Raw genomic sequence first — 54201 nt, 5'->3', positions numbered from 1 at the left:
AGCGCGACGCGGTGGAGACCACCGAAGGGCCGGTGCTGGTTCTGGCCGGCGCGGGCACGGGCAAGACGCGGGTGCTGACCACCCGGCTGGCGCACATCCTGGCCACGGGCCGGGCCAAGCCGTGGGAACTGCTGGTCGTCACCTTCACGAACAAGGCCGCGCGCGAGATGCGCGAGCGGATCACCCACCTGATCGGGCCTTCGGCCGAGGGCCTGCGTTGGCTGGGCACCTTCCACTCGGTCGCGGCCCAGATCCTGCGCCGGCACGCCGAGCTGGTGGGGCTGAAATCGACCTTCACCATCCTGGACACCGACGATCAGGAGCGGGTGTGCAAACAGCTGCTCGAGGCGGCCAACCTCGACACCAAGCGCTGGACGCCCAAGTCGCTGAACAACCTGATCGACCACTGGAAGAACCGCGGCTGGACGCCGGACAAGCTGCCGCCCAGCGAAGACTTCGCCAACGGCAAGGGCCATGCCCTGTACGCCGCCTATCAGGCCCGGCTGGCGTCGCTGAACGCCTGCGACTTCGGCGACCTGCTGCTGCACAACCTCACGATCCTGTCCAAGCACGCGGATATCGCTGAGGAATATCGCCGCCGCTTCCGCTACATCCTGGTCGATGAATACCAGGACACCAACGTGGCCCAGTATCTGTGGCTGCGCCTGCTGACCTCTTCGACCGGCAACGTCTGCTGCGTCGGCGACGACGACCAGTCGATCTACGGCTGGCGGGGCGCGGAGGTGGACAACATCCTGCGCTTCGAGCGGGACTTCCCCGGCGCCAAGGTCATCCGGCTGGAGCGCAACTATCGCTCGACCCACCACATCCTCGGCGCCGCCTCGGGCCTGATCGCCGCCAACCGCAGCCGTCTGGGCAAGACCCTGTGGACCGAGGACAAGACCGGCGACAAGGTCCGGGTGCGCGGCGTCTGGGACGGCGAGGCCGAGGCCCGGCTGATCGCCGACGAGATCGAGACCGCCCGCAAGCAGGGCATCGCCTACAAGGACATGGCGGTGCTGGTGCGCGCCTCGTTCCAGATGCGGGCGTTCGAAGAACGCTTCGTCATGCTGGCCGTGCCCTACACCGTCATCGGCGGGCCGCGCTTCTTCGAACGGGCCGAGATCCGCGACGCCCACGCCTATCTGCGCCTGATCCTGAGCGAGGACGACGATCTGGCCTTCGAGCGGATCGTCAATGTGCCCAAGCGCGGACTGGGCGACACCAGCGTGCAGAAGGTGCTGCAGATCGCGCGCGAGAACGGCGTCCCGGCCCTGACGGCGGTGCGCGCCCTGATCGGTTCGGACGAGCTTCAGGCGCGCACGCGCACGGCCTTCTCCAACTTCATCCGCGACATCGACCGCTGGCGCGCCCTGGCCCAGACCACCAGCCACTGGGAGCTGACCGAGGCCGTTCTGGAAGAGAGCGGCTACACCGACATGCAGAAGGCTGATCGGGCGACCGGGCAGACGCGGCTCGACAACCTCAAAGAGCTGACGCAGTCGATGCAGCAGTTCGACGGTCTGACCGCCTATCTCGAGCACGTCTCGCTGGTCATGGACCTGGACCGGGGCGAAGCTGCGGACTCGGTGCAGATCATGACCCTTCACGGAGCCAAGGGGCTGGAGTTCCCGCTGGTCTTCCTGCCCGGCTGGGAGGAAGGCGTCTTCCCCAGCCAGCGCAGCATCGACGAGAAGGGCGAGAAGGGCCTCGAGGAGGAGCGCCGTCTGGCCTATGTCGGCGTCACCCGCGCCAAGTCCGACGCCCGTATCTCGTTCGCCGCCAACCGGCTGGTCTACGGCCGCTGGACCTCGCAGCTGCCCAGCCGCTTCGTCGACGAACTGCCCATCGACCACGTCGATCCGCAGTCGGACACCGGCTACTACGGCGCCTCGGGCGGGATGAAGGAAGCCAAGTCCCGCTGGGACGAGATGCCGACCTTCGGCAGCGGCTATTCCTCGCCCGGCTGGAAGCGGGCTCAGTCGTTCACGGCCGCGCGCGCGCCGGCGGCCAGGCCCGCCCGCCACACCCTGATCGAGGGCGACGGCCGGCTGGTCGCCACCGCCGATCCGAAGGCCGGGTCAGGCTGGAGCAAGGGCGACCGCGTCTTCCACCAGAAGTTCGGCTACGGCGCCGTCATCGGGATCGAGGGCAACAAACTGCTGGTCGCCTTCGAGAAGGCGGGCGAGAAGAAGGTGATCGACACGTTCGTGGAGAAGGCTTGATGCGCCGCAGGGGGTTGCTGACGACCGTTGTCGCCTTCGCCACCCTGTTGTTGTCCGCACCCGCCGCCATGGCGGCCTGCGAGCGCTATCCCACAGTGGCGGAAGCAGTCACCGAGGCCGACTATGTCTTCGTCGCCCAGGTCACAGCCGGGCGGATGGACCTGTCGACCGCCGAGCCCGGAGAGTTCGACGGCGTCGAGTACACCGTGCGGTCGCTGAGAGCCTTCAAGGGCGACCCGCCGGACGACTTGCTGCTGTACAGCGAGAACAGCAGCGGGCGGTTTCCGATGGCGATCACCGGTTGGTATCTGCTCTTCGTCAATGCCCCCTACGCCCAAGGCTTCGCCACGCCGCCCCGTGTCGAACGAGCCGTCAGCATCTGCGGTCCCTCCTTCGCCCTGAACACGGTCCCCCTGGCGCTTCAATCGCCCCCGACGGACCTGAGTTTCGACCAGTTGATGGCCTTCGCGCCGCCGATCACCGCCCTTGTCGAGCGCGCCGAGGGTTGCACGCATTTCGCGGGCGAGGAGCCCTATGACGAGGCGCGCCGGGCCCAGATCGAGGACGCGCTCACCGATCTGCGCTGCGAGACCCTGGAGCAGGAAGTCGCCGGAACGCGGGCGCGGTTCGACGGCGCGCCTGAGGCGCAGGCGCGGCTGGACAGAGCGATGCAGGGCGACACGGCCACGCCATGATCACCCGCCGCACGGTCCTCGCAGCCTCGGCCGCCGTCGCGGCGACCCCCGCCCTGCCCGTGCTTTCAGCCACCCCGCCCACCGGCTTCGTGCAGCGCGAGGGAACCCAGCTGACCCTCGACGGCAAGCCCTATCGCTTCGTCGGCGCCAACCTCTGGTACGCGGCCTGGATCGGGCATGAGGACCGGCTGGCGCGGGAGTTGGATGCGCTGGCGTCGGACGGGGTGACCAACCTGCGCATCGCCGCCTCGGCCGAGCTGTCGCCGCTGAAGAACTCGGTGCGCCCGGCCTTTCATGACCAGGACGGCCGGTATGACGAGGCTCTGCTGACCGGGCTGGATCACGCCCTGGCCGGGATCGGCGCGCGCGGCATGAAGGCGGTGCTCTACCTGACCAATTTCTGGGAATGGTCAGGCGGGATGGCGGCCTATCTGCAGTGGACCAACGGCGGCCATTACGTCGACGCCAACGACCCGGCCCATCCGTGGCCCGAGTTCCCGGACTTCGTCTCCGGATTCTACCGCAGCCCCGAGGCCGTCGCCCGCTACCACGCTCATGTCCGCCGCATTGTCGGGCGGGTGAACACGGTGACCGGCATGCCCTATGCCGAGGACCCGGCCATCATGGCCTGGCAACTGGCCAACGAGCCGCGCCCCGGTGGAAGCGGCGCCGTCGTCGACGGCGTTCTGCCCGACTTCCAAGACTGGATCGTCTCGAGCGCGCGCCTGATCAAGACGCTGACGCCGAACCATCTGGTCTCCACCGGAAGCGAAGGGCTGATGGGATCGATGGAGCGGCCCGGCCTGGTGCTGTCATCCCAGGCGGACGACGCCGTCGACTACCACACCGCCCATGTCTGGCCCGCCAATTGGAACTGGCTGGACCGCGCCGACATGGCCGGCACCCACGCCCGCGCCCTGTCGCTGGCTTCGGACTACGTCGCCCGCCACGTCGAGTTGGCGACACAGGCCGGCAAGCCGCTGGTGGTCGAGGAGTTCGGCTATCCGCGCAACGGCGACGTCTATGGCCTGGATGTCTCGACCGGCATGCGCGACGACCTCTACGCCATGATCCAGGACGCGGTGATCGCCAGCGCGCGCAAGGGCGGTCCCCTGGTCGGCTCCAACTTCTGGGCGTGGAACGGCCAGGGTCGCGCCCGACATCCCGATTTCCGCTTCCGGAGCGGCGACACCGCCTTCCTGGGCGATCCGCCGCACGAACCGCAGGGCTGGTACGGCGTGTTCGACGAAGACCGCTCGACCCGCCAGGTCATCCGCTCACGCGCCGCGGCGCTGGCCGGGATCTAGGGCTTGGCCCTCGCGCCGGCGGAGGGGACGACGACGACCGGCGGCGCTGCCGGGCACTCCATCCGCGCGCACAGCTGACGCCGCATCTCTTCCTGCATGATCGGCTGAAAGCGCTGCATCATCTCGCCGGACTGCCGGGACAGAACGACCGTCTTGGCCATCAACGAGCGACCGACCGGGCTTTCGTAGAAGGCGACCAACTGCTCGAGTTCCTCGAGCGTGAACGCCTCCGCATAGATCTCGATGTTCGCATCGACCATCTGCGGCAAGACGTTCCCAAACGCCTCCAGCACCGCTTCCCGCATGACCGGAATCTTGTCCTCCGGGAGCCGGCTGCTCTCCGTCATCGACACCATCATGGATTCCATCATGACGTTCATCAGCTTGTCGAATTGGATGGCCTCGAAATACCGCCGGACCAACGCGGCCTTGGCCTGCTGTTCGGCGCCCTGAGCGGCGGCCGGCGCTTGCGGAGCGGTCTGGGCGGCGACAGGCGCCGCGGCGCCGAAGAAGGCGACCGCCGCGAGGCAGGCGAGAGCGGATTTCGACATCATGGATCCCCCGTTGACCCGGTCTTCCTAGCCGGGCCGCTTGTGTGAGGGAACCAGCGTCTCCCACGTCCCGACCGCCATCAGCACCGCCGTCGAGGCGGCCGTCAGCAGCAACGGCGTCAACAGGGGCGCGGCCGCCGCCAGTCCGCCCAGCGCCGCCAGTCCGACCAGGCGCGAGCGCGGCCAGTGGCCCCAGACGGCGAAGATGGCCACGGCCGTGCCCGCCAGGAACAGGGCCGGACCGCCCACCAGCACCCAGATCGCCGCGGCTTCCATGTGCCCGGACGGATGCATCAGCACCATCTCGTCGCCGACGGCGGTGACCACGATGCCCGCCACGACCGGAAGCGGGGCATAGGTATAGGCGGCGCGGGCGATGGCGCCGGCGTTCTCGGCGCGCGCGATCACCTCCGACGCCGCGTCGTGCTTGGCGCTGAAGAACAGCCACCACATCGCGATCGTGCCGAGGAAGGCGCTGACGAAGGCCAGCACCGTCGTCGCGGTCCACGGCAGTTCGGCGAACGTGGCGCCGGTGATGATGATCGACTCGCCCAGACAGATGATGACGAACAGGCCCACCCGTTCGGCCAGGTGCGCGCCCTCGACGTTCCACTCGGTGGCCCGGCTGTGGCCCAGCCCGGGGCACCAGAAGGCGGTCATCGGCCCCAGGAACTCCAGCGACAGGGCCAGCAGCCAGAGCAGCAGCCGCGTCTGGCCGTCCGCCAGGCCGCCCGATATCCAGAGCACGCCGCCGACCGAGGCCCAGATCACGATGCGCTGGAAGTTCAGCTTCTGCACCGGCTCGCCGCGCACCGCCCACAGAGTGAACAGACCCCGGCCGATCTGCAGCGAGGCGAAGGCGATCGCGAAGACCAGCCCCTTCTCTCCGAAGGCCTCCGGCAGGGAGGTGGACAGCACCAGCCCCGCCCCCATCAGGCCGAACAGCATGACCCGCACCAGCGGGCGCTCGGGGTCCAGCCAGTTGGTGATCCAGCTGGTGTCGATCCACACCCACCAGACCGCGCCCAGCATGATCGCCGCCTGCAGGGCCCCCATCCATGTCAGATGGGCCAGCAGGGTGTGGCTGATCTGGGTGATGGCGAAGACGAAGACGAGGTCGAAGAACAGTTCGACGAAGCCGACGCGCGCATGGTGTCCATCACGGCGCCTGAGCAGCCCACCCGCCATTTTCCCAACCCTTCGTTAAGCCTGAGCGCCGACCCTGCATCGGTGCGCGAGTCCCGTCCAGAAACACTCTCGACCGATCCGGAACCCACCTGGTGGGAGATGGCGCTGTGCGTCGGGCTGATCGCCATGCTGACGGGCGCCCTGATCGGGCCGGTGTTCGCCCCGCTGCAGGAGGAGACGCCGCTGCTGCGCCTCGTCTGGCTGCCGGCCTATGCGGCCATCGCGGGCCTGATCCTGTATCGGCTGGACCGGGTCTGGCGCGCCTGGCCGGCGGCGCTGTGCCTGGCGATGCTGGTGGGGCTGTGCTTCGCCTCGAAATACTGGTCGATCGATTTTCACGTCACCAGCCGCCGGGTGATCGCCCTGGCCATCAGCGGGGTGTTCGCCCTCTATCTGGGGGCCGCCTTCCGCGGGCCGCACCTGCCGCGCCTGCTGATGCTGTCCTGCCTGATCATGGCGGTCGGCAGCCTGGTGATGGTCTTCGCCTTCCCGGCCATCGGGGTGCACCACGACGTCAACGCCGGCCTGTGGCGCGGCCTCTGGTACGAGAAGAACCAGATGGGCGCGGTCATGGTGATCGGCGCAACCGCCTCCGCCGCCTGCCTGGCCTCGCCCGATCCGCGCCGTCTCGCGCCCGCCGTCGCCCTGGCCCTGTCCAGCGGCCTGGTGCTGGCCACCCAGTCCAAGACCTCCCTGCTCTGCCTCGTGCTGGGCGTCGGGGTCGTGGCCGGTTTCTGGACCCTGCGCCGGGGCGGACCCGCCTTCGCCGTGGTCGCGATATGGAGCGCCGTGGTGCTGGGCGGGCTGGGGATCTGGATCTGGGACACCCATTCCGTCGCCGTACTGGAGGCGCTGGGCAAGGACCCGTCGTTGACCGGCCGGACCGACATCTGGTCCAGCCTGATGCGCCGCGTCGCCGAGCGGCCGTGGACCGGCTACGGCTACGGCGCGTTCTGGGGCCGGATGGGCGAATCGCCGCCCGCCGACTGGGTGCGCAAGGAGACAGGCTGGATCGTGCCCTCGGCGCACAACGGCTGGATCGACGTGCTGGTCCAGTTGGGCTGGCCGGGCGCGATCCTGGTCGGCGCCCAGCTGCTCATGACCTTCGTCATCACCCTATTCCGCAGCACCGTATCCGGCGTGCGCGAGGGCTGGTGGGCGCTGGGCTTCCTGGTCTCCTTCTTCATGCTCAGCCTGTCGGAATCGATCCTGCTGACGCATCAGAGCCTGCCGTTCGTCCTGTTCCTGGCCGTCATGACCCGCGCCATGCTGCCGTCGTCCACAGCCCAGGCGGCGCCGCTTGCTCCGAAGCCCCGTCGGGCCTACCAGACCGGTCCCCGAATCGCCGCACAATCGCTCAATGGCCAACTCCGCCGACCTCCTTTCGCTGTTCGATGACGAGCCGACGCAGCCGCGTCCGGCCGAACCCGCGCTCGCGCCTCAAGTGGCTCCCGCCCCGGCGCCCGAGGCCGTCGCGCCCGTGACGCCTCCGCCGCCTGCACCGAAGCCGGTCGACGCGCCCTCCCCGGCCGCCCTGAACGCCGCAGCGGCCACCGGTTATTCCGCCTCCTCGATCGAGGTGCTGGAAGGGCTGGAGCCCGTCCGCAAACGCCCGGGCATGTACATCGGCGGCACCGACGAGCGGGCCCTGCACCACCTGTTCGCCGAGGTGCTCGACAACGCGATGGACGAGGCCGTGGCCCGCCACGCCAAACAGATCAAGGTCGATCTGGACGCCGACGGCTTCCTGTCCGTGTTCGACGACGGGCGCGGCATTCCGGTCGACCCGCACCCCAAGCACCCGGGCAAGTCGGCGCTGGAAGTGGTGATGACCGTCCTGCACTCGGGCGGGAAATTCTCGGGCAAGGCCTATGAGACCTCCGGCGGCCTGCACGGCGTCGGCGTCTCGGTCGTCAACGCCCTGTCCGATCATCTGGATGTGACCGTCTGGCGCGACGGCTTCGAATGGAAGCAGTCCTTCAGCCGCGGCCTGCCGCAGGGCTCCATCGTCCAGGTCGGGCCTTCGAAGAAGAAGGGCACCCTGATCCGCTTCCACCCGGACGCGGAGATCTTCGGCGTCGGCGCGGCCTTCAAGCCCGCCCGCCTGTTCCGCATGGCCCGCTCCAAGGCCTATCTGTTCCGCGGCGTCGAGATCAAATGGACCTGCGCGCCCGAGCGGATCACGGACGCGACCCCGGCCAGCGCCACCCTGCACTTCCCCGGCGGCCTGGCTGACGCCCTGTCGGAACGGATCGGCGAGATCGAGACCGTCACCCCCGCCTTCGCCGGCCGGGTCGAGCGCAAGGGCGAGGCGGGCGCGGTGGAATGGGCCGTGACCTGGTCGCCGATCGGCTTCGGCGAGGCCGACGGCTTCGTCAGCTCCTACTGCAACACCGTCTCGACGCCGGACGGCGGCACGCACGAGGCCGGCTTCCGCGCCGCCCTGGTCAAGGGCCTGAAAGCCTATGGCGAGCTGACGGGCGAGAAGCGCGCGACGCTGATCACGGCGGAAGACGTGATCGCCAACGCCGGGGCCATGATCTCGGTCTTCATCCGCAATCCCGAGTTCCAGGGCCAGACCAAGGACCGCCTGTCGTCGCCGGAAGGCACGCGTCTGGTGGAACAACTGCTGCGCGACCCGCTGGACCACTGGCTGACCGAAAGCCCAAAACAGGCCAATAGTCTGCTGGGCTTCATCATCGAGCGGGCCGAGGACCGGCTGCGCCGCCGCAAGGACAAGGAAGTCCAGCGCGCCGCCGCGACCCGGAAACTTCGTCTGCCCGGCAAGCTGGCCGACTGCACCCGTCAGGCCGCCGAAGGGACCGAGTTGTTCATCGTCGAGGGCGACTCGGCCGGCGGCTCGGCCAAACAAGCGCGAGACCGCAACACCCAGGCCATCCTGCCCCTGCGCGGCAAGATCCTGAACGTCGCCTCGGCCACGATCGACAAGCTGCGCCAGAACGTCGAGCTGTCCGATCTGGCGCTGGCGCTGGGCGTCCAGCCGGGCAACCGGTTCAACATCGACGACCTGCGCTATGAGCGCATCGTCATCATGACCGACGCCGACGTGGACGGGGCGCACATCGCGGCGCTGCTGATCACCTTCTTCTACCGCGTCATGCCCGAGACCATCCGTCAGGGCCGGGTCTTCATGGCCCTGCCGCCGCTGTACCGGATTCAGGCGGGCGCCCTGTCCGAATACGCCCGCGACGACGCCCACCGCGACGAGCTTCTGGCCACCGTATTCAAGGGCAAGAAGACCGAGATCGGCCGGTTCAAGGGCCTGGGCGAGATGATGGCCTCCCAGCTCAAGGAGACCACCATGGACCCGCGCAAGCGGACCCTGGCGCGGGTCGAACTGCCCAGCGACGAGGCCGAGATCGAGGATCTGGTCGAGCGCCTGATGGGTAAGAAGGCCGAGGCCCGCTACCAGTTCATCCAGGACAACGCCCGCTTCGCGGTGGCCGACCTGGACGTCTGACGCCGTCTTCGGCGAAACCCCCGCCACGCTTTCGCCATCCGCCGTTGTCTGAATGCCCTCACAGGCGGCGACGGGGGCTTCGATGGCTTTGCACGTGATGGCGGCGGCGCTGGCGCTCGCGATGAGCCAGCCGGCCCCGGCCACCCCTCAGGATAACGCCGCCGAAACCGTGGCGGCGACCGCCGGCCAGAACGTCCACGCCCTGCTGGTCGACGAGATGCAGCGCCGGCGGATTCCGGGACTTCAGGTGGCGGTGGTTCAGCGCGGGCGCGTCGTCTTCAAAGGCGCGTGGGGCGTGGCCGATATCGAGACCGGCGCCCCCGTCACCGACCGGACCGTCTTCCCCTTCAACTCCATGACCAAGGTCTTCACCGGCGTCGCCTGCCTGCAGCTGGTGGAGGCCGGAAAACTGGACCTCTCAGCCCCGATCTCGACCTATCTGGACGACCTGCCCGAAGCCTGGCGCGGGATCACCGTCCATCAGCTGCTCAACCACACCTCCGGCCTGCCTGACATCGTCGATCCCCGCACGGGGGCGCTGATCGGCGACGGAAGCGAGGCGGACGCATGGGCGCAGGTCCAGGCCCTGCCGACAGCGGCCCGCCCCGGCGAACGATCCAGCTACAACCAGACCAACTATGTACTGCTCGGCCGGATCATCTCGCGCCTGGAGGGCCGCCCCTTCGTGGAGGTCTTCAAGGACCGGCAGTTCATTCCGGCGGACATGACAAGCGCCGGCTTCGGCGACCGACGCGACTGGGCGGAAGGCAAGGCCCGATCCTACCGCTTTGAAAGGCCCACCCGCACCAGTCCGGGCGATCTTGCTTCAGCGGACGTCGAGTTCACGCCCTTCATGCGCACCGCGGCAGGGGCGGAGGGCTCGGCGACGGACCTCGCGCGCTGGATCATCGCCCTGCAGCAGGGAAGACTGATCGACCGCACCGCATTGCCGACGTTGTGGACGCCGGCGACGCTGGCCGACGGCGAACGGACCGAGCGTGCCCTGGGATGGACTATCGAAGCCCGTGCCGCCAACCGATGGGTCGGACAATCCGGCGGCGACCGGGGCGCTTTCGCCATCTATCCGGACGACGATATCGCGGTCGTGATCCTGACCAATCTTTCCGGCGCGTCGCCCGAACAGCTTCTGGATGAAGTCGCCGCTGAGTTCGTCCCGGGTTTCAAGCTCCCCGGGGTCGTCCGTCTCAGGGCCGCGCTCCAGGCGAATGACTTCAAGGACGCGCCGGCGGTTCTCCAGAAGCTGCGCCAAGACGATCCCGAGCTTGTCTTTCCCCGGGGAGAGTTGAGCGGCTGGGGCTATCGTCTGCTGCGCAATGTCCAGGCCGAACAGGCCGTGGCCGTCTTCGGGCTGGCGGTCAGCCTGTATCCGGACAGCAGCGGGGCGGAAGAGAACCTGGCCTACGCGCTGGAGATCACCGGCGAGACACAGGCGGCGATCCAGCACTATCGCCGCGCGGTCGAGCTGGACCCGGCCAATGAAAACGCGAAGCGACGGCTGGCCCGCCTGGAAGCCGGCTGACCGCCGGATCAGCCGGCGGGCGCGGGCCTAGGCTCCAGCCCCGCCAGCTTCACCTTCAGCTGATGGCGCAGGAACAGCAGGGCCACTACGGCGTGGATCAGGGCCGAGGCCGCCGACATCCACCAGATGTGCTCCAGCTTCGCCCACGGTTGGGCCGAGATCCACACCGCGCCGGTGACGAAGACGACCAGCCGCAGCAGCCCGCCCGCCAGCGCCGGACGGGTGTCGCCCAGCGCCTGGAAGGTCCCGGACGCCGTGAAGATCAGGCCGGTGGCGATGAAGTTCAGCGACACGATGCGCAGATAGGTCGAGGCGACCTCGGCCACCGCCGGATCGGGGGTGAACGGCGCCACCAGCCAGCGCGCCTCGAACAGGCACAGCGCCGTCAGCACCGCCATCAGGGCCGAACTCATGACCGCAGCGTCGCGCACCGTGCGCCGCACTCGATCCGGCAAGCCCGCGCCGAAATTCTGGCCCGCGACCGGGGCCACGGCGAAGGACACGGCCATGGCCGGCAGGAAGACCGCCTGCATGACGCGCGAGCCGACCCCGAACCCGGCCTGGGCCTCGGCGCCGAAGTCGCGGATCAGGACATAGATCACGCTCATGGTCACGAACATCAGCAGGAACTCGACCGCCGACGGCAGGCCGATGCCGACGATGCGGCCGATGACGGCCTGATCGGGCCTGGCCAGCCGCAGCGGCGCCTGGATCAGGGTCTGGACCCGGCCGAACAGCCAGACGGCGGCGACGAAGCTGACCAGGGCGGCGATGGAGCTGGCCAGACCAGCCCCGAAGGCGCCCAGCGGCAGGCCCGAGCCCCAGCCCGCGATCAAGATGGGCGCGAGGATGGCGTTGAGCAGCACCGAGCCGCTCTGCACCAGCATGGTGGGTCGCACCACGCCCGCCGCGCGCAAGGCCGACGACAGGGCGCCCGTCGGGAACATCAGGGCCAGGGCGGGCAGGAAGCCGTACAGATAGGCCGTACCCTGCTCCGCCGTGCCGGGATCGGCGGCGACGGCCCGGATCGCCATGCCGCCGACGCCATAGCCGACCGCCAGCGTCAGCGCCGATAGGCCGAGCGACAGCAGCATGGACTGGCGATAGACGCCGTCGACCTTGGCGAAGTCCTTGGCGCCGATGGCGCGGGCGATCAGCGACAGGGCGCCGACGCCGACCATCTGGGCCGCCGCCATGGCCAGGAAGAAGACGATCCCCGCCAACCCCACGCCCGCCAGGGCGTCCGGGCCGATCCCGGCCACGAAGTACAGGTCCACCAGATAATAGAGGGTCTGGAACAGCAGGCCCATGCCGATGAAGGCGGCCATGCCGATCAGCTTGCGGCTGATGGAGCCCTGCGTGAGGTCGTGCTGCATCGTGATGCGTTCCGCGCCGCGCATGGTCCATCCATGCCGAACGGTGGCGTTTTACCCGGACAATAATGCGTCCGTCAATATTACCCGGAAACTATTCCGTCAGCAGGTCGAAGCAGCGCCGTAGCGGCTGACCTCTCCGTGAACGTGCTCGCCCATCAGGTGCAGCAGGGTCAGGCGGTCATACTCGCAGTCGGGCATGTCCGCCGCCTCGGCGTAACCCAGCGCCCTGGCGATCAGCGGCACGGTGTTGCTGTGGCCCACGATCAGGACGACCGCGTCGGCGGGCTGGGCGCGGACCCGGGCCACGACGGCGGCGACGTGGCCCTGTGTCCCGCCGTCCAGCGGCACGACGACCGGCGTCGCGCCGTGATGCGCCGCGGTCGGGGCGGCGGTCAGGGCGGTGCGCTGCAGAGGGGTGACCAGAATCAGATCCGGATGGGCGTCGACGAGCGCGGCGGCGAGCGCCCCGGCCCGCTCCGTTCCCGCCGCCGACAGCACCGGATCGGCGTTCTGGTCGGCCTTCTCGGCGTGGCGGACGATATAGACCGTCTGGGCCATGGCCGAGGTGGCGGTCAGCAGCGACAGCGCGGCGGCGAGCAGCAGGCGTTTCATGGTGTTCCCCCGTTTGTCGGGAGACTGCTCGCGGCCGAAGTTCCTGTCGAGATCTAGTGCTCGGCCCAGTCGCCGGCCGGTTCGATGAAGGCGCGCTTTCCGCTGACGTCGGCGTAGGTCATGCACAGGTCCTCGAACACCCGATTCCAGGCGAAGCGCTCGACCGCCCTCTGGCGGGCGGCGGCGCCCAGGGCCTCGATGTCGCGCGCGAACAGGGCCTCGATGGCCTGGGCGTAGACGCCGGGCTCGGCGGCCTTGGCCAGCTGACCGACCGAGTTGTCGACGGTTTCCTTGACCCCGCCGGCGTCGACCCCGACCACCGGACGGCCGCAGGCCATGGCCTCCAGCACGATCAGGCCGAAAGGCTCCTTGTCGTTGGCGTGCACGAAGGCGTCGCAGGAGGCGATGATCTTGGCCACCGCCTTGGGATTGGCCTCGTACGGCAGGGAGATGACCCGGTCCTCGGCGGGCAGCCCCTGCCCCGCGCCGACCAGCACGAGATGGTAGGGGTCGCCCAGCTTCTGGACCGCCTCGATCAGGACATCGATGTTCTTCTCGCGCGCCGGACGGCCCGCGAAGCACAGCAGGCGGGCCGAGGCCGGCAGGTTCAGCTTCTTCAGCAGCCAGTCGCGGTCGCGACGATCCGGGCGGAAGGTGTCGATCTCGACGCCCAGAGGCTGGATCACGATATCGCGGATGCCCGCCTCTTCCAGACGACGCGCGATGTAACGGCTGGGCGAGACGACGCGGTCGAACTGGCCGAACAGGCGGGCCCAGCGCTTCTCGACCGGCTTCTTGGCCCATTCGCCGAAGTGGAGCGCGGCCAGGCCGGCGGGGTCCGAGTGACAGAAACCGACGACCGGACAGCCGGCGCGCTGGCCGGCCTCCAGGGCGCCCTGCCCCGGCGTATAGGGATCGCCCGCCTCGATGAGCGAGGGGTTCAGCGACGCGACCCAGGCCGCCCAGCGGCGCACCGAGGTCGGCCAGCGGTAGCCGTCGCCGAACGGCAGTTTCGTCGCATGAAGTTGGATGATCCCGTCGTCGCCCGCCCTGTGGTGCGCGCCCGGCACGACCAGCGAGTGGGCGACGCCCGGGCGATTGGCCTCCAGCCAGGCCTTCTTGGACAGCAGGTAGCGCTTCACCCCGCCCGACTTGGGCGCGTACAGCATGGTGGTGTCGACGAAGCGCGGGCGCTCGTCCTCGCCCGCCAGCTTGGTGGCCTTGAGGGTGTCGGAGACTTCCTCGTCCCAGCCCGGGATCAGGCGCAATTCGCCCTCCTGGACCTCCAGACCCGCCAGACTCATCAGTTCCTGCTCCGCCGCGCTCACATTGGACGCACCAACGCGCTTGACCCGCTTCTGGATGCGGCGGGCCTTGCGGACCCGGGACATATGCGACTTCACCATGACGGGGCCGTAGCGCCGGTCGCGATCAAGCTCAAGCGCCGTCGTCAGAAGAGCGATCGTCCGCGGTCGGAACACCTCGTCTGGCGAGGGCTTCGCGCAACAGCACCTCGACCTGGGCGTTGACGGAACGCAACTCGGCGGCGGCCAATTTCTCGACCGCCGCCATCACGCCCGGGGACGTGCGCATCAGGAAGGGTTTCCTGGGCTTGCCCGCCATGATCAGCCGTAAAGCGTGCCAGTGTTGACCACGGGCTGCGCCTCGCGGTCGGCGCACAGCACCACCAGCAGGTTCGAGACCATGGCCGCCTTGCGGTCCTCGTCCAGGTCGACCACGCCGCGTTCGCCCAGGTCGGTCAGGGCGGCCTCGACCATGCCCACGGCGCCCTTCACGATCAGGCGGCGGGCGGCCAGGACGGCCTCGGCCTGCTGGCGTTTCAGCATGGCTCCGGCGATTTCCGGCGCATAGGCCAGGTGGGCCAGCCGCGCCTCGTCGATGGCGACCCCCGCCACCTTGACCCGTTCGACCAGTTCATCGCGCAGGCGGGCGGCCACGTCCTCGGCGTCCGAGCGCAGGGTCATTTCCGGCGCCGCATCCTCTTCGCCGTGGTCGTAGGCGTAGTGCGAGGTGATGTCGCGCAGGGCGGTGTCGACCTGGATGTTCACGAAGGCCTGATAGTCATCGACATCGAACAGCGCCTGGGCCGAATCCTCGACGCGCCAGACGACGTTGGCCGCGATCTCGATCGGGCTGCCGCGCTTGTCGTTCACCTTCAGCTTGTCGCTGGTCAGGTTGCGGACGCGCAGGCTGATCTTCTTGCGGCTGTACCAGGGCAGGACCCAGCGCAGGCCGGTCTTGCGGTCGGTGCCGCGATATTCGCCGAACAGCAGGATCGCCACGCCCTCGTTCGGCTGCAGCGAGTACAGGCCACAGAGCAGCAGCAGGCCGACAACGGCCGCCAGGACGCCGCTGACCACCAACGCGATATTGTCCGGGTCCAGCGCGATGCTCGCGGGCCCGCCGATCATCAACAGCAGGCCGATCAGCAACATCAGCACCCCGTTGGCGGTGGACGCGGGGCGTTCCGTGGACTTCGAATGGGTGGTGGTCATAGGCCCTCTCCTGAATCAATATGAAACTGATATCACTTTGATCTCAGAAATGGCAATAGCCCCGCTTCCGAAACGGCGGCCCGCCGAGGCTTCGGCCTTGCATTCGCCTCAAATTCGAGAAACTTGAGGCAGGCTGGCACGGTCCCTGTTAGAGGATCGCTGGCGTCTCTGGCGTGTCGTCCACAGGGGTTTCTCTCGAATGCGTATTCTACTCGCGACCGCGGTGGCGATCGCTCCCCTACTGGTGGCTTCGGGCGCCATGGCCGAGGTGGTGGTCTCCACCACGCGCACGACGCCGATCACCACGTCCACCGCCACGGGTACCGGGCCGGACACCATTCGCATCTCAAACGGCGGCACGATTCTTGTGACCAGCGGCGTCGGCGTTGCCGTTGATTCCAGCCACAACGTCACCATCGACACCGGCGGCCAGATTTCGCTTCTCAACTCGGCGAGCGGTTCGACCGGGCTGCTGGTGAACGGGGGCAATACGGCCAACATCACCCTCAGCGGCACCATCACCGTCAACGACGACATCACCAGCGAGACCGACACCGATACCGACAATGACGGCGACATCGACGGCCCCTGGGCCAACGGTTCGGACCGATATGGCATTCGGGTGGTCGGCGCCGCCCCCGTGGTCGGCAACATCCGCGTGGAAAGCGGCGGCAGGATCACGGTCGACGGCAACAACTCGGCAGGCATTTCAGTTGAGGCCCCGCTGACGGGCCACCTGGAATCCCTCGGCACGATCAACGTCGTCGGCAACAACAGCTATGGCATCCATACGACCGGCGCGGTCAGCGGCGATGTCGAGGTGACCGGCAGCATCAGCGTACGCGGCGAAAACTCGGTCGGCGTGGCGGTCGACGGCGCCGTTGGCGGGCGCGTAGCGATCAGCGGCACGATCACCGCCAGCGGTTTCCGCTACACCGGCACCATCCCCACTCGGCCGGAAGGCTATGTTGAAACGCCCGAGAACGACGACGACATCGTATTCCTGGACGAGTTGGACCCCGATGACCTGCTGGTTGGCGGGCCTGCCGTGCGGATCGGCGCCAACGTCGGAGCCGGGGTGATCCTGGACCGGGGGCCCGCCTATTCCGCCGCCGGCATCGAGGGCGACGACGACAACGACGGCGTCAAGAACGGAGACGAGGACGACGACGGCGACGGCGTCAAGAACCGCGACGACGCCGACCGCGACGGCGACGGCGTGCCCGACGCGAACGAAGGGACGGCGACCATCAACAGCTTCGGCTCGGCGCCGGGGATCCAGATCGGTTCCGCCACCCAATCGGTCAATCTGGGCGTCGCGGGCACGGGCGATTCGGCTTACGGCTTCATCAACCGCGGCCAGGTCACCGCCCAGGGCCTGTACAAGGGCTTCGACGCGACCGCCGTTGAGACCGGCGGCAACGCCGGCCAGACCGTCACCATCGCCGGCGGCATCCGCAACGAGGGCACCATCGCCGCCCTGGGCGTCGAAGCCGACGCCACCGCGATCCGCATCGGCCAGGGCACGACCACGCCGACGATCATCAATACCGGCAACATCACCGCGGCCGTGGCGGGCGAGGACACCCATTCGCAGGCCACGGGGATCCGGATCGAAGCCGGCGCCAACGTGACCAGCTTCGTCAACAGCGGCACCGTTTTGGCCTCGGCCGGCGGCGGGGTGTCGGACACCACCGCCCTGCTCGACCTGAGCGGCACGCTGACGTCGATCACCAACACCAAGTCCATCCAGTCCAACATCAGCCCCAATGAAGACGGCGACCCCATCACGGGCAAGAACGTCGCCATCGACGTGTCGGCCAACACCACCGGCGTCACCCTGATCCAGAACGGCGTGACCAGCACGCCGACAGCCTCCGACCCGGACACCGACGGCGACGGCGTCACCAACGCCAACGAGCCGGTCATCTTCGGCGACATCAAATTCGGCTCGGGCGCCGACCTGATGGACATCCGCAACGGCACGGTGATCGGCGACATGTCGTTCGGCGCCGGCGCCGACCGGTTGGACATCACCGGCGGAGCCGTGGTCCGCGGCGCGGTGCGTGACAGCGACGGCGCCCTGACCATCAACGTCACCAACGGCACCCTGGACGCCCGGCAGACGGGCATCCAGACGATCACCGACCTGAACGTCGGCGCCAACGGCGACCTGATCGTCACGGTGGATCCGGCCAACAACACCGGCGGCGGCTTCAACGTGACCGGCACGGCCAACCTGGCCACAGGCGCGGGCCTGGGCGTGCGCTTTGAGTCGTTGCTGACCGCCCCGAGCCGGTTCAACCTGATCGACGCCGGCACGTTGAACGTCGGCCAGCTGGACATGGCTTCGTTCGAGAAGAACTCGCCCTATCTGTATGTGGTTCAGGGCGGCGTGGACGCCGCCAATGGCGTCATCTTCGCCGACGTGCGCCAGCGCACCACCCAGGAAGCCGGCCTGATCTCGGTCGAGGCGTCCATGTACGACGCCTTCTACAGCTCGCTGAGCCGTGACACCGACATGCGCAACGCCTTCCTGGCCCAGCTGTCGCGCGACGACTTCATCAACCTGTACGAACAGCTGCTGCCCGATCACTCGGGCGGGCCGCTGGTGTCGCTGGCTTCCGGCGTCGATGCCGTGACCCGCGCCCTGACCGGCCGCAACGCCTCGGCCGCGCCGGGCGAGACCAGCGCCTGGGTGCAGGAGATCAACTTCTACGCCGACAAGGAAAAGACCGACTCCTACGGCTTCCGCTCGGAAGGCTTCGGCGTCGCCGGGGGCGTCGAGCGCGGCACGGGCCTGGGCGCGGTCGGCCTGTCGGTCGCCTTCACCTCGTCGGACCTCGAGGACCCCGAGTCCGAGGCCGAGGAGGTCCTGTCGGCCAACCTGCTGGAGTTGGGCCTCTACTGGCGCGCCCAAGGCCAGTACTGGACCACCTGGGCCCGCGCGGCCGCCGGCTATGCGACCTTCGAGTCCGAGCGCCGCTTCGTCGGCGCCGGCCTGAACCTGACCAACACCTCCGACTGGAACGGCCTGACGCTGTCCGCCGCCGGCGGCGCCTCCTATGAGCGCAGCTTCGGCCGCTTCAGCGTTCGTCCCGAAATCTACGCCGAGTACTTCTCGCTCAGCGAGGACGGCCACGTCGAGGATGGCGGCGGCGACGGCTTCGATCTCGAGATCGACGACCGCGACGGCCACCTGTTCTCGGCCACCGCCGCGATCAACATCGCCATGTCGATGGGCCAGAACAGCTGGCTGAAGCCGGAACTGCGCCTCGGCTGGCGTCAGAACATCTCGGTCGATCCGGGCGAAACCATCGCTCGCTTCCGCTCGGGCGGTCCGGACTTCACCCTGTCGCCGGACACCATCGAGGGCGGCGGCCCGATCGTCGGCTTCCGCCTGAACGTCGGCAACGAACTGGGCATGCTGTCGGTCAGCGCCGACGCCGAAATGCTCGACAACTACGTGCGCTACATGCTGTTCCTGCGGGCCAGCTTCCGGTTCTAGGATCGGTCAGGCGTCAAGATCGAAGGGCCGCCGGGGAACCGGCGGCCCTTTTCGATTCCGCTCACAGGTAGTCGGCGAGGATGAAGCGCAGCGTCAGGGTTTCGCCGCCGCGGCGCACGATGAGCTCGCGCTGCGCGCCCGCGAGACCGCCCAGCCGGTCGATGGCGCCGCGCAGCCCGCCTGCCCCCTGCACCATGTCGCCGACCAGCACGCCGGCCTCGGCGGCCGGACTTTGGGGGCTGACCGAAGCCACGCGAACACCGCCGGCCGCAGCTTCCAGCCAGACGCCGGAGGGGCCGTAGCGCGGGTCCGGTCCCGGTTCGAGGCCATTGCGGCGCACCCAGACGGACCGCTCGGACCGGTCCAGCGAGAGATTGAGCGTGCGCAGAATGGGAAGGCCCAGAAAAATCTCGTCCGCCGGATGGCCCTCGGGTCGAACCAGCACCAGGGGGTTCTCATAGACGGACGCGCCGACGGTCAGCCGACCGGCGCGCACGATGCGGCCCGGTTGGTCGGACGCCCCTTGAATCCCGGTCACCAGCACTGAACCGAAGGGCCGGTCATCCCGCCACAGCCCAAGCTGGCGACCGACCCGATAGGGCAGCGAGAGGGCTCGTGGCGCGCCCGTGTCCCAAAGCGGCCTGAGGGTCTCGCCATCCAGAACCACGTCCGCGAACGGTCGTTCCGACCCGGGCCCTCGCGCTCTCAATTCGGACGGCAGGCGCTCGAACCCGGTCCGGTCCGGCCCACCCTCGGGATGCACCCGCCATTCGCGGCGCTCGAAATCCAGCTCGCTGTCGTAGGTCGTCAGCAGCCCGGCCGCCAACAGCCCCTCAGCGCCGAGACGCTCCCCCGGCAAGCCGAACAGCGCCGCGTTCTCCTGCCGCACTGTCCCGCCCAACACCATTTCCGACACGGAATGGAGGGGGAAGTTCACGCCGTTCAGGCGCACCTGTCGAAGGATAGGCAGCCGCAGACGTTCAGCGAGGGCCAGCTTCACCCCCGACACCACGGCGCCCGTATCCAGAGCAAAGGGGAAAGGCCCCTCTCCGTTCAGACTGACGTCCATCAGGACGCGTTCGCCGACGGTGATCGGAACCGCGATGGAACTGCTGCGGGCCAGCGCCGATGAGGCGGTGACCCCGAGGGCGGCGAAGGAGAGTCCGAGGGTGCGGCGCGTGATCATGCCGCGATCATGAACAGCCCTCTTTGAAGACACCAAGACGAATCCGGGCTTCATTCGCCCGACGTCAGGTTTCGTCAGGGGGGAAGTGGTGGGCGGCGAGGGGTTCGAACCCCCGACCCCCTCGGTGTAAACGAGGTGCTCTGACCAGCTGAGCTAGCCGCCCGTCGCGCATGGCGAAGGCGGCCTTCTAGGGCCTGATGGCCCGCGCATCAACGACCCGCCGCATTTCCAGCCGCACTCTGCGTCAGACTGTATTCACCAATCGCGGGTTAACCTTGCCGGGTCGGGAGAATTCGCCATGAAGATCATCAAACGCGCCGCCGCCCTGTCCGCCGTCCTTGCGGGCGCGATGATGCTTCAGGGTTGCCTGGTCGGCGCCGCGGTCGGCGCGGGCGCGGCGGTCGTGGGCGCCGGCGCCTCCGTGGTCGGAGCCGGCGTGGACGCCGTCACCACCTCGGACGAGGAAAGCCGGGCCAAGCGCGAGCGCGAACAACGCCAGTGGGAGCGCGAACAGCGCCGCTGCGAACGTCGCCAGCAGCAGGGCAAGTCCTGCTAGGACAGCTGCCGCTCCATGGCGTAGTTGTGGATGGCGACGCCATCGATTTCGAAGTCGCGGCGCGCCGTCTCGACATAGTTCCGCTTCAGAAAGAACCGCCGCGCGGCTTCGCTGGCCTCGACGTAGAGCCGTGACATGCCGGCCGACCGGGCCTGGGCCTCCAGCACATCCAGCAGCCGCCCCGCAACGCCCGTACCCGCGACTTCCGGCGCCGCATAGAGGAAGTCGATGTGGCCGTCGGCCTCCAGATCGATGAAGGCCTGCACCCTGTCCGCCGCATCGACGGCGACCCAGCAGCGACGACCGTCGCCCAGTCGGGCGCGGAACCGTTCGGCCCTTGCCCCCTGCCCGATCCAGACGGCGATCTGGGCGGCGGAATAGTCCGCAGAGCCGATCATGCGAACCGCGCGATCATAGACCTGGGCCATCGCCTCGGCGTCGCCGTCCCGGGCGTCGCGGATCCGCGTCACAGGCTCAGGACGCAGCGCTCGTTGATGGTCGGGCGCGCCACCTGGATGCGGCACAGACCTGGCCACTCCGGCTTCAGCTGGCCGGCGAACCACAGGCACAGGTTCTCCAGCGACGGCAGTTCCAACCCCTCATGCTCGTTGAGCATGCCGTGATCCAGCGTCTCGGCGGCGACCTTCAGGGCGCGGTCCAGGGCGCCCAGGTCGGCGACCCAGCCATGTTCGGGGTCCAGCACCTCGGAGCGGACCGTGGCCTCGACCGTGAACGAATGACCGTGGACGCGGCGATAGATGCTGCCCTCGGGTTCGTTGGGGAAGTGGTGGGCCGCGTCGAAGGTGGCCTGTTTGGTGATCTCGAAGACGGGCATTAGCGGACGCCGATGTATTTGTGGGTCTGGACGCTGAGCCGCCATTTGGGGTGCGTCAGGCAGTATTCGATGGCCGCCGCCGTGTTGGCGGCCTGGTCGGGGCCGTCCATGGGCTGCAGCCAGAAGCGCTCGAAATCGAGGTCCTCGAAACGGTCGGGCATGGCCTTCGCTTGCGGGAAGACCAGTTTCAGCTCCTGTCCCGAGGTCTGGAGCACGGGCGCATCGGCCTTGGGGCTGATGCAGACCCAGTCGATCCCGGCGGGCGCCTCCAGCGTGCCGTTGCTCTCGATGGCGATTTCGAAGCCACGCGCGTGCAGGGCCTCGATCAGGGGCGCGTCCAACTGCAGCAGGGGTTCGCCGCCGGTGCAGACGACCAGCCGGGGATCCTCTTCGCGGCCTCGCCACATCGACGCGACGTGATCGGCCAGCAGGTCGGCCGTGGCGAACTTGCCCCCGCCGTCGCCGTCCGTCCCGACGAAATCGGTGTCGCAGAAGGTGCAGACGGCCGTGGCGCGGTCGCGCTCCAGCCCGTTCCACAGATTGCAGCCGGCGAAGCGCAGGAAGACCGCAGGACGGCCGGCCTGGCCGCCCTCCCCCTGCACCGTCAGGAAGATTTCCTTAGCCGCGTAGGTCACGACGCGATCCACGCCTGATAGCCCGCGCCGCGCAGGTCGCAGGCCGGGCAGTCGCCGCAGCCGTAGCCCCAGGCGTGCCGATGCTCGCGGTCGCCGCGATAGCAGGTGTGCGACGCCTCGACGATCAGCTCGACCAGCGGCGCGCCCCCGATCCGGTCGGCCAGCGCCCAGGTCTCGGCCTTGGTCAGGGCCATCAGCGGGGTGTCGATCACCACCGGCTTGTCCAGCCCCAGGCTGAGCGCCCGCGCCATCGCCTCGATGGTGTCGCGGCGGCAGTCCGGATAGCCCGAGAAGTCGGTCTCGCACATCCCGCCGACCAGGACGTCCAGCCCGCGCCGGTCGGCCAGGGCCGCCGCGCAGGTCAGGAAGACCAGATTGCGACCCGGGACGAAGGTGGTGGGCAGGCCGCGCGCGTCCATCTCGATCGCCCGCTCGGCGGTCAGGGCGCTCTCGGCGATCTTGCCGTAGCCGGTCAGGTCGACGACATGGTCCGGGCCCAGACGGGCGGCCCATTGCGGCAGCACCTTCACCATGCCGTCGCGCACATTCAGGCGTGCGTCCATCTCCACCGCATGCCGCTGGCCGTAGTCAAAGCCCACCGTCTCGACCCGGTCGAACCGCTCCAGCGCCCAGGCCAGGCAGGTGGCGCTGTCCTGCCCCCCGGAGAAGAGAACAAGGGCCGACTTTTCAGCGCGTTTTTCAGCGTCTTGGGACAATTCGCTCATGACAAACCTGCGGTCGGCCGGTCGGCCGCGCGCATGGACAAGGGGATGGGGCCTGAATTCGGCGGACCGGCCTTCTACACCAGCCCCGGCGACGGGGCAAAAAAGGCGATAAAACGGCGGGTTCCATCTTAACCCTTCCGAAAACGGTTCCGCTGCATTGTCCACCGGTCGCAGTGGAGTGCCGGCCAGTATGCCGACAATCGAAACCCTTACCGAACGCGCCGAAGCCATCGGGCCTCAGACGCCGGGCAGCGACGTCTTCGCGCGCTTTGAGCGCGAACCCGACACGCTGGTCATCCCCGTCGTCGAGGGCGATCGCCCCGTCGGCCTGATCGAGCGCAACGCCTTCCTGCTGAAAATCGCGGGCGCCTTCGGTCATGCCCTGTACGCCAAGCGGCCGGTCATCCACGTGATGGATCCCGAGCCCGCCGTGGTCGAGGCCGGCGTCAGCATCGACGCCTTCTGCGACACCCTGCTGAAGGGCGGCCCCGGCGCGCTGATGCGCGGCTTCATCGTCACCCGCAACGGCCGCTACCACGGCGTCGGGACCGCAGTGTCCCTGCTGCAGGCGGTGAACGACCGCCAGCGCGAAGTGAACCTGGAACTGGCCGACCAGGCCCGCGTCCTGACCGACACCAAGACCCAGGCGCTGATGTCCGCCCGCGCCAAGAGCCAGTTCCTGGCCATCATGAGCCACGAACTGCGTACGCCGATGAACGGCGTCCTGGCCGTGGCCGAGCTGCTGCGCCGTCAACCGCTGAACGCCCAGGCCCAGGCCCACGTCTCGACCATCGTGGAATCGTCCGAGACCCTGCTGCGCATCCTCCAGGACGCACTGGATCTGTCGCGCGCCGAGGCCGGCGAGCTGGAACTGAACGCCGAGGCCACTCCGCTGCGGGCCCTGATGGACGACGTCGAGGCCATGTGGGCGCCGCGCGCCTCGCAGGACAACGTCACCCTGATGGTCAGCTACGAGGGCGACACCGAGCTGGCCGCCGTCATCGACGCCATGCGCATGAAGCAGGTGTTCAACAACCTGATCGGCAACGCCCTGAAATTCGCCCGCAACGGCGTCGTCGAGGCGGGGCTGAAGGCGACGGCGCAAGGCGACCGCATCCACATGGAAGCGCGCGTGCGTGACGACGGCCCGGGCGTGGACGCTGACCGCGTGGACCTGATCTTCGAACCCTTCGTACACGGCTCCGGCCCTGACGGGGCCGGTCTGGGCCTGTCGATCTGCCGCCAGATCGTCGACCGCATGGACGGCCGCATCTGGGCCGAGAACAATCCGGGCCGCGGCGCCACCTTCGCCTTCGACCTGGACGTCGAACGGGCCGAACTGGAGACCGCGCGCGCCTCGAACGTCGAGAACCTGACCGATCTGGACCTGCAGGACAGCCCGCACATCCTGATCGTCGACGACAACGCCACCAACCGCGTCGTCGCCCAGGCGCTGTGCGAGATGTTCGGCTGCACCTCCGAAACCGCCGAAGACGGCGTCGAGGCGGTCGAGGCCGTGCAGGAGCGCCGCTTCGACCTGGTGCTGATGGACATCAAGATGCCGCGCATGGACGGCGTCCAGGCGACCCAGGCCATCCGCGCGCTCGACGGACCCGTCAGCCAGATCCCGATCGTCGCCCTCACCGCCAACGCCGATCCGGAGGACGCGCGCCGCTACCTCTCCATCGGCATGGCCGCCGTGGTCGAAAAGCCGATCAAGCCGGAACGCCTGCGCATGGCCATGAACGCCGCGCTGGAACAGGCGGCCGAGATCGCCATGGCCGAGGCCGCGCCCGCCGCCGGAGCCCGCTCGGTCGCCTGATCCGGCGTCTGATCGCATCAGACCCGCGCGCAGCGCTTGCACTCGACCGCCGAAGCCGCAGATAGCTGGACCATGTCCGCTTCGCCCCTCGCCGCCATCCTGCCCCAGCTCGCCTCGGCGTCCGCCCACACCCATGCGCTCGGCTTCGCCTATGACGGCGTCGTGGGCGACCGGGTCCGCCTCAAGGTCCCGTGGCGCGAGGATCTGGTCGGCGATCCGGACACCGAAGTTCTGGCCGGGGGCCTGGTCACCGCCCTGCTCGACCATGCGGGAGGCATGGCGGTCTGGGTCGCCCTGGACCGGTTCGAGCCGATCGCCACCCTCGACCTGCGCGTCGACTATATGCGCGCGGCCCGCCCCCGGGCCGGCCTGATCGCCGAGGCCCGCTGCTTCCGCCTGACCCGCTCCATCGCCTTCGTCCGCGCCTGGGCCTTCGAGGACGATCCCGAGGATCCCGTGGCGGCGGCCCAGTCGGCCTACATCCTGACCGCCGGCGACGCGCGCAAGGCCGGAGCCAATCTCAAGCCGCGCCGGGAGACGGGCGCATGAGCGACCTGCTGACCACCCTGCCCTACGCCCGCTTCCTGGGTCTGCTCACGCTGCGCGACGGCGATCTGCTGACCGTCACCATGCCCTTCGCGGACAAGCTGATCGGCAACCCCGTCCTGCCCGCGCTGCATGGCGGATCGACGGCCGCAATGCTGGAGCTGACCGCCGTGGCCCAGGTCGCGGTGCTGTATCCGCGCCTCGAACTGCCCCGGCCGATCAACGTCAGCGTCACCTATCTGCGCTCGGGCCGGCCGCAGGACGTTCACGCCCGCGCCCGCATCAGCAAGGCCGGCCGCCGGGTGGCCCACGTCCAGGCCGAAGCCTGGCAGGACGATGAGACCCAGCCCATCGCGTCGCTGAGCGCACACTTTCTGGTGGCGCAACACGACCTTTAGTTGTCATGGTTAACATCTTATGATTGATTCGCCCTCGTGACACGCGGTCACGGAGAGAATCATCATGTCCAGACAATCCATCGGCGAAGCCCTCGCCACCCGCCTTTACGCCGCTGAAACCGCGATCGATCAGGCGCTCACGGAAACCGCCTTCCTGGCGGCGGCTCTGCCGGCCGCCCGGGCCGACGCCTATCTGTCGGCGGTGACCGGTCAGCGCGTCTTCGACGGCGCCGCGGCCAGCATCAGCGCCCTTGCGGAAGCGCGCTCCCACCTCGTCCAGACCCACACGGCCCTCGCCGCCCTGGCTCGCAAGCTCGGGCTGGAGACGCTCGCGATAGGCCCGCTGGACAAGCCCGGCGACCAGCCCCCGATCGGCGGCGGCCCCGGCGGCGATCACGGCAGCACGCCGCTGGCCCGGTCAGAAGTAAACAAACTCCTGACAAACAGGGCAAACAAAGTCCTACCGAATACCGCCGCTCCGTGTTAATCTCCCGGTTACTGTGTTTTTTGTTCCGGAGGGTTTTATGGATAGGGCTGAAGTTATCGCCAGCGTCGCCGGCGATCTGAATGCGACTGAACAGGCGGTCGACGCCGCCATCGCCAAGGCGACCACTCTCGTCCAAGCGATGATCGGTGCGCGCACGGCCCTCAGCCTGTCCCCGGTGGCCGCCGCCGAGGCCCAGGCCAAGGCCATGGAAGCGATCGCCGCCCTCGGCGCCGCTCGTTCGGCCATCGTGGCCAGCCACGAAGAGCTCGCCAAGGACCACCGCCGCCTCGGTTGGGGCACCTACGCCATCGGCGTTCTGGACAAGCCGGCTGAAACCGGTCCGGAGCAACGGCCGGTCGGACGCCTCCGCGCGGTTTAATTCGGCGTAATGTCCGCCGCCGGTCATTCCGGTTTGTGCAGACTCGATGCAAAGTCGCCCTCATGCCGTTCGGCATGGGGGCGATTTCATGTTTGACACCCTCGCATCGCAGATCGGCTTCGCAATCGCGGTGCTGGTGACGGCGTTTGCGTTCCTGAAAGGCGACGAACCCGAACGCGTCGGGGCGGGCGCCTATATGCTCGGCCTGTTCGCGTCCCAGCTCGTCCAGGACAAGGGAGCGCTGCACGGCACCCAATGGGGCCTTATGGCCATCGACGCCGTCTTCCTGGCGGTCTGTATCGGCCTGGCCTGGAAGAGCCGCCGGGCCTGGCCTGTCTGGGTCTGCGCGCTGCAGTCGCTGATCGTCATGAGCCACCTTCTGACCCTGGTCGATCTGCGACCGTCCCTGACCGCCTTCTTCGCGGTCATCAATATCGCCAGCTACGGCGTGCTCGTCGCCATCGCTGTCGGGACCTTCTGGGCCTGGCAGGAGCGGCGGGCCGCCGGGCTGGAATAACCTTCCGGAATCCCACCCCATGGCTGAAATCCGCGATCAGACCTTGACCGGCGCGCAGACGCTCGACGGCAACACCTACATCAACTGCCAGTTCAACAACGCGCGCCTGGTCTTCGAAGGCGGCCCCCCGCCCGGGTTCGTCAACTGCACGTTCGGGGAGACCGAGTTCGTGTTCGACGGAGCGGCGGCCCGGACCCTGGGCTTCCTCAAGGCCATGGCCCCCGCGACCACCAACATGCGTCACATCGTTCTGGGCCTGCTACCCGAACTGGGCGTCAACGGCTGAGCCGGCGGCGTCTCGCCCTCGTCGCCGGGCTCCTGCTGCTTGCGGCGGGGGCCGCCGCCCTCAGCGGACGGTTCACACCGCCGCCCAGACATACCAGCGCCGCCCTGCCCGCCCCCTGCCGGGAAACCGTCTTCGAGGGTCAGGACTACGTCGTCTGCACCCTTTCATCCGCCGACTACACGGTGTCGGTCGCCCACAATGACGGGCAGGTCGACCCGGCCGCGACGGTGTCGGACCTGATCGCCGCTCGCGCCGCAGCCGGTCGGACGCCCGTGCTGGCGATGAACGGCGGCATGTACGACACCAGCCTGAACGCCATCGGCCTGCTGGTCGAGAACGGGCGGACCCTGACGCCGCTGAACCGGCGCGCCGGTGACGGCAATTTCTATCTGCAGCCCAACGGCGTCTTCGCCGTCGACCGGTCGGGCCGGGCCCACGTGATCGACGGCGCCGCCTGGAGCGAGGAGGTCGCCGCCGACACGGCCTTCGCCACCCAGTCCGGCCCGCTGCTGGTGATCGGAGGACGGCTGCATCCCGCCTTCCAGCCTGACGGGACCTCGCGCTATCGCCGCAACGGCGTGGGCGTGCGCGCCGACGGGACCGTGATCCTGGCCATCTCGCGTCGCGAGGTCAGCTTCGGCGCCTTCGCCCGCCTGTTCCGCGACGCCCTGGCCTGTCCCCACGCCCTGTTCCTGGACGGGGCGGTGTCCACCCTCGCGGGGCCGGACGGCGCGGTCGTGGGCGGGACCTTCCCGGCTGGACCGGTGATCGTCGCCGAGCGGCGTTGACCTCGGCGAGACATAGGCGGATATTCCTAGCCTCGAATCACCGAGCGTCGCCTTGCCCCTGTCTCACAACCAGATCTGGACCGCCATCGACCGCCTCGCGCGGCGCGAGGGGCTAAGCGCGTCCGCGCTGGCGCGGCGCGCGGGCCTGGACGCCACCAGCTTCAACCCGTCCAAGCGCTTCGGTCCGGGCGAGCCGCCCCGCCCCCGCTGGCCCTCGACCGAGAGCCTGACCCGGATCCTGGAGGTCACCGGCGTGTCTTTGGGCGACTTCGCGACCTTGGCCCACGACGCGCCGGAGCGACTGGCCACCATCCCCCTGCTGGGCATGGCCCAGGCGGGTCAGGACGGCTTTTTCGACGACGCGGGCCTGCCCATCGGCGAGGGCTGGGAACAGACCGAGTTGCCGCGCCCGTCCGACAGCCTGCTGAGCCTGCGCATCAACGGCGATTCCATGGCTCCCCTGTATCGCGAGGGCGATCGGGTGATTGTGGACCGCGAGGCATCCGACGTACGCCGCGGCGATCGCGTCGTGGTCCGCACCGTCGGCGGCGAGACCCTGGCCAAGGAGGTGTCCTCCCTGACCGCGAAGGCGGTGACCCTGACCTCGGTCAATCCCGCCTACCCGCCCCGCGCCGTTCCCCGCGCCGACATCGTCTGGATGGGCCGCATCCTCTGGGTCAGCCAGTAACGCGCTCAAGCAGCGAGCGGATAGCGCCTACCACCGCGCTCAAGCAGCGAGGGACCGCGTCCCGAGCGATATCGCGCAAAGAAAGGGCCGCCCCTTTCGGAGCGGCCCCATCCTGATCCGCGCTCAAGTCTCGAGCGTGAGCGCGCCTCGTCTCAGTAGTTGGTGACGTAGCGGGCGTTCACCCAGCCGCCGCCGGCGATCTGAACCCATTCGCCTTCCGAGCCGACAGCCGAGAAGGGCTGGCCGGCCGACAGGCTGCCGACCTGGCGATAGTTGGCGCCCGGACCCGAGCGGATGCGCAGGTTGGACGTGGCGCGGTACTGGGCGCCGCTGCTGGCGTTGGCGTCAGCGCGGGCGCGCTGCTGGTTACAGCCGATGTACGAGCCGGCCGCCGCGCCGGCGGCGGCGCCGCCCACGGCGCCCAGGGCGCGTTCGTTGCTGGAGATCTGGCTGCCGGCCAGACCACCCACCACGGCGCCGATCAGGGCGCCGGCGCGCTGGCGGCCGCCCGGGGCGTCGCAGTTGGTGACGCCGTTCGCCTGCTGGGCGACGGCGATGGAGGGAAGCGCCATCGGGCCCAGCCCGCCCAACATGGCGGCGGCGGCGATAGCGGCGGTGAAGGTCTTGTTCGACATGGCTCTGCTCCTGTCATCGAGTTGGTCGATGAAGGCTAGAATGCGCAGACCAACCTGAAGGCTCCCGTAGCGCTGCCGTTATATTCAGTTCATCTTCGTTGCGCGGCGGCGGCCGATCAGCTGGACGGCGGCGCCCGCGCTGGACACGACCAGATGCTGGCGGCCCGGGAACTGGAAATCCATGACCCGCGCCCACAGGTGCAGGAAGCGATCGTCGGTCGCGAAGGCCGTGATCGCCGACCGCGCGGGCCTCTGGAACAGCTCGGCCAGCTTGGCGATCTGGTCGATGGAGGCATCCGTCGGCAACACCCGGGTGTCGACGATCCAGTCCCAGTTCCACAGGACCGGATGGGCCTCCAGCACCGGGATAGCCTGCTCCAGCGCCCGCGCGGCGGTGACGCCGCTGTTCAGGTCCAGATGCAGTATTCGCTCGGCGGCATAGAACCGGTGGCGCAAGGTCGGGCTCCCGTGACCCGACCACCGTTACGGGCCGCCCCCTTAAGGACTCCCGGATGACGCGATAGGGACTATCCCTTGGTCAGGGCTCCGTTCGCGCCGGCCTCGATCAGCGAAATGGTCTGCGGCAGGCCGTAGATGGCCGCGAACGAGCCGAAGCGCGGTCCCTGCGAGGCGCCCAGCAGGACCTCGTACAGGGCGCCGAACCAGGCGCGCAGCGGTTCGAAGGCGTGATCCTTGCCCACCGCATAGACCTCGTTCTGGATCGTCTCACCATCCGTCGTGTCCGCCGGCAGGGCCTTCAGCCGCTGCGCCAGGTCCAGCAGCGCCGCCTTCTCCTGCTCGGTCGGCAGGCGGTAGGACTTCGTCGGCTTCACGAAGTCCTCGTAGTAGTTCAGCGCATGGCCCATCAGCCGGTCGAGCGTCGGCTCATTCTCGGGAGTGGCCTCGGGCAGGTACTTGGCGAAATAGGCCCAGAGCTGGTCCTTGGACGAGGCATTGGCCACGCCGACCAGGTTCAGCAGCAGGCTGAACGAGACCGGGCTGGCGACCTTGGGCGGGGCGCCCGCGTGGATCGACCAGACGGCGTTGTCGATCCGCTTGGCCGGCTCCTGCGCCTGGAACTGGTCGATGAAGCTCAGATAGTCGTCGATGGCGCGCGGAATGACGTTGAAGTGCAGCGACTTGGCCGACTTCGGCGACTGGAACATGTACCAGCTCAGGCTCTCGGGCGTGCCGTAACGCAGCCACTCGTCCATGGTCAGGCCATTGCCCTTGGACTTGGAGATCTTCTTGCCCTCGATGTCGAGGAAGAGCTCGTAGTTGAAGCCTTCCGGCGGAACGCCGCCCAGGGCGCGGCAGACCTTGGAGCTCTCGCGCACGCTCTCGATCAGGTCCTTGCCCGACATCTCGTAGTCGACGTCCAGCGCGGTCCAGCGCATGGCCCAGTCGGGCTTCCATTGCAGCTTCACATGGCCGCCGGTGACCGGAACCTCGGTGCGCCCGCCCGCCGGGTCGTCGAAAACGATGGTCCCCTTCTCGACGTTCCGCTCCAGCGTCGGCACCTGCAGCACATGGCCGGTGATCGGGCTGATCGGCAGGAAGGGGGAATAGGTTGCGCGGCGCTCTTCGCCCAACGTCGGCAGCATGATGGCCTGGACGGCCTCGAACCGCTCCAGCAGGCGCAGCAGCACCTCGTCGAACCGGCCCGAGCGATACTGCTCGGTCGAGGACAGGAACTCGTAGTCGAAGCCGAAACTGTCCAGGAAGGCGCGCAGGCGGGCGTTGTTGTGCGCGCCGAAGCTGTCGTGCGTCCCGAACGGATCGCGCACCACGGTCAGCGGCTTGTGCAGATCCTCGGCCAACATCTCCGGATTGGGAATGCCCTCCGGAACCTTGCGCAGCCCGTCCATGTCGTCGCTGAAGGCGATCAGGCGCGTCTGCCAGTGGTCGCCGGTCAGGGCGCGGAAGGCGTTACGCACCATGGTCGTGCGCGCCACCTCGCCGAAGGTGCCCATGTGCGGCAGGCCGGACGGGCCATAGCCGGTCTCCAGGACCACCGGCCGCTGCAGCGCCTCGAACGTCGCCAGCGCCTCGTCCGCCTTGCCGGCGTCGATCAGCAGCTTGGCCGCATCCCGCTCGGCGTCCGACAGCCGCTTCTTCAGAACGTGGTTCAGAAGATTGCGGGCCTGTTCAAACGGCCACGACTTGGCGTCGCGCGCGAGGAGTTCGATGTTCTGCAGCATGGAACGGGCTTTGCCGCCTCACGGGCGCGGGGTCAACGACAGACCCGATCTCAGCGCCGATACAGGCCCATGACCCACCCGCCGACGGCGGCCGGCCAGACGGCGACATAGACGGCGAAGATCAGGTTGGCCGATCCGCCGACAGAGGCCAACGCCAGGTGGAAGGCGAACACCACGATCGCGCAGACGAGCGCATAGATCCACGGCTTGCGCCACCCCAGGCCGCGCAGGGCGAAGTCGACCAGCAGGGTGAGCACGGCGGCGACGGCGATCACGTTCAGGATCGCGATCCCGCCCACGAAGACCAGGGTCTCGACCTTCGCGCCGTTCAGTTTGAACTGCGAGATGAACGGCATCATCGCCATCGTCACGATCGCCACCCCGGCGTTCGCCAACAGGCCGAGCCAGTATCCGCCGCGGCGGGTGCGGGGCGCCTCCGCCGTCACGGCCGTCATCGGCCTTGATGCGACGACGCCCGCCGGCGCCGTGGTTCGCCTGCCGAAACTCATGCTCGCCTCCCGCTCACGTCGGCGACGTTAGCGGCGAGGGGTAAAGACGGTCTTCAGGGGGCCTCAGTACCAGACCGCCCCGGGCGCGCAGGTAGGCGGGCCATTGGCGTGGTCCGCCCCGTCCATGTCCGTGTTGCAGACCGAGGCCTTGCGCAACAGGTCCCGGAAGGTTCCGAGATCGGTCTCGAGACGCGCCGCGTCCGTGACCAGGGTGAAGGCCGCTTCGGCCTCGCCGCCCTCGGCGATCAGATAGGGCGTCTCCGCCCTGACCTCGACGATGTCGCCGCGCCGGGTCAGGCACAGCGGACGGTCGCTTCCCAGCAGGACGGCCCGCCCGATCTCCTCGCACGGCGCGGGCGCCGGCCTGAACGCGTCGTCCAACACGTCATAGCCGTAGTAGATCTGGATGTTCGGCGCATTGAGCGCGCCCCGCTCGCTGGACGAATACCCGCCGCCGCCGCAGGCCTTGGGCGCGGTCAGGAAGACCACCGTGCCGTGGTCCGAACCAACCCACCCGTCAGGCTTCGGGCAATAGAAGGCCCCGGGCGGCGTCGGGAAGGTCAGACCCTTGTCCGCGCTTCGATAGATGGGCGGGGCGAGAACCGGCGCGAGGCTGTTCCCGGCATTCTCCGGAGATGCGGAGACCTGCCCGCAAGCAGCCGGCGCGAGGCCGATCAGGACTGCTGCAATCACCGTGCGCGTCATCGCCACGGGTCCGCGGAATATGCGGCGTCGACACCGGTCTGGCCCGCCGTTCGATCATGCTCTGCGGCGGCGTCATCGTCACTTCCGGAATCCGGGCCCGACGAAGACGGTCAACAGGAGGTTGGAGTTATTTGCCTCCGGCGAACCCGCCACGGGCTTCCGAGCCGCCGCAGAGCTTGCGTCATCGCGTCGGGCGCCCCAGCTTCCTCGTCATGACGATGTTCATTCGCACAAGCGCGTTCGGCTTCCCGGTCGCCTGAGGGCCGCCGCCGAACCCTGTATCCGTCCGGCCGAGGCCGGAACGACCTCTCATGCGAGAACACTCATGCCTGCCCAGAATTCCCCACGCGTGCTGACCGGCGCGCAGATCGACCAATTCATCACCGACGGCTTTGTTCGGATCGATGACGCCTTCCCGTCAGCCCTGGCCCACGACGCACGCGACGTGCTGTGGCGTGACCTGGGGCTCAGTCCCGACCAACCCGAGACTTGGACACAGCCCGTCGTCCGTCTGGGGATGTACGCCCGGCCACCCTTTGTCGAAGCCGCGAATACCCCGAGGCTTCACGCCGCCTTCGACCAGTTGGTCGGACCTCAGCGTTGGCGCCCCTGCCGCGCCATGGGGACGTTTCCGGTTCGCTTCCCCTCCCCCGACGACCCCGGCGATACAGGCTGGCACGTCGACGTGAGCTTCGGGACCGACGATCCGAACTTCCTGAACTGGCGAGCGAACATTCGCTCCAAGGGCCGGGCGCTGCTGATGCTGTTTCTGTTCTCCGACACGGGCGAGGCCGACGCTCCCACCCGGATTCGCCTCGGCTCACACCGCGATGTCGCCCGGCGGTTGGCTCCGTTTGGGGAGGCGGGGCTGACGCTCGGTGAACTGGCGCAAAACGCCTTCGAGGACAGTGCGCACCGGCCCGAGGGTTTGGTCACGGGCCCCTCGGGGACCGTCTACCTGTGTCACCCGTTCCTGGTCCATTCGGCCCAACCGCACAGGGGGACGGAACCGCGCTTCATGGCCCAGCCGCCGCTCCTGCCCTCGGACTGGCCGGACGGGGGCGTCGATTCCGATTGTCCCGTCGGTCAGGCGATCGAACGTGCGCTGCTGACCAACGATTGAGTCCGGATCAGCCCTCGGCCTCGGCTTCGGCCGCGTTCGCGCCGCCGACGCCCGGAATGGCGATGCAGCGCTGGCGGGTTCCGCCGCCCGGTGCAGCCTCAACGCGGGGCGCGATGGAGCTGACCGTGGTCCCGTCCGCGGCGTAGGTCCCCAGGAACTGACAGCCCGTCTGCAGGTCGGTCAGCACATAGACGCCCGGCTGGTCCGTCGGCGTCTTCGACAGGGTCGCGCCGACCACCATCTGCAGGGCGCTGGCCGGGTTCTCGAGGATCTGCTGCGCCTGCGCCGAGCGGGTGTTGATCTCCTCCGCCGTGGCCTGGGCCTGGGCGGCCCGGTCCTGGACCTCCTGCAGGGCGGAGGTGTCGATGTCACAGGCGGCGACGGCGAGGCCGAGGGCGGAGACGGCGAGGCTGGTCAGGATTTTCATGCCCCGATCATGCCCGACCGACCGCCCCGGGTCTGCCGGACAGATGGTCTCATCCTTCCAGATCGATCATCCGGTTGGCGATCCTCTGGGCGAGGACATCCAGGTCGACCGTGGTGGTGTTGGACAGCAGGACGATGGTCACGTCGCGCTCGCGCAGCCGGTAGAGCACGCCCTGCGCGCCCATGATGGCGCCTGGCCGCTTGGCCACGTGCCAGGTCTTGCCGCGCCGCTGGAAGCTGTAGCTCCACAGGCCCAAGCCGTATTCATCCAGTCCCGGCGCGAGGAACTGCTCCAGCGAGGCGGCGCCGATCAGCCGGCCGCCGTACAGGGCGTCGGCGAAGACCGCCAGATCGGCGGCGGTCGAATACATCGCCCCGGCCGCCGACCAATTCTCGTAATAGACCGGCATGTCGGTCACCAGGGTCTGGGTGTCGTCGCGGAAGGTGTAGGTCGAGGCCAGCCTGGGGATGATCGCGTCCCAGTGCGCCACGCCGGTGTTCGCCAGGCCCAGCGGCGTCAGGATGCGGTCGCTCAGGACCTGTTCCCAGCTCTGACCGGTGATCCGTTCGATGACCGCGCCCAGCAGGATGTAGTCAGCGTTGTTGTAGTTGAAGGCCGCTCCCGGTTCCGTGGCCAAGGCGCCGGTGCAGCAGTTGGCCAGCAGGGCCGCCGGCGTCATCGGGCGCTGATAGTGGGGGATGCCGTTGGCGAACCCTTCCTGATAGCTGCTGACCGTATCCATCTGCGCCAGGCCCGAGGTGTGGTTCAGCAGCTGGCGCAGGGTGACGCGGCCGCCCGCTCCCCCCGGCAGGTCGGGCAGGTGTCGACCCACCAGGTCATCGATGCTGAGCTTGCCCTCCTCCTGCAGCTGCAGGATCAAGACGGCGGCGAAAATCTTGGTGATGGAGGCGATGCGGAAGCGGGTGTCCTCCGTCGTCGGCACGGCGAAGGCGCGCTCCGCCTGGCCGAAGGCGCCGTGGTAGACGACCCGCCCCCGTTCCTCGACGCGGACGACGCCCTGCAAATCCTTCTCGGCGGCGTAGGTGTTGATGAAGGTCGTCAGGTCCGTCGGGGCGGTGGGGGCCTGAGCCTGGGCCGCGACCGACGCGAGCAGGGACAGCCCCAGACAGACAGCGGCGAGAAGGGCTCTCATTGAAGACCTCGTCCGGGCCCCGAAGCCCACGGGCGCTTGTCCATCCCCCAAGCAGGGCAATATACTGCACAGATGGGTATGGGCAATATACTACACAGTCAAGATCAGCCGCGCCGCCCTGACGTGCTGGCCCATGTCGGCGAGAACCTGCGGCGCGTCCGCGCCCTGCGCGGCTTCAGCCAGGCCGAGCTGGCGACGCGCTCGGGCATAAGCCGGCGGATGATCGGCGCGATGGAAGGCAATGACGCCAACGTCAGCCTGTCGACCCTGGACCGGCTGGCCGCCGCCCTCGACATCAGCCTGACCGAACTGGTCCGCTCGCCGGACGCCGCCGACAACCGCCGGATCGACACGGTCGCCTGGCGCGGCGCCCACACGGACAGTTCCGGCGTCCTGCTCGGCTCGGCCCCCGCGACCCGCGAGGCCGAGCTGTGGATGTGGTCCCTGGCCGAGGGCGAGCGCTATCCGTCCGAGGCCGACTCGCAGAACTGGCACGAGATGCTGTCCGTGATCGAGGGCGTGCTGGTGATCGAGGCCGCCGAGGAGACGCACACCCTCAGGGCCGGCGACTTCCTGATCTTCTCCAGCGCCCGTCCCTATGTCTTCGCCAACGGCGGCGAGGCCGCCGTGCGCTTCATCCGCAACGTGGTGTTGTAGGCGCCCCGTCTCGTCCCCGCCTTGACCCCGCCGCAGACGCGTGGCCTTTGCGCCGCCTGATGAAGACCGCTGATTTCGACTTCGACCTGCCCGACGACCACATCGCCCTGCGTCCCGCGGAGCCGCGCGATTCCGCGCGCCTGCTGGTGGTGCGCGGCGGCGGGCTGGAGGACCGGATCATCCGCGATCTGCCGGACTTCCTAGGTTCCGGCGACGCCTTGGTCTTCAACGACACCCGGGTGATCCCGGCGCGGCTGTCGGGCGTGCGCCAGCGGCCAAACCCCGTGATCGGGGGCCCCGAGGGCGAGACCCTGACCGTCGAGGTCGAGGCCACCCTGCACCACCGCGACGCCCCCGACGTCTGGTCGGCCTTCATGAAGCCAGGCAAACGCATCAAGGCGGGCGACCGCATCCGTTTCGGCGCCGTTCACGACGGCGCCTGCACGCTGGGCCGCCTCGACGCCACCGTCGCCGACAAGGGCGAGGACGGGCTGGTGGTGCTGAAGTTCGACCTGTCAGGCCCGGCGCTGGACGACGCCATCCGCGATGTCGGGGTCATGCCCCTGCCGCCCTATATCGCCGCCAAGCGGGCCGAGGACGACCGCGACCGTTCGGACTATCAGACCGTCTTCGCCGAGCATGACGGTTCGGTCGCCGCGCCCACGGCGGGCCTGCACTTCACTCCTGCCCTGCTCGAGGCGATCCGCACGAAGGGCGTTTCGACCCACGCCGTGACCCTGCACGTCGGCGCCGGCACCTTCCTGCCGGTCAAGGCCGACGACACCGCCGATCACAAGATGCACTCGGAGTGGGGAGAGGTCTCCGCCGAGACCGCCGACGCCCTGAACGCCGTCCACGCCGCCGGCGGACGCATCGTCTGCGTCGGCACGACGTCCCTGCGTCTGCTGGAGAGCGCGACGGATCAGGACGGCGTCGTAAAGCCCTTCCACGGCGACACCGCCATCTTCATCACCCCCGGCTACGCTTTTCGCGCCGTGGACGTGCTGATGACCAATTTCCACCTGCCGAAGTCGACCCTGTTCATGCTGGTCAGCGCCTTCGCCGGGCTGGAGACGATGAAGGCCGCCTACGCCCACGCCATCGACAACGGTTACCGCTTCTATTCTTACGGCGACGGCAGTCTGCTGTTCCGCGAGACTGCCTCATGACCGCCCTCCCCAGACCCCTGGTCCAGAGTCTCGAGATGCTGGCCGCCACGGCCGAGGCGCTGGAGCTCCGCAATGACTGGATCGTCTTCGGCGGCGCGGCCATGGCCCTGTCCGGCCTGCCCGACTGGTCCGTGCCGGACATCGACGTGCTGGCCTCTGAAGAGACCGCCAACGACCTGATCGACGCCTTCGGCGGCCGGATCGTCGCTCCGACCGGTCAGGACCGCTTCCGCTCCCGCCTGCTGGCCCGGATCGACGGGACCCCTGTCCCGATCGAGATCATGGTTGGGCTGGAGGTCAGGACCGACGACGGTTGGACGCCTGTCGCCTTCCGGACCCGCGTTGACCGCCCGGTCCTGGATCGCCACATCCCAACTCCCCGAACTTCCGAGCAAGCCCAGATGGCGCGCCGCTTCGGCCGCCCCAAGGACCTGCAGCGCGCCGAGGCGCTGGACAAGCTGACCGACTGATGACCTTCCCGTTTGAGATTTCGCAGACCGACGGCCGCGCCCGCACTGGCGTGCTGAAGACCCCGCGCGGCGATATCCGCACCCCCGCCTTCATGCCCGTCGGCACCGCCGCCACGGTCAAGGCCCTGACCGTCGATCAGGTCAAGCAGACCGGCGCGGACATCCTGCTGGGCAACACCTATCACCTGATGCTGCGCCCCGGACCGGAGCGGATGGAGCGCCTCGGCGGTCTTCACAAATTCATGGGCTGGGACAAGCCGATCCTGACTGACTCGGGCGGCTTCCAGGTCATGTCCCTGTCGGGCATCTCCAAGCTGACCGAGGAGGCCGTGACCTTCTCCAGCCATATCGACGGCTCCAAGCACGTCCTGACGCCCGAGCGCTCGATCGAGATCCAGGCCGACCGCATCGGCTCGGACATCGTCATGCAGCTGGACGAATGCGTCGCCTGGCCCGCCGAAGAGAAGCGCGCCCGCGAGGGCATGGAGCTGTCCGCCCGCTGGGCCCAACGCTCCAAGACCGCCTTCGGCACGCGCGATGCCCAGGCCCTGTTCGGCATCCAGCAGGGCTCGACCTTCCAGAACCTGCGCAAGGAATCGTCCGAGCGGCTGCAAGAGATCGGCTTCGACGGCTATGCCATCGGCGGCCTGGCCGTCGGCGAGGGCCACCAGGCCATGTGCGAAGTGCTGGACTATGCGCCCGACATGCTGCCCGCCGACCGCCCCCGCTATCTGATGGGCGTCGGCAAGCCGGTCGATCTGGTCGAGGCGGTGTGGCGCGGCGTCGACATGTTCGACTGCGTTCTGCCGACCCGCGCCGGCCGCCACGGCCAGGCCTGGACCTGGGACGGCCCGATCAACCTCAAGAACGCCCGCTTCGCGGAGGACCAGGATCCACTGGACCCGGAGGTCCCCTGCCCGGCCTCCCAGGACTATTCCAAGGCCTATCTGCACCACCTGATCCGGGCCGACGAGATCCTCGGCAAGATCCTGCTCAGCTGGCACAACATCGCCTTCTTCCAGGCCCTGACCGCCGCCATGCGCGCCGCCATCGCCGAAGGCCGCTTCGACCAGTTCCGCAAGGACTTCCACGCCCGCCATACGTCGAACTAGCGGAGCGCCCGACATGAGAATCGAGAAGTCCGGCTTCCACGCCTACAACACCTATCTGGAAGAGCCGCCGCGCCCCGAGGGCAACGAGACGGCGCTCCACCGGCATGTGATCATTATCGGCGGCGACAAATATTCGTTCTTCGCCCACTGGTCCGGCAAGTTCGCGCACAAGGGCGAACTCATCTCCTTCGACTGGGACTGGGACCGGACCGGCGAATTCCGGAACATCGACAAGCCGTCCTTCGAGGCCTTCAGCAAGGACGGCAGCGTCCAGATCAGGGGCGATCGCAGCGACAAGCCCCGCCGCTGACGCCTACCGCCGGCTGCCGCCCCGCGGCCGGAACCAGCTGGGCGCCGCGGGCGGGGCGCAGTTGCGCTGCATCCCCGTCCCCTTCAGGAAAGATCGGCGCATCCGCCCGGCCTGCACCGCCGACTGGACATGCAGCCGATGCCGTTCGGCCCCGCTGAGGCGGCGGATCCACGCCCGCCCGGGGATGAAGTCGGTCGTCGCGTCGCGGATCGCATCCAGCGCGCCCTTGGACGCCGCATCCGCCGCCCGCTCGCTGAGGTAGGGATTGTCCGGCGCGGGCGGCTCGTCCGTGTCCGCCCCCAGCGCCTCGTTCAGCCGCGCGATCTCGGCCCCGATGGTGCTGCACTGGTTGAGATTGCGCAGGTCATAGGGATTGGCCTCGGCCTGCAGCAGGACCGTCGGGATGTACTCCCGGCGCAGGTTGAAATCGTCCAGCGGCGCGGTCGCCGCCGCGCCCAGCCCGGACCCGAAATCCCGCATGGCCTGACCGCCTCCGCAGGCGGCGAGGGTGAGGATGGGAAGGATCAGGAACAGACGGCGCATGCGCCCTTCAATCACGCCCCGAGGTCTGACGAAAGCACCGCGATGTCGGGAAAAGATGATGGTACGTCCTCTCGGGCTCGAACCGAGGACCCTCTGATTAAAAGTCAGATGCTCTAACCAACTGAGCTAAGGACGCACATCGTCTCCGGCCGCGTCGGCGAATCCGGAGGCGCGGCTTTTCCAACATAGCGGCCTCCGGGTCAAGCGTACCTCGACAGGTTCGTCACGGACCGGCTAGGCAGGGGCCATGGCAACCCCCGCAAAACCGCTCGCCGGCGTCCGTATCCTCGAGTTCGACGGCCTCGGTCCCGTGACCTTCGCGGGCATGGTCCTGGCCGACATGGGGGCGCAAGTGCTGCGCCTGACGCGCAGCGCCTCGGCGGGCGCCGCGGTGTTCAGCGACGTCGGCGGCGAGGTGCTGCACCGGGGCCGCGCGGCCGTGGGCGTCAACCTCAAGGACCCGGCGGATCACGCCCGCGTCCTCGAGCTGATCGACGGCGCCGACGCTCTGATCGAGGGCTTCCGGCCCGGGGTGATGGAGCGGTTGGGGCTTGGGCCCGAGGTCCTGGCGGCGCGCAATCCCCGGCTGGTGTTCGGCCGGGTGACCGGCTGGGGCCAGAGCGGACCGATGGCGGACAGGGTCGGCCACGACATCAACTACATCGCCCTGTCGGGCGCCCTGCACCCGATGGGCGAGCCGGATCGCCCGCCCCGCCCGCCGCTGAACCTGGTCGGCGACTACGGCGGCGGGGCCATGTTCCTGGTCGCCGGGGTGCTGGCGGCCCTGCTGGAGGCGAAGACCGCGGGCAAGGGCCGGGTCGTGGACGCCGCCATGACCGACGGCTCGGCCTTGCTGACCAGCCTGTTCCACGCCTTCCGCCCGCGCGGCCTGTGGAGCGACGCACGCGGAGCCAACCTGCTGGACGGCGGCGCCCCCTTCTATCGCTGCTTCACCTGCAGGGACGGACGGTACGTCGCTGTCGGCGCGCTGGAGCCGCAGTTCTACGCCGCTCTCATCGCCGGCCTGGGCCTGACGCCGGACGAGGCGCCGCAGTTCGACATGGCGAACTGGCCCGCCCTGCACGCCCGCTTCGAGGCCCTGTTCGCCACCCGCGACCGCGACGACTGGGCCGCCCATTTCGAAGGCACGGACGCCTGCGTCACCCCGGTGTTGACGCTGGGCGAGGCGCCCGCCCATCCGCACAACGCCGCGCGCGGGACCTTCGTCGATCAGGGCGTCGTCCAGCCGGCGCCCGCGCCCCGATTCGACGGTCAGGCCACACCAGAAGCCCAGCCCCCCGCCCTGTCGCTGGACGCGGCCCTGTCGCTCTGGGCGTAAGGGTCAGGCGACCTCGGACCGCGCTTCCGCCGAAACGACGCAGGCCGCCGCCAGCGTCCGGGCCAGGACCACGGGGTCGATCGGCTTGGTCAGGAAGGCGTGGACGCCCGCCGCCTCCCACGCCTGGCGATGCACATCCAGCGCATTGGCGGTCAGGGCGATGATCGGGGTCTGGGCGTTGGCGCCGCTGCTCAGGCGGATGCTCCGCGTGGCCTCCAGCCCGTCCATCACCGGCATCTGCATGTCCATCAGGATGGCGTCGAACCGTTCCACGGACGCGATCTCCAACGCCTCGGCGCCGTTCTCGACCAGGGTCAGGCGACAGCCGTGCGGCTCGAGCAGCAGCTTGAGGATGCGGCGGTTCACCTCGTGATCGTCGGCGGCCAGGATCGAGCGGCCTTCAAGCGAGCCCGTCTCCTCGGCCTCCGTGAGCGCCGCCGCCGGACGTGACGAAGACACCTCGACCGGCAGGTGAAGGGTGAAGATCGAGCCCTGCCCCACCATGCTCTGCACCGTCAGTTCGCCACCCATGATCTCGGCCAGACGGCGGCTGATCGACAGCCCCAGGCCGGTGCCGCCATAGCGCCGGGTGGTGCCAGCGTCAGCCTGTTCGAAGCTGTTGAACACATGCCCCAGCCGGTCCGCCGGAATGCCGCAGCCGCTGTCGGTCACCGACACGACCAGGCGACCGGCGCGCCATTCGGCTGCGACGGTGATCTGGCCCTGGTCGGTGAACTTCACCGCGTTGGAGATCAGGTTGAACAGGATCTGCTGGAAGCGCAGCGGATCGGTGCGCACGCACTCCGGCACCGCGTCGTCGATCCGGACGATCAGGGCGACGCCCGCCGCCGCCGCGCGCGGCTCCCACAACCGGGCCAGCGAGGCCAGACGCGCATGCACGTCCATGTCGTCGATCTCCAGCACCATCTTGCCGGCTTCGATCTTCGAGACGTCCAGCACGTCGTTGAGCAGGCCCATCAGTACGTCGCCGGCGTCCGTCAACATGGACACATGTTCGGCCTGACGCGCGTCGAGGTCGGTCCGGCGCAGCAGGTTGGCGGCCGAGATCACCGCGTTCATGGGGGTGCGGATCTCGTGGCTGATGACCGCCAGGAAGTCGGACTTGGCCGCGCTGGCCTCTTCCGCCCGATGTCGCGCCTCCTGCGCCTGATCGCGGGCCGCCTGCAGCAGGCCCGTGGTGGTCGAGCTCTGACGCACCGCCACGACCAGATGGCTCATGTACAGGACGCAGCCGAAGGCGATCAGCAGGGGCTGCCAGCTGCCCGTCAGGATGGCGGTCACCACCGGCAGGCCCAGGAAGTAGACGCCGTGCGGGGCGACGGCGGACACCAGGATGGCGCGGGCGTGGTGCATGTGCAGGCTGACGTGCAGCAGGCCGCCGGCCACCTGCACCATGGCGAAGATTCGTCCGATCTCCCCGCCCGCGAACCACAGATAGGCGGCGATCGAGGAATAGACGGCCACGCCGAACGCGGTCACCGCGCACGACAGGATCAGGTAGTTCCGGTCGGGCTCCCACTCCGGATCACGACGGTACCGGCTGAAGGTGAGCCAATCGATCCCCTGGCTGACCACGACGGCGGCGAACCACACGATCGGCCATACTCCCGGCGCGACGAACCAGGCCGTGGTTCCGATCACGGCGGCCAGGCCGATACGGGTGGTGAGCTCCCGGTACCGCACTTGCGACACGAGGGCGTAGGCGGTGGCTTGCATTGGCCGGATCTCCCAACCTTCAGGTTGCACTGAAATGTGAAATTATTGGTTGCCGGGCATGGTGACCGGGGTTCGCAAGGCCGCTACACGGCTCAAGCGTGGCTGGAGGCGCCGACAGGTGCGCTTTGGCCCGAAACACTTTATGGAACAGGCGATACGGCCCGCGCGTTGGAAGGCCGAATCCCGGGGGAGACTTCGACCATGAAACGCCTTGCCGCCCTTCTGGCCCTGACTGGCGCCTTCGCCGTCGCCGCGTGCGACGACCCGCGCTCGTCCGAGGAGGACAGCCTGGCCGACAAGGCCGCCGAGCAGCCGCTGGCGCCGGCCGCGGAGGACGTGGGCGTCCCGGCCGAGGCCGTCGCCCCGACCCCGCCGCCGCCCACGGACTCCAACGCCATCCCGCCCGAGAAGCGGACGTCGGAGGAATCAGTCCAACCGGAAAGCGAAACCCTCTTCTATTGAGGCGCGGGGCCGCCGCGTTCGCGCGGGCAGGACGATTATGGGCCGACCGGCCCTCAATGAAGGTTCGAGTTTGACGCCAAGGCCCGCTCTCTTCCTTGTCAGCCTGGCGGGCATGGCCTTCGCGTCCGCCGCCGCCGCGGATCCTCGCGCGCACATTCGCGGCGAGATGGACGGAACCCTGCGGGAGCAGCTGGTCCGCGCCGTGGGCGAGGTCGACGGCCCGCCCGCCAACCGCTTCGAGGCCCGCCGGCGCGCCCGCGGAGCCATGGAGGCGGCCCAGGCCCTGCTGCGCTCCGAGGGCTACTACCAGCCGGTTCTTGAAGACGTGGTCGAGGGCGAAGACACCCCGATCGCCATCGTCAGCGTCATCCCCGGCCCGCGCTTCGTGCTGGCCGATCCCACGGTTCATTGGGTCGCGCCCGAGCCGCAGGCCGAGGCGGCCCAGGCCGCCGTGAACGACATCGGGCTGAAGGCCGGCGACGCGGGCCGCGCCGTCGACGTCATCGCCGCCGAGGGCCGGGTCGTTTCCGGCCTGGTGCGCAACGGTTATGCGGATGCCCGCGCGGAGCCTCGCCGCGTCGTCGTCGACCACGCCGCCTTCACCGTCCAGCCCACCTACAACGTCGCCGCCGGCCAGCTGGTGCGCCTGGACGGCGTCCGGCTGGAGACGCGCGGGCCGACCAACCCGGATTGGGTCGCGGGCCTCGCGCCCTGGTCCGAGGGCGACGTCTACGATCCCGAGGACGTGGCCGAACTGGAACGCCGTCTGCTCGAGACCGGGGTCTACGACGGCGTCGGCGTGGCCCTGGCTCCGGCGGATCAGACCAATGCGGCGGGCAACCGGCCCATCGTCGTCACCCTGACCGACCGTCCGCGCCGCATCCTCGAGGCCGGCGCCACCTTCTCGACCGCCGAGGGCTCCGGCGTCGACCTGCGCTGGACGTGGCACAACCGTTTCAAGCGCGCCGACACCCTGGTCTGGGAAGCCCGCGCCGCCAACGTCGACAGCCGGCTGGGCGTCGACCTCAGCCTGCCGCACTGGCGCAATCCGGGGCTGACGCTGAAATTGTCGGCCGGGGTGGTGAACGAGGACACCGACGCCTACGAACGCACCGCCGCCACCTTCGCCGCCGACCTGCAGCAGCGCCTCGGCAAGACCTCCTGGGTCAGCTACGGCGTCGGCCTCGATATCGGCCATTACAACGAGAACCGCTTCGATCCGCTCACCGCGTTGCCGGTGAATTTCAACCGCGACCTGGCCATCGTGACGGGGCGCGGCAGCTTCTACCTGGACCGCTCCAACGACCCGCTCGACCCGACCACGGGCTGGCGCCTGACCGTCTCGGCCCAGCCGACCGCGGTGGGCGGCGAGGAGTCGGTGCTGTTCCTGCGCGCCGAGTCCCAGGCCACCGCCTATCTGCCGTTGCAGGACAACGCCAAGACCGTGCTGGCCGGCCGTGTAAGGCTGGGCTCGATCCTGGGCGGCGGCGAGCTGACGGTGCCGTCGGACCGTCTGTTCTACTCGGGCGGCGGCGGCTCGGTTCGCGGCTATGAATACCAGGGCGTCGGTCCGCGCCTGCCCGACAACACGCCGCGCGGCGGTCTCAGCCTGTTCGAGACCTCGCTCGAAGTCCGCCGCGACGTCTGGCGCAGCTTCCAGGCCGTGGCCTTCGTCGACGCCGGCGCCGTCGGCTTCCAGGAAACGCCCAACTTCAGCAACCTGCGCTACGGCGCCGGACTGGGCGTGCGCTACAAACTACCGTTCGGCCCGATCCGCGCCGATATCGCCTTCCCCCTGTCGGCGCGTGAAGGCGACGCCAAGTTCCAGATCTACGTCAGCATCGGGCAGGCGTTTTGACCGACGCCCCGCCCCCCGAACCGACCTCGGTCGAAACGCCCGACACGCCCGCGAAGAAAGCCCGGCGCAAGCGCACGCGCCTGCAGGCCCTCGCCTTCTTCGGCGGCATGACCCTCGCCGTCCTGGCCGCCCTGCTGGTCGTCGTGCTGGTCGGCGGGCGGATGTATCTGGTCAGCGGTCCGGGCCGCGAACTGGTCACCAGCTTCGTCGCGGGCAAGAAGATCGGCCGCTATGGCCGGATCAATGTCGAGGGGGTCAAGGGCGACATCTTCGACGACTTCACCATCGACCAGGTCACCGTCACGGATGCGAAGGGCGTCTGGCTGGAGGCGCGCGCCGTCCACGTTGACTGGAACTGGCTGCCGCTGATCACGCGCCGCTTCCACGCCACCAATATCGAGGCCGGCGTCATCCGCCTGATCCGCCGCCCGCTGGTCGAGCCCTCGACCACGCCGCCGGGTCCGCAGCCGCTGAGCATCGACATCGACCGCTTCGCCGCCAACGTCGAACTGCTGGAAGGCTTCAGCAAGGAGTACGGCCGCTGGAACCTGTCCGGCGAGGCCAGCGTCCCGCGCCAGGGCGCCAAGTCCGCCGTCGTCAACGCCAACAGCCTGAGCCGCCCGGGCGATCATCTGCGCCTCAACGCCGTCTTCGGCGGCGATCTGGCCGAGACCCGGCTGAACCTGCGCGCGGTCGAGGCGCGCGGCGGCCCCATCGCGGGCGCCTTGGGCTATTCGCCGGACCAGCCCTTCCTCGCCAGCGCGATCGTCAACGGCCAGGTGGTCGACGCCGTCGTCCGCTCCGGCGACTTCGTCCCGCTGACCGTCAAGGGCCGCTACGGCAAGGACAACACCCGGATCAGCGGCTTCTTCGACTTCTCCGGCTCGGACCTGCTGGCTCCCTTCATCGCGCGCATCGGTCGGACCGCCCGGTTCGGCTTCGCCACCTCCCCCGACACCGACGGCGACGGCCAGCAGGGCGTCGCCTGGCGCCTGATCACCGAAAACCTCACCTCCGACGCCAGCGGCCAGATCAGCATCAAGGACCGCCAGAGCCGGGACGGCGTCCGGCTGGATATCGCCACGCCGTCGCTGAACCGTCTGATCGGCCATCCGTCCGCCGGCCCCGCCTCCTACATCGGGGTCTTCAAGGGCGACGCCGCGAACTGGACCCTGGCCGGTGCGGTCGATCTGGTCGGGGTGCAGGCCTCCAGCTACCGCGCCACCCGCGTGCGCGGTCCCCTGAACGTTCAGATGAAGTCGGGCCGGATCGATCTGGACGGCGATATCCAGGCCGACGGCGGCGCGACAGCGGGCATCATCGGTGGTCTGCTGGGGCCCCGCCCCCGCATCGTCTTCGAGGCCGCGCGCCTGGCCGACGGCGCCATCCTGCTGGAGAAGATCAACGCCAGGGGACAGGCGCTGGAGCTGACCGGCTCGGGTGGCCGCGACCTGACCGGCGGGCTCGGCTTCCGCGGCGAGGCGCGCATCACCGATGCCTCGAAGATCCACGGCGACGCCCGCGGCGCCTTCGGCGGCCCGATCAGCGCCGCCATGGCCCGTAGCGGCGCGCCCTGGCGGCTGACCTTCGACGGCCGAGGGCGCGGTCTGGCCACGGGACAGGCCGAGCTGGACCGTCTGCTGGGCGCCACGCCCCGCCTGCAGCTGACCGGCGCCCTCAACGGCGGGCGCATTGAGGTCGAGCGCGCCGCCCTGACCGGGGCCGCCGGCTCAGCGGGCGCGCGCGGCCTGATCGAGGGCGACGGCCGCCTGCGGCTGGCCCTGAACTGGAACGCGCGCGGCCCGTTCGGCGTCGGCCCGGTCGAGATCGATGGAGCCATGACCGGCGACGGCGCCCTGACCGGCACCCTGGCCCAGCCTCGCGCCGACCTGCGCGCCGCCTTCGGCCAGGTCAGCGCTGGGGCGCTGAAACTGACCGACGCCAACCTGATCCTCAGCTTCCGCAAGGGCGCCGACGCCTCGGACGGCCGCATCGCCCTGACCTCCGGCTCGAACTACGGACCGGCGCGGGCGAGCGGAAACTTCTACCTCGGCGGTTCGCGTATCCGGCTGACCGACGTCGACCTCGACGCCGGCGGCGTGACGGCCCAGGGCGCGATTGCCCTGTCCAACCACATCCCGTCCAGCGCCGACCTGACCTTCACCGCCCGTCCCGGCGCCTTCCTCGCCTCCGGGGAGGCTAACGGCCGCGTCCGCCTGACCGAGGGAGACGGGGCCGAGACGGCCATCCTCGACGTCAGCGGCCGCAATGTCCGTCTGGCCGGTTCGCCCTATGTGATCCGCACCCTCGACCTGGACGGGCGTGGAACCCTGAACCGGCTGCCTTTCAACCTGAAGGCCGACGTGGGCGGGCCGACGCCGTTGTCGTTCAACGGCACGGGCGTCTACGCCCGCGAGGGCAAGGCCCAGTCCGTCGTGCTGGAAGGCGCCGGCTCGGTGCGGGAGATCGACTTCACCACCCGCTCCCCCGCCGTGGTGGCCCTGTCCGGCGACGGCCGCGTCGCCCGCGTCGACCTGGCGGTCGGCGGCGGCGTCCTGACCGGCGAGCTGCGCCAGGATTCTCGCGCCGCCATCATCGAGGCCAATCTGACCAGCGTCGAGCTGGGCTCCATCGCGCCGGACGTGCGCGGCCGGGTCACGGGCCGCCTGTCCCTGCGCGGCGCCGGCGACGACCTGTCCGGCTCGGCCAACGTCAGCCTGCAGGGCCTGCGCAGCATGGACGCGCCGCGCGGCCTGTCCGTGGACGGCACGCTCAGCGCCATGCTGGTCGACAACACCCTCCGCCTGGAAGCCCGCGCCACCGACGAGAACGCGGTGCAGGCCAGCGCCGACCTGACCCTGCCGGTCGAGGCCTCGGCCGCGCCGTTGCGGCTCGCCATCGCCCGCACCCGGCCGATGGAGGGCACGGTCAACATCCGCGGCCAGATCCAGCCGATCTGGGACCTGTTCCTGGGCGGCGACCGCTCCCTGTCAGGCCAGATGTCCGCCAACGCCACGCTTGGCGGCACGCTGAACGAGCCGCGCATCAACGGCCGCCTCGACCTGCAGCAGGGGGCCTTCCGCGACAACGCCGTCGGCCTGCGACTGGAAGGCGTCACCCTGAACAGCCGCTTCGACGACACCACCGCCCTGATCGAGACCTTCACCGCCAACGACGGTTCGGGCGGCACGGTCAACGGCGACGGCCGCATCGGCCTGCGCCAGGGTTCGGGCTCCAGCTTCGAACTGGCCCTGACCCGCTTCCGCATCATCGACAACGACATCGCCCAGGCCCGCGCCTCGGGTCCCCTGACCGTGGTCCGGGGCGAGGACGGCAACATCCAGCTGGCCGGTCAGATCGACATCGACGACGCCCGCATCGAAGCCAATCCGCCGGGCTCCAACGGCATCGTCCGCATGGACGTGGTCGAGATCAACCGGCCCGGCGGCGACGTGCCCGAAGAGGCGCAGAACCGTCCGCGCGGTCCCCAGATCGGCATGGACATCGCCATCCGCTCGCCCGGCGGGGACGTGCACGTGGTCGGTCGCGGCCTCAATGTGGAGATGGGCGTCAATGCGCGTGTCACCGGCACCATCGGCAGCCCGATCCTGAGCGGGACCGCGCGGGTCATCCGCGGCGACTATGACTTCGCGGGCAAGCGGTTCGTCTTCGACGACACCGGCTCGGTCACCCTGTCGACCCGGCCCGACCAGATCCGGCTAAACCTGTCGGCCACCCGCGAGGACCCGGCCCTGACGGCCACCATCCGCGTCACCGGCACGGCGGTGCGGCCCGAGATCGCCCTGACCTCGACCCCGGCCCTGCCGCAGGACGAGATCCTGTCCCAGGTGCTGTTCGGACGGTCCGCGTCCCAGCTGTCGCCCTTTGAGGCGGCCCAGCTGGCGGCGGGCGTGGCGGCCCTGGCGGGCGGCGGCGGCTTTGATGTGATCGGCAATCTGCGCCAGCTGGCGGGGCTGGACCGCCTGTCATTCGGCGGCGAGGCGTCCAGCATTACGGTCGCGGGCGGACGCTACATCACCGACAACGTCTATCTGGAGATCATCGGCGGCGGCGAGGACGGGGCCGAGGTCAACGTCGAGTGGCAGGTGCGCCGCAATCTGACGGTCAGCTCGAAATTCGGCGGACAGGGCGACGCCAGCCTGTCGATCCGTTGGCGCCGGCAAAGCCGGCAGCCGGGCGGCGGATCCGAAGACCGCCGCCCGAACCGCTAGGCTCAGAAGTCCTGGGCGGCGCGCGTCCGGATCTTGTCCAGGGCGCTGGCGCCGCGGATGCCCGCGATGTGGGTCACGGCGGCGATCAGCATCAGGACCAGGATCACGAGCGTCAGCCACATCGGTTGGGCCGCGCCGAACGCCGGCACGACCAGTGCCAGCAGGGACCCGCCCAGAGCCCAGATCACCAGCACCAGGAAGATGATCGGCAGGGCGATGTTGGGCTTGCGCCACTGAACGAAGGCCAGGATCAGTTGCAGGACGATGAAGCCGCCGGCGATCATGATGCCGAACTGCGACTGCTGCGCGATCTGGGCCGGATCGGCCGTCTGCCCTGTCAGGTCATGGACCATGCGCGCGGCCGCTTCCTGCGCGGCGGGCGTCGAGGAATACCAGCCGCCGACCGCGGTATTGACCGCGCCCAGCACCATGCCGACGGCGCTGACCTTGGCGGCGGCCAGCGCGGCGTCCTCGGTCGCCAACGGCGCGGTCGGGTTCATTGCCTTGAAGATGTCAGTCATCCGTTTCCTCCCTGGGATGGAGTTCGACCCTAACGCGCCGCCGGACGGAGTCGATAGCGGTCCTCGCCTTCACCTTTCTCCCGAGGGAGTCTAGGGTCCCGGCGCATGCGGATTCTGCCTTCTGACCAGACCGTGCTCGACCATGTCGCGGCGCGTGAAACCGTCATCATCGGACGCGCGGTGGCGTGGGCGAACGTCAACTCCGGCAGCCGCCACGCCGAGGGGCTGAACGCCGTCCTGGCGCTGCTGGACGCGGAGGCGCGCGCCCTCCCGGCCACCGTCGAGCGCATCGCCACCCAGGGCTCGACCACCGTCGCCGACGACGGCTCAGTGCGGGCCGAGGCCCACGCCGACGCCCTGAAGATCACCTGCCGTCCGGACGCGCCGCTGCAGGTCGTCCTGACCGGCCACTACGACACCGTCTTCCCGGCCGAGAGCGGCTTCCAGACCGTCGTCACCCGCGCCGACGGCGCCCTGAACGGGCCCGGTATCGCCGACATGAAGGGCGGCATCTCGGTGCTTCTGGCCGCGCTGGAAGCCTTCGAGACCCACCCTGACCGCGACCGCGTCGGCTGGACCGTCCTGCTGAGCCCGGACGAGGAGATCGGCTCGCCCGCCTCCGCCCCCCTGCTGGCCGAACTGGGCGCGCGCGGCCATGTCGGCATGACCTATGAGCCCGCCCTCGCCGACGGCACGCTGGCGGGCGAGCGCAAGGGCAGCGGCAACTACCACCTGATCGTCACCGGCAAGGCCGCCCATGCGGGCCGCGCCTTCCACGAGGGGGCCAACGCCGTCGCCGGCGCCGCCATCCTCGCCGCCCGTCTGCACGCCCTGAACGGCCAGCGCGAGGGCGTCACCGTCAATGTCGCCAAGATCAGCGGCGGCGGCGCCCTGAACGTGGTCGCCGACAACGCCGTGGTCCGCTTCAACGTCCGCGTCCCCGACGCCCAGGCCTCGGCCTGGGTCTCCGAAACGGTCAAACAGATCGCGGCTGAGCCGCCCTTCCCCGGCCTGACGCTGGACCTGCACGGCGGCATGACCCGCGCGCCCAAGCCGATGGACGCCAGCCAGACCGCCCTGTTCGAGGCCGTCCGCGATACGGGGGCCCTGTTGGGCCAGACGATTGCGTGGAAGCCCTCCGGCGGCGTCTGCGAGGGCAACAACCTGCACGCCGCCGGCCTGCCCAATATCGACACCCTCGGGGTCCTCGGCGGCGACATCCATTCGGATCAGGAGTTCGCCTGGCCCGCCAGCTTCGTCGAGCGCGCCCAGCTGTCGGCCCTGATCCTGTGCAAGATCGCGTCGGGCGAGATCGACGCCCTGAAACTGAAATCCCTGCGTCTGGAGACGATGTAACCCCCATGCTCGTCGTCCGCCCCGCCGGCCCCGCTGATCTCGACTACCTGCTAGAGCTGGCCATCCTCAGCGGCCCGGGCTTCACCAGCCTGCCCGAGGATCCGGACCAGCTGTCCGAACGCCTCGACCTCAGCCGGGACAGCTTCGCGGGCGCCCTCGCGCCGCAGGAGCGCTGGTACACCCTGATGCTGGAGGAGTCGGACACCGGCGACGTCGATGGCATCGGCTCGGTCAAGGCGGCCGTGGGCCTGAAGCGGCCCTTCTTCAGCTTCCGGGTCGTCAACAACGCCCAGTCGTCGCCGTCGCTGGGCATCAAGCTCGAACAGAAGACCCTGGTGCTGGTCAATGAGTGCACCGGCTGGACCGAGGTCGGTTCGCTGTTCCTGAAAGCCGACCGGCGCAAGGGCGGCGCGGGCCGCCTGCTCAGCCAGTCGCGCTACATGCTGATCGGCGCGGAGCCGGAGTTGTTCAACGAGAACGTCCTGGCCGAGCTGCGCGGGGTCTTCACCCCTGACGGCGCCTGCCCGTTCTGGGATCACGTCGCCCACAAATTCTTCCCGATGGAATTCGACGAGGCCGACCGCATGACCGGCTCGACGGACAAGCAGTTCATTCTCGACCTGGCCCCGCGCCACCCGATCTACATCGATCTGCTGCCCGAGCCCGCCCGCGCCGTCATCGGCAAGGTCCACCCGCAGGGCGTGCCCGCCATGGCCCTGCTGGAGAGCGAGGGATTCCGACCCAACGGCCTGATCGACATCTTCGACGCCGGGCCGACCGTCTCGTGCCAGCGCGACAACATCCGCACCGTCCGCGACGCCCGCCCCCTGACGGTCGCCGTCGCCGCCGAGGTCGAGGCCGAACTGCCCGCCCTGATCTCGACCAACAGCGTCGGCGCCTTCCGCGCCGTGCGCCAGCGCGCCCATATCGAGGGCGATGTCGCCACCCTGACCCGCGAGACCGCCGATGCGCTGAAGGTGCGCGCCGGGGATACCGTCCGCGTGAAGACCTGAGTGATCCCATGACCGTGTTCCAGTCCATCGACCCCGCCACCGGCGAAACCGTCTGGGAAGGCCCCGCCGCCTCTCCCGCCGAGGTCCAGGCCGCCGCCGACCGCGCCCGCGCCGCCTTCCCCGACTGGGCCGACCGTCCGCGTCAGGACCGCGTCGACGCGGTGAAACGCTACCAGGCCGTGCTCAAGGACCGCGCCCCGCAGATCGCCGAGGCCATCAGCCGCGAGACCGGCAAGGCCCTGTGGGAGACCACGACCGAGCTTCAGGCCATGCAGGGCAAGGTCGACATCTCCATCCGCGCCTATGACGAGCGCACGGGCGAGCGCACCGCCGCCACCGCCTTCGGCTCGGCGACCCTGCGCCATCGCCCGCATGGCCTGGCCGCCGTGCTCGGCCCGTTCAACTTCCCCGGCCACCTGCCCAACGGCCACATCGTCCCCGCCCTGCTGGCGGGCGACACGGTTGTCTTCAAGCCGTCGGAGGAGACGCCCCTGACCGGCCAGCTGATGGCCGAGGCCTTCGAGGCCGCCGACCTGCCCGCCGGCGTGGTCAATGTGGTCCAGGGCGGACGCGAGACCGGCGCGGCCCTGCTGGACAGCGGCATCGACGCCCTGATGTTCACCGGCTCCGGCGCCGCGGGCGCCCACTTCCGCCGCAAGTTCGCCGACGATCCGCACGTCATCCTCGCGCTCGAACTGGGCGGCAACAATCCGCTGGTCGTCTGGGACGCCGCCGACGCTGAAGCGGTCGCGGGCATCGCCGTCCAGTCCGCCTTCATCACCACCGGCCAGCGCTGCTCCTGCGCGCGTCGCCTGATCGTGCCGGAAGGCGCGGCTGGCGACGCTATCGTCGAGGCCGTCGCCGCCCTGTCGGACCGCCTGCTCTTCGCCCCCTGGAACAGCCCGACCGAGCCCTACGCAGGTCCCCTGATCTCGGAGCGCGCGGCCCAGGCGGCGCTCCAGGCGCTGCAGCAACGGATCGACCTGGGGGCTAAAGTGGTCCGCGCCTCCGGCCCGGTCGGCAACCTGCCCGGCGCCTTCGTCCGCCCCGCCATCATCGACGTGACCGGCCTGAACGTGCTGGACGAGGAGATGTTCGCTCCCTTCCTGCAGGTGATCCGCGTCCCGACCTTCGAGGCGGCCATCGAGGCGGCCAACGCCACCCGCTACGGCCTGTCCGCCGGCCTGGTCAGCGACGACCCGGCCAACTGGGACCGCTTCATCCGCCGCATCCGCGCCGGCGTGGTCAACTTCAACCGCCCGACCACCGGCGCGGCGGGCGACATGCCCTTCGGCGGCCTCGGCGCCAGCGGCAACCACCGCCCCAGCGCCTACTACGCCGCCGACTACTGCGCCTATCCGGTCGCCAGCTTCGAGGCTGAAGCGGTCAAGAACATCGAAAGCGAGATCAAGGGATTGTCTGCGTGATCTCGGGTTGGCGAACAGGCCGACGGATTGGACCTCCCGGGCTCGGAGAAAGGTCTGCTCCATATCTGCGAATGGCCGCCGCGGTCATCGCGACCAGCACCGTTGGATCAGCGGGCCTGGTCCTTATGCAAATGGCGTTTGGGGTGAGCCACACGCCTCACCTCGCGATCGCCATGTGGTGCATCACCTATCTCGTCTGCTGTCTTGTGGCCGCGTTGAATGTCGCCCTGTCGGGCCGGTGGATTGCGGCCGGCGTGCTGATCGTTTTGACATCGCCGATCGCTGTCCTCGTGTGGTTCGTTGCCCGCCCTTTCCTAACCTACCTCGGACTGTTGCCTGAACTGCTCCTCATACATCCGGTGACCCCATGATCCCCGCCGTCGAAGCCAACGCCG

54 protein-coding genes and 2 tRNA genes (2 of these 56 only partly in view) are annotated in these 54201 nt (G+C 69.1%); 32 read left to right on the top strand and 24 right to left on the bottom strand.

The genetic code is table 11. The features are described from left to right. The 3 genes in view from AC1RRF_RS03790 to AC1RRF_RS03780 are tightly spaced (each overlapping or abutting the next) and all read left to right on the top strand, a layout consistent with a single transcriptional unit that may run on beyond the window. Positions 1-2225, top strand: the 3' portion of a protein-coding gene (locus AC1RRF_RS03790; RefSeq protein ID WP_492832953.1) for an ATP-dependent helicase. The gene continues 109 nt to the left of window position 1, outside the view; 2225 of the gene's 2334 nt are visible here — the last part of the coding sequence; its start codon lies beyond the left edge, outside the window; its stop codon occupies positions 2223-2225. Further along, the gene (locus AC1RRF_RS03785; protein ID WP_492832951.1) at positions 2225-2920 is read left to right on the top strand and encodes a hypothetical protein; all 696 of its coding nucleotides are present in this window, start codon (positions 2225-2227) and stop codon (positions 2918-2920) included. Before AC1RRF_RS03790 ends, AC1RRF_RS03785 begins: the two co-directional genes overlap by 1 nt. Then, the gene (locus AC1RRF_RS03780; protein ID WP_492832949.1) at positions 2917-4227 is read left to right on the top strand and encodes a glycoside hydrolase 5 family protein; all 1311 of its coding nucleotides are present in this window, start codon (positions 2917-2919) and stop codon (positions 4225-4227) included. Before AC1RRF_RS03785 ends, AC1RRF_RS03780 begins: the two co-directional genes overlap by 4 nt. Here the strand turns inward: AC1RRF_RS03780 and AC1RRF_RS03775 are convergent. Together AC1RRF_RS03775 and AC1RRF_RS03770 are read right to left on the bottom strand one after the other, a co-directional pair. Beyond that, positions 4224-4778, bottom strand: a complete 555-nt coding sequence (locus tag AC1RRF_RS03775) for a DUF2059 domain-containing protein (protein ID WP_492832947.1) — start codon at positions 4776-4778, stop codon at positions 4224-4226. The genes AC1RRF_RS03780 and AC1RRF_RS03775 overlap by 4 nt on opposite strands. Before the next feature lie 27 nt (positions 4779-4805). Then, positions 4806-5966 carry a low temperature requirement protein A gene (locus AC1RRF_RS03770; protein WP_492832945.1) on the bottom strand — a complete coding sequence of 387 codons (1161 nt, stop codon included), beginning with the start codon at positions 5964-5966 and terminating at the stop codon, positions 4806-4808. Positions 5967-6065: 99 nt separating this feature from the next. Here AC1RRF_RS03770 and AC1RRF_RS03765 point away from each other — a divergent pair, with 99 nt between their 5' ends. The 3 genes from AC1RRF_RS03765 to AC1RRF_RS03755 all read left to right on the top strand — a co-directional run bounded on the left by AC1RRF_RS03765 (position 6066) and on the right by AC1RRF_RS03755 (position 10987). Further along, the gene (locus AC1RRF_RS03765) at positions 6066-7364 is read left to right on the top strand and encodes an O-antigen ligase family protein (RefSeq protein ID WP_492832943.1); all 1299 of its coding nucleotides are present in this window, start codon (positions 6066-6068) and stop codon (positions 7362-7364) included. After that, positions 7327-9447 carry a DNA topoisomerase IV subunit B gene (locus AC1RRF_RS03760; protein WP_492832941.1) on the top strand — a complete coding sequence of 707 codons (2121 nt, stop codon included), beginning with the start codon at positions 7327-7329 and terminating at the stop codon, positions 9445-9447. Before AC1RRF_RS03765 ends, AC1RRF_RS03760 begins: the two co-directional genes overlap by 38 nt. A gap of 82 nt (positions 9448-9529) precedes the next feature. Further along, positions 9530-10987, top strand: coding sequence for a serine hydrolase (locus AC1RRF_RS03755; protein WP_492832939.1), 1458 nt, complete (start codon positions 9530-9532; stop codon positions 10985-10987). 8 nt (positions 10988-10995) lie between these two features. On the opposite strand, the gene AC1RRF_RS03750 is transcribed toward AC1RRF_RS03755, so the two are convergent. From AC1RRF_RS03750 to AC1RRF_RS03730, 5 genes are all read right to left on the bottom strand, one after another. After that, positions 10996-12387, bottom strand: coding sequence for an MATE family efflux transporter (locus AC1RRF_RS03750; RefSeq protein WP_492832937.1), 1392 nt, complete (start codon positions 12385-12387; stop codon positions 10996-10998). A 75-nt stretch (positions 12388-12462) separates the two neighbouring features. Then, a complete protein-coding gene (locus AC1RRF_RS03745; RefSeq protein ID WP_492832935.1) occupies positions 12463-12975 on the bottom strand; it encodes a histidine phosphatase family protein in 513 nt (170 codons plus the stop codon). 53 nt (positions 12976-13028) lie between these two features. Continuing rightward, the gene (locus AC1RRF_RS03740; protein WP_492832933.1) at positions 13029-14366 is read right to left on the bottom strand and encodes a glycosyltransferase; all 1338 of its coding nucleotides are present in this window, start codon (positions 14364-14366) and stop codon (positions 13029-13031) included. Positions 14367-14412: 46 nt separating this feature from the next. After that, on the bottom strand, positions 14413-14568 hold the full coding sequence (locus tag AC1RRF_RS03735) for a type II toxin-antitoxin system antitoxin (RefSeq protein ID WP_492832931.1): 156 nt from the start codon (positions 14566-14568) through the stop codon (positions 14413-14415). Positions 14569-14600: 32 nt separating this feature from the next. Further along, positions 14601-15491: an SPFH domain-containing protein gene (locus AC1RRF_RS03730; protein ID WP_492832929.1), complete on the bottom strand. Its 891-nt coding sequence runs from the start codon at positions 15489-15491 to the stop codon at positions 14601-14603. A 199-nt stretch (positions 15492-15690) separates the two neighbouring features. Between AC1RRF_RS03730 and AC1RRF_RS03725 the strand changes: the two genes are divergently transcribed. Continuing rightward, the gene (locus AC1RRF_RS03725) at positions 15691-18999 is read left to right on the top strand and encodes an autotransporter outer membrane beta-barrel domain-containing protein (protein WP_492832927.1); all 3309 of its coding nucleotides are present in this window, start codon (positions 15691-15693) and stop codon (positions 18997-18999) included. A gap of 61 nt (positions 19000-19060) precedes the next feature. Here the strand turns inward: AC1RRF_RS03725 and AC1RRF_RS03720 are convergent, their stop codons facing one another. Together AC1RRF_RS03720 and AC1RRF_RS03715 are read right to left on the bottom strand one after the other, a co-directional pair. Continuing rightward, positions 19061-20185, bottom strand: a complete 1125-nt coding sequence (locus AC1RRF_RS03720) for a pepsin/retropepsin-like aspartic protease family protein (RefSeq protein ID WP_492832925.1) — start codon at positions 20183-20185, stop codon at positions 19061-19063. A gap of 86 nt (positions 20186-20271) precedes the next feature. Beyond that, positions 20272-20348 (bottom strand) — tRNA-Val (locus AC1RRF_RS03715). A 135-nt stretch (positions 20349-20483) separates the two neighbouring features. Here AC1RRF_RS03715 and AC1RRF_RS03710 point away from each other — a divergent pair. Then, positions 20484-20741, top strand: a complete 258-nt coding sequence (locus AC1RRF_RS03710) for a hypothetical protein (protein WP_492832923.1) — start codon at positions 20484-20486, stop codon at positions 20739-20741. Here AC1RRF_RS03710 and AC1RRF_RS03705 read toward each other — a convergent pair. From AC1RRF_RS03705 to queC, 4 genes are read right to left on the bottom strand one after another with little or no spacing between them, the layout of a single operon-like run. Continuing rightward, on the bottom strand, positions 20738-21211 hold the full coding sequence (locus AC1RRF_RS03705; protein ID WP_492832921.1) for a GNAT family N-acetyltransferase: 474 nt from the start codon (positions 21209-21211) through the stop codon (positions 20738-20740). The genes AC1RRF_RS03710 and AC1RRF_RS03705 overlap by 4 nt on opposite strands. Next, on the bottom strand, positions 21208-21576 hold the full coding sequence (locus tag AC1RRF_RS03700) for a 6-pyruvoyl trahydropterin synthase family protein (protein ID WP_492832919.1): 369 nt from the start codon (positions 21574-21576) through the stop codon (positions 21208-21210). Before AC1RRF_RS03700 ends, AC1RRF_RS03705 begins: the two co-directional genes overlap by 4 nt. Further along, positions 21576-22211, bottom strand: coding sequence for a 7-carboxy-7-deazaguanine synthase (queE, locus tag AC1RRF_RS03695; RefSeq protein WP_492832917.1), 636 nt, complete (start codon positions 22209-22211; stop codon positions 21576-21578). Before queE ends, AC1RRF_RS03700 begins: the two co-directional genes overlap by 1 nt. After that, positions 22208-22936, bottom strand: a complete 729-nt coding sequence (queC, locus tag AC1RRF_RS03690) for a 7-cyano-7-deazaguanine synthase QueC (RefSeq protein WP_492832915.1) — start codon at positions 22934-22936, stop codon at positions 22208-22210. The genes queE and queC overlap by 4 nt, the downstream gene beginning before the upstream one ends. Positions 22937-23126: 190 nt before the next feature. Here queC and AC1RRF_RS03685 point away from each other — a divergent pair, with 190 nt between their 5' ends. The 9 genes from AC1RRF_RS03685 to AC1RRF_RS03645 all read left to right on the top strand — a co-directional run bounded on the left by AC1RRF_RS03685 (position 23127) and on the right by AC1RRF_RS03645 (position 28847). After that, entirely contained in the window at positions 23127-24758 is a 1632-nt protein-coding gene (locus AC1RRF_RS03685) for a response regulator (RefSeq protein WP_492832913.1), read from the top strand. Between the two features lie 72 nt (positions 24759-24830). Then, positions 24831-25307, top strand: a complete 477-nt coding sequence (locus AC1RRF_RS03680) for a PaaI family thioesterase (RefSeq protein ID WP_492832911.1) — start codon at positions 24831-24833, stop codon at positions 25305-25307. Continuing rightward, entirely contained in the window at positions 25304-25702 is a 399-nt protein-coding gene (locus AC1RRF_RS03675) for a PaaI family thioesterase (RefSeq protein WP_492832909.1), read from the top strand. The genes AC1RRF_RS03680 and AC1RRF_RS03675 overlap by 4 nt, the downstream gene beginning before the upstream one ends. A gap of 64 nt (positions 25703-25766) precedes the next feature. Then, complete coding sequence (locus AC1RRF_RS03670) at positions 25767-26189, top strand: hypothetical protein (protein WP_492832907.1); 423 nt, start codon at positions 25767-25769, stop codon at positions 26187-26189. A gap of 37 nt (positions 26190-26226) precedes the next feature. After that, complete coding sequence (locus tag AC1RRF_RS03665; RefSeq protein WP_492832905.1) at positions 26227-26568, top strand: hypothetical protein; 342 nt, start codon at positions 26227-26229, stop codon at positions 26566-26568. An 88-nt stretch (positions 26569-26656) separates the two neighbouring features. Further along, a complete protein-coding gene (locus AC1RRF_RS03660) occupies positions 26657-27085 on the top strand; it encodes a hypothetical protein (RefSeq protein ID WP_492832903.1) in 429 nt (142 codons plus the stop codon). Positions 27086-27104: 19 nt separating this feature from the next. After that, positions 27105-27371 (top strand): hypothetical protein, encoded by a 267-nt coding sequence (locus tag AC1RRF_RS03655; RefSeq protein WP_492832901.1) that lies wholly within the window; start codon positions 27105-27107, stop codon positions 27369-27371. A gap of 182 nt (positions 27372-27553) precedes the next feature. Next, complete coding sequence (locus AC1RRF_RS03650; protein ID WP_492832899.1) at positions 27554-28159, top strand: phosphodiester glycosidase family protein; 606 nt, start codon at positions 27554-27556, stop codon at positions 28157-28159. A gap of 52 nt (positions 28160-28211) precedes the next feature. Further along, on the top strand, positions 28212-28847 hold the full coding sequence (locus tag AC1RRF_RS03645) for a S24 family peptidase (protein ID WP_492832897.1): 636 nt from the start codon (positions 28212-28214) through the stop codon (positions 28845-28847). A gap of 152 nt (positions 28848-28999) precedes the next feature. On the opposite strand, the gene AC1RRF_RS03640 is transcribed toward AC1RRF_RS03645, so the two are convergent. The 5 genes from AC1RRF_RS03640 to AC1RRF_RS03620 all read right to left on the bottom strand — a co-directional run bounded on the left by AC1RRF_RS03640 (position 29000) and on the right by AC1RRF_RS03620 (position 32897). After that, complete coding sequence (locus tag AC1RRF_RS03640) at positions 29000-29482, bottom strand: SH3 domain-containing protein (protein WP_492832895.1); 483 nt, start codon at positions 29480-29482, stop codon at positions 29000-29002. Positions 29483-29566: 84 nt separating this feature from the next. Then, the gene (locus AC1RRF_RS03635; protein WP_492832893.1) at positions 29567-29938 is read right to left on the bottom strand and encodes a hypothetical protein; all 372 of its coding nucleotides are present in this window, start codon (positions 29936-29938) and stop codon (positions 29567-29569) included. Positions 29939-30009: 71 nt separating this feature from the next. Continuing rightward, positions 30010-31683: a lysine--tRNA ligase gene (locus AC1RRF_RS03630; RefSeq protein ID WP_492832891.1), complete on the bottom strand. Its 1674-nt coding sequence runs from the start codon at positions 31681-31683 to the stop codon at positions 30010-30012. 50 nt (positions 31684-31733) lie between these two features. Further along, positions 31734-32192 (bottom strand): hypothetical protein, encoded by a 459-nt coding sequence (locus tag AC1RRF_RS03625; RefSeq protein ID WP_492832889.1) that lies wholly within the window; start codon positions 32190-32192, stop codon positions 31734-31736. Between the two features lie 63 nt (positions 32193-32255). Then, a complete protein-coding gene (locus AC1RRF_RS03620) occupies positions 32256-32897 on the bottom strand; it encodes a hypothetical protein (RefSeq protein ID WP_492832887.1) in 642 nt (213 codons plus the stop codon). 349 nt (positions 32898-33246) lie between these two features. On the opposite strand from AC1RRF_RS03620, the gene AC1RRF_RS03615 reads away from it, so the two are divergent. Then, positions 33247-34020, top strand: a complete 774-nt coding sequence (locus tag AC1RRF_RS03615; protein ID WP_492832885.1) for a phytanoyl-CoA dioxygenase family protein — start codon at positions 33247-33249, stop codon at positions 34018-34020. A gap of 7 nt (positions 34021-34027) precedes the next feature. Here the strand turns inward: AC1RRF_RS03615 and AC1RRF_RS03610 are convergent, their stop codons facing one another. Then, complete coding sequence (locus AC1RRF_RS03610; protein WP_492832883.1) at positions 34028-34447, bottom strand: hypothetical protein; 420 nt, start codon at positions 34445-34447, stop codon at positions 34028-34030. Between the two features lie 49 nt (positions 34448-34496). Then, entirely contained in the window at positions 34497-35600 is a 1104-nt protein-coding gene (locus AC1RRF_RS03605) for a serine hydrolase domain-containing protein (RefSeq protein ID WP_492832881.1), read from the bottom strand. A gap of 72 nt (positions 35601-35672) precedes the next feature. Between AC1RRF_RS03605 and AC1RRF_RS03600 the strand changes: the two genes are divergently transcribed. Genes AC1RRF_RS03600 through AC1RRF_RS03580 form a run of 5 tightly spaced genes read left to right on the top strand, consistent with a single transcriptional unit; the run spans position 35673 to position 39318 of the window. Next, positions 35673-36257: a helix-turn-helix domain-containing protein gene (locus tag AC1RRF_RS03600; protein ID WP_492832879.1), complete on the top strand. Its 585-nt coding sequence runs from the start codon at positions 35673-35675 to the stop codon at positions 36255-36257. Between the two features lie 59 nt (positions 36258-36316). Next, on the top strand, positions 36317-37426 hold the full coding sequence (gene queA / locus AC1RRF_RS03595; RefSeq protein ID WP_492832877.1) for a tRNA preQ1(34) S-adenosylmethionine ribosyltransferase-isomerase QueA: 1110 nt from the start codon (positions 36317-36319) through the stop codon (positions 37424-37426). Further along, the gene (locus AC1RRF_RS03590) at positions 37423-37896 is read left to right on the top strand and encodes a nucleotidyltransferase family protein (protein WP_492832875.1); all 474 of its coding nucleotides are present in this window, start codon (positions 37423-37425) and stop codon (positions 37894-37896) included. The genes queA and AC1RRF_RS03590 overlap by 4 nt, the downstream gene beginning before the upstream one ends. After that, positions 37893-39008, top strand: a complete 1116-nt coding sequence (gene tgt / locus AC1RRF_RS03585; protein ID WP_492834136.1) for a tRNA guanosine(34) transglycosylase Tgt — start codon at positions 37893-37895, stop codon at positions 39006-39008. The genes AC1RRF_RS03590 and tgt overlap by 4 nt, the downstream gene beginning before the upstream one ends. A gap of 13 nt (positions 39009-39021) precedes the next feature. Next, positions 39022-39318, top strand: coding sequence for a hypothetical protein (locus AC1RRF_RS03580; RefSeq protein ID WP_492832873.1), 297 nt, complete (start codon positions 39022-39024; stop codon positions 39316-39318). Between the two features lie 3 nt (positions 39319-39321). Here the strand turns inward: AC1RRF_RS03580 and AC1RRF_RS03575 are convergent, their stop codons facing one another. Together AC1RRF_RS03575 and AC1RRF_RS03570 are read right to left on the bottom strand one after the other, a co-directional pair. Next, positions 39322-39861: a hypothetical protein gene (locus tag AC1RRF_RS03575; protein WP_492832871.1), complete on the bottom strand. Its 540-nt coding sequence runs from the start codon at positions 39859-39861 to the stop codon at positions 39322-39324. A gap of 59 nt (positions 39862-39920) precedes the next feature. Beyond that, a tRNA-Lys gene (locus AC1RRF_RS03570) sits at positions 39921-39997 on the bottom strand. A gap of 111 nt (positions 39998-40108) precedes the next feature. Here AC1RRF_RS03570 and AC1RRF_RS03565 point away from each other — a divergent pair. Continuing rightward, on the top strand, positions 40109-41200 hold the full coding sequence (locus AC1RRF_RS03565) for a CaiB/BaiF CoA transferase family protein (protein ID WP_492832869.1): 1092 nt from the start codon (positions 40109-40111) through the stop codon (positions 41198-41200). A gap of 3 nt (positions 41201-41203) precedes the next feature. Here AC1RRF_RS03565 and AC1RRF_RS03560 read toward each other — a convergent pair whose 3' ends face one another. Beyond that, a complete protein-coding gene (locus AC1RRF_RS03560; protein WP_492832867.1) occupies positions 41204-42937 on the bottom strand; it encodes an ATP-binding protein in 1734 nt (577 codons plus the stop codon). A 201-nt stretch (positions 42938-43138) separates the two neighbouring features. Between AC1RRF_RS03560 and AC1RRF_RS03555 the strand changes: the two genes are divergently transcribed. The 3 genes from AC1RRF_RS03555 (at position 43139) to AC1RRF_RS03545 (ending at position 49489) form a co-directional block, all read left to right on the top strand. Then, positions 43139-43399, top strand: a complete 261-nt coding sequence (locus tag AC1RRF_RS03555) for a hypothetical protein (protein WP_492832865.1) — start codon at positions 43139-43141, stop codon at positions 43397-43399. A 112-nt stretch (positions 43400-43511) separates the two neighbouring features. Beyond that, positions 43512-45257 carry an autotransporter assembly complex protein TamA gene (locus tag AC1RRF_RS03550; protein ID WP_492832863.1) on the top strand — a complete coding sequence of 582 codons (1746 nt, stop codon included), beginning with the start codon at positions 43512-43514 and terminating at the stop codon, positions 45255-45257. Then, the gene (locus AC1RRF_RS03545) at positions 45254-49489 is read left to right on the top strand and encodes a translocation/assembly module TamB domain-containing protein (RefSeq protein WP_492832861.1); all 4236 of its coding nucleotides are present in this window, start codon (positions 45254-45256) and stop codon (positions 49487-49489) included. Before AC1RRF_RS03550 ends, AC1RRF_RS03545 begins: the two co-directional genes overlap by 4 nt. Positions 49490-49491: 2 nt before the next feature. Here the strand turns inward: AC1RRF_RS03545 and AC1RRF_RS03540 are convergent, their stop codons facing one another. Continuing rightward, positions 49492-50010 carry a hypothetical protein gene (locus AC1RRF_RS03540; RefSeq protein WP_492832859.1) on the bottom strand — a complete coding sequence of 173 codons (519 nt, stop codon included), beginning with the start codon at positions 50008-50010 and terminating at the stop codon, positions 49492-49494. 105 nt (positions 50011-50115) lie between these two features. Here AC1RRF_RS03540 and AC1RRF_RS03535 point away from each other — a divergent pair, with 105 nt between their 5' ends. The 5 genes from AC1RRF_RS03535 to astB all read left to right on the top strand — a co-directional run. Further along, complete coding sequence (locus AC1RRF_RS03535) at positions 50116-51366, top strand: hydrolase (RefSeq protein WP_492832858.1); 1251 nt, start codon at positions 50116-50118, stop codon at positions 51364-51366. A gap of 5 nt (positions 51367-51371) precedes the next feature. Beyond that, a complete protein-coding gene (locus AC1RRF_RS03530) occupies positions 51372-52379 on the top strand; it encodes an arginine N-succinyltransferase (protein ID WP_492832856.1) in 1008 nt (335 codons plus the stop codon). Positions 52380-52387: 8 nt separating this feature from the next. Beyond that, on the top strand, positions 52388-53806 hold the full coding sequence (astD, locus tag AC1RRF_RS03525; RefSeq protein ID WP_492832854.1) for a succinylglutamate-semialdehyde dehydrogenase: 1419 nt from the start codon (positions 52388-52390) through the stop codon (positions 53804-53806). 71 nt (positions 53807-53877) lie between these two features. Further along, positions 53878-54177 (top strand): hypothetical protein, encoded by a 300-nt coding sequence (locus AC1RRF_RS03520; RefSeq protein WP_492832852.1) that lies wholly within the window; start codon positions 53878-53880, stop codon positions 54175-54177. Continuing rightward, positions 54174-54201, top strand: the 5' portion of a protein-coding gene (gene astB / locus AC1RRF_RS03515) for an N-succinylarginine dihydrolase (protein WP_492832851.1). The gene runs 1307 nt beyond the window's last position; only the first 28 of its 1335 coding nucleotides appear in the window; the start codon lies at positions 54174-54176; its stop codon lies off the right edge, out of view. Before AC1RRF_RS03520 ends, astB begins: the two co-directional genes overlap by 4 nt.

The sequence above is a fragment of the Brevundimonas sp. GW821-FHT12C05 genome (genome assembly GCF_058807475.1).
Note: the sequence above shows the minus strand (reverse complement) of the source record. Positions and strands in the feature narration are given on the sequence as shown.

Excerpts from the sequence above, each read along its gene's own strand:
- AC1RRF_RS03785 (WP_492832951.1), top strand. The coding sequence starts at position 2,225 with ATGCGCCGCAGGGGGTTGCTGACGACCGTTGTCGCCTTCGCCACCCTG.
- AC1RRF_RS03780 (WP_492832949.1), top strand. The coding sequence starts at position 2,917 with ATGATCACCCGCCGCACGGTCCTCGCAGCCTCGGCCGCCGTCGCGGCG.
- AC1RRF_RS03775 (WP_492832947.1), bottom strand. The coding sequence starts at position 4,778 with ATGTCGAAATCCGCTCTCGCCTGCCTCGCGGCGGTCGCCTTCTTCGGC.
- AC1RRF_RS03770 (WP_492832945.1), bottom strand. The coding sequence starts at position 5,966 with ATGGCGGGTGGGCTGCTCAGGCGCCGTGATGGACACCATGCGCGCGTC.
- AC1RRF_RS03765 (WP_492832943.1), top strand. The coding sequence starts at position 6,066 with ATGGCGCTGTGCGTCGGGCTGATCGCCATGCTGACGGGCGCCCTGATC.
- AC1RRF_RS03760 (WP_492832941.1), top strand. The coding sequence starts at position 7,327 with ATGGCCAACTCCGCCGACCTCCTTTCGCTGTTCGATGACGAGCCGACG.
- AC1RRF_RS03755 (WP_492832939.1), top strand. The coding sequence starts at position 9,530 with ATGGCTTTGCACGTGATGGCGGCGGCGCTGGCGCTCGCGATGAGCCAG.
- AC1RRF_RS03750 (WP_492832937.1), bottom strand. The coding sequence starts at position 12,387 with ATGCGCGGCGCGGAACGCATCACGATGCAGCACGACCTCACGCAGGGC.
- AC1RRF_RS03745 (WP_492832935.1), bottom strand. The coding sequence starts at position 12,975 with ATGAAACGCCTGCTGCTCGCCGCCGCGCTGTCGCTGCTGACCGCCACC.
- AC1RRF_RS03740 (WP_492832933.1), bottom strand. The coding sequence starts at position 14,366 with ATGTCCCGGGTCCGCAAGGCCCGCCGCATCCAGAAGCGGGTCAAGCGC.
- AC1RRF_RS03735 (WP_492832931.1), bottom strand. The coding sequence starts at position 14,568 with ATGCGCACGTCCCCGGGCGTGATGGCGGCGGTCGAGAAATTGGCCGCC.
- AC1RRF_RS03730 (WP_492832929.1), bottom strand. The coding sequence starts at position 15,491 with ATGACCACCACCCATTCGAAGTCCACGGAACGCCCCGCGTCCACCGCC.
- AC1RRF_RS03725 (WP_492832927.1), top strand. The coding sequence starts at position 15,691 with ATGCGTATTCTACTCGCGACCGCGGTGGCGATCGCTCCCCTACTGGTG.
- AC1RRF_RS03720 (WP_492832925.1), bottom strand. The coding sequence starts at position 20,185 with ATGATCACGCGCCGCACCCTCGGACTCTCCTTCGCCGCCCTCGGGGTC.
- AC1RRF_RS03710 (WP_492832923.1), top strand. The coding sequence starts at position 20,484 with ATGAAGATCATCAAACGCGCCGCCGCCCTGTCCGCCGTCCTTGCGGGC.
- AC1RRF_RS03700 (WP_492832919.1), bottom strand. The coding sequence starts at position 21,576 with ATGCCCGTCTTCGAGATCACCAAACAGGCCACCTTCGACGCGGCCCAC.
- queC (WP_492832915.1), bottom strand. The coding sequence starts at position 22,936 with ATGAGCGAATTGTCCCAAGACGCTGAAAAACGCGCTGAAAAGTCGGCC.
- AC1RRF_RS03685 (WP_492832913.1), top strand. The coding sequence starts at position 23,127 with ATGCCGACAATCGAAACCCTTACCGAACGCGCCGAAGCCATCGGGCCT.
- AC1RRF_RS03680 (WP_492832911.1), top strand. The coding sequence starts at position 24,831 with ATGTCCGCTTCGCCCCTCGCCGCCATCCTGCCCCAGCTCGCCTCGGCG.
- AC1RRF_RS03675 (WP_492832909.1), top strand. The coding sequence starts at position 25,304 with ATGAGCGACCTGCTGACCACCCTGCCCTACGCCCGCTTCCTGGGTCTG.
- AC1RRF_RS03670 (WP_492832907.1), top strand. The coding sequence starts at position 25,767 with ATGTCCAGACAATCCATCGGCGAAGCCCTCGCCACCCGCCTTTACGCC.
- AC1RRF_RS03665 (WP_492832905.1), top strand. The coding sequence starts at position 26,227 with ATGGATAGGGCTGAAGTTATCGCCAGCGTCGCCGGCGATCTGAATGCG.
- AC1RRF_RS03660 (WP_492832903.1), top strand. The coding sequence starts at position 26,657 with ATGTTTGACACCCTCGCATCGCAGATCGGCTTCGCAATCGCGGTGCTG.
- AC1RRF_RS03655 (WP_492832901.1), top strand. The coding sequence starts at position 27,105 with ATGGCTGAAATCCGCGATCAGACCTTGACCGGCGCGCAGACGCTCGAC.
- AC1RRF_RS03640 (WP_492832895.1), bottom strand. The coding sequence starts at position 29,482 with ATGTCGAACAAGACCTTCACCGCCGCTATCGCCGCCGCCGCCATGTTG.
- AC1RRF_RS03630 (WP_492832891.1), bottom strand. The coding sequence starts at position 31,683 with ATGCTGCAGAACATCGAACTCCTCGCGCGCGACGCCAAGTCGTGGCCG.
- AC1RRF_RS03625 (WP_492832889.1), bottom strand. The coding sequence starts at position 32,192 with ATGAGTTTCGGCAGGCGAACCACGGCGCCGGCGGGCGTCGTCGCATCA.
- AC1RRF_RS03620 (WP_492832887.1), bottom strand. The coding sequence starts at position 32,897 with ATGACGCGCACGGTGATTGCAGCAGTCCTGATCGGCCTCGCGCCGGCT.
- AC1RRF_RS03610 (WP_492832883.1), bottom strand. The coding sequence starts at position 34,447 with ATGAAAATCCTGACCAGCCTCGCCGTCTCCGCCCTCGGCCTCGCCGTC.
- AC1RRF_RS03605 (WP_492832881.1), bottom strand. The coding sequence starts at position 35,600 with ATGAGAGCCCTTCTCGCCGCTGTCTGTCTGGGGCTGTCCCTGCTCGCG.
- AC1RRF_RS03600 (WP_492832879.1), top strand. The coding sequence starts at position 35,673 with ATGGGTATGGGCAATATACTACACAGTCAAGATCAGCCGCGCCGCCCT.
- queA (WP_492832877.1), top strand. The coding sequence starts at position 36,317 with ATGAAGACCGCTGATTTCGACTTCGACCTGCCCGACGACCACATCGCC.
- AC1RRF_RS03590 (WP_492832875.1), top strand. The coding sequence starts at position 37,423 with ATGACCGCCCTCCCCAGACCCCTGGTCCAGAGTCTCGAGATGCTGGCC.
- AC1RRF_RS03580 (WP_492832873.1), top strand. The coding sequence starts at position 39,022 with ATGAGAATCGAGAAGTCCGGCTTCCACGCCTACAACACCTATCTGGAA.
- AC1RRF_RS03575 (WP_492832871.1), bottom strand. The coding sequence starts at position 39,861 with ATGCGCCGTCTGTTCCTGATCCTTCCCATCCTCACCCTCGCCGCCTGC.
- AC1RRF_RS03565 (WP_492832869.1), top strand. The coding sequence starts at position 40,109 with ATGGCAACCCCCGCAAAACCGCTCGCCGGCGTCCGTATCCTCGAGTTC.
- AC1RRF_RS03560 (WP_492832867.1), bottom strand. The coding sequence starts at position 42,937 with ATGCAAGCCACCGCCTACGCCCTCGTGTCGCAAGTGCGGTACCGGGAG.
- AC1RRF_RS03555 (WP_492832865.1), top strand. The coding sequence starts at position 43,139 with ATGAAACGCCTTGCCGCCCTTCTGGCCCTGACTGGCGCCTTCGCCGTC.
- AC1RRF_RS03550 (WP_492832863.1), top strand. The coding sequence starts at position 43,512 with ATGGCCTTCGCGTCCGCCGCCGCCGCGGATCCTCGCGCGCACATTCGC.
- AC1RRF_RS03540 (WP_492832859.1), bottom strand. The coding sequence starts at position 50,010 with ATGACTGACATCTTCAAGGCAATGAACCCGACCGCGCCGTTGGCGACC.
- AC1RRF_RS03535 (WP_492832858.1), top strand. The coding sequence starts at position 50,116 with ATGCGGATTCTGCCTTCTGACCAGACCGTGCTCGACCATGTCGCGGCG.
- AC1RRF_RS03530 (WP_492832856.1), top strand. The coding sequence starts at position 51,372 with ATGCTCGTCGTCCGCCCCGCCGGCCCCGCTGATCTCGACTACCTGCTA.
- astD (WP_492832854.1), top strand. The coding sequence starts at position 52,388 with ATGACCGTGTTCCAGTCCATCGACCCCGCCACCGGCGAAACCGTCTGG.
- AC1RRF_RS03520 (WP_492832852.1), top strand. The coding sequence starts at position 53,878 with ATGGCCGCCGCGGTCATCGCGACCAGCACCGTTGGATCAGCGGGCCTG.